This window comes from uncultured Apibacter sp. (assembly GCF_946479295.1).
GTDB lineage: Bacteria > Bacteroidota > Bacteroidia > Flavobacteriales > Weeksellaceae > Apibacter.
On sequence record NZ_CAMLFD010000001.1, the window covers coordinates 230686 to 288356 of the forward strand.

The 57671-nt window shown below is 30.7% G+C and carries 55 protein-coding genes and 1 tRNA gene (2 of these 56 only partly in view); 30 read left to right on the forward strand and 26 right to left on the reverse strand.

Annotated elements, in window-relative coordinates; translation table 11 throughout:
• On the forward strand, window positions 1-178 hold the end of the coding sequence (locus Q0T35_RS01135) for a cation:dicarboxylase symporter family transporter (protein ID WP_295840539.1). It extends 1220 nt beyond the left edge of the window; 178 of the gene's 1398 nt are visible here — the last part of the coding sequence; its start codon lies off the left edge, out of view; the stop codon is at window positions 176-178.
• A gap of 408 nt (window positions 179-586) precedes the next feature.
• Here the strand turns inward: Q0T35_RS01135 and Q0T35_RS01140 are convergent, their stop codons facing one another.
• The 8 genes from Q0T35_RS01140 to Q0T35_RS01175 form a co-directional block, all read right to left on the reverse strand.
• Window positions 587-2461 carry a thioesterase family protein gene (locus Q0T35_RS01140; RefSeq protein ID WP_293916688.1) on the reverse strand — a complete coding sequence of 625 codons (1875 nt, stop codon included), beginning with the start codon at window positions 2459-2461 and terminating at the stop codon, window positions 587-589.
• A 128-nt stretch (window positions 2462-2589) separates the two neighbouring features.
• A complete protein-coding gene (locus tag Q0T35_RS01145; RefSeq protein WP_293916686.1) occupies window positions 2590-3690 on the reverse strand; it encodes an ABC transporter permease in 1101 nt (366 codons plus the stop codon).
• Window positions 3687-4793, reverse strand: coding sequence for an ABC transporter permease (locus tag Q0T35_RS01150; RefSeq protein WP_293916684.1), 1107 nt, complete (start codon window positions 4791-4793; stop codon window positions 3687-3689). The genes Q0T35_RS01145 and Q0T35_RS01150 overlap by 4 nt, the downstream gene beginning before the upstream one ends.
• A gap of 36 nt (window positions 4794-4829) precedes the next feature.
• Entirely contained in the window at window positions 4830-5561 is a 732-nt protein-coding gene (locus Q0T35_RS01155; RefSeq protein ID WP_293916682.1) for an ABC transporter ATP-binding protein, read from the reverse strand.
• On the reverse strand, window positions 5530-6441 hold the full coding sequence (locus Q0T35_RS01160) for an ABC transporter ATP-binding protein (RefSeq protein ID WP_293916680.1): 912 nt from the start codon (window positions 6439-6441) through the stop codon (window positions 5530-5532). The genes Q0T35_RS01155 and Q0T35_RS01160 overlap by 32 nt, the downstream gene beginning before the upstream one ends.
• A gap of 62 nt (window positions 6442-6503) precedes the next feature.
• Window positions 6504-7403, reverse strand: coding sequence for an HlyD family efflux transporter periplasmic adaptor subunit (locus Q0T35_RS01165; protein WP_295840542.1), 900 nt, complete (start codon window positions 7401-7403; stop codon window positions 6504-6506).
• 4 nt (window positions 7404-7407) lie between these two features.
• A complete protein-coding gene (locus Q0T35_RS01170; RefSeq protein WP_295840545.1) occupies window positions 7408-8673 on the reverse strand; it encodes a TolC family protein in 1266 nt (421 codons plus the stop codon).
• A gap of 10 nt (window positions 8674-8683) precedes the next feature.
• Window positions 8684-9295 (reverse strand): TetR/AcrR family transcriptional regulator, encoded by a 612-nt coding sequence (locus tag Q0T35_RS01175; protein WP_295840547.1) that lies wholly within the window; start codon window positions 9293-9295, stop codon window positions 8684-8686.
• A 420-nt stretch (window positions 9296-9715) separates the two neighbouring features.
• On the opposite strand from Q0T35_RS01175, the gene pdhA reads away from it, so the two are divergent.
• From pdhA to Q0T35_RS01210, 7 genes are all read left to right on the forward strand, one after another.
• Window positions 9716-10720 carry a pyruvate dehydrogenase (acetyl-transferring) E1 component subunit alpha gene (gene pdhA, locus Q0T35_RS01180; protein WP_295840550.1) on the forward strand — a complete coding sequence of 335 codons (1005 nt, stop codon included), beginning with the start codon at window positions 9716-9718 and terminating at the stop codon, window positions 10718-10720.
• A gap of 22 nt (window positions 10721-10742) precedes the next feature.
• Window positions 10743-12374, forward strand: coding sequence for a 2-oxo acid dehydrogenase subunit E2 (locus Q0T35_RS01185; protein WP_293916671.1), 1632 nt, complete (start codon window positions 10743-10745; stop codon window positions 12372-12374).
• Window positions 12375-12468: 94 nt separating this feature from the next.
• Window positions 12469-12900 (forward strand): nucleoside-diphosphate kinase, encoded by a 432-nt coding sequence (locus Q0T35_RS01190; protein ID WP_293916669.1) that lies wholly within the window; start codon window positions 12469-12471, stop codon window positions 12898-12900.
• Window positions 12901-13011: 111 nt separating this feature from the next.
• On the forward strand, window positions 13012-13488 hold the full coding sequence (gene cdd, locus Q0T35_RS01195; protein ID WP_295840552.1) for a cytidine deaminase: 477 nt from the start codon (window positions 13012-13014) through the stop codon (window positions 13486-13488).
• Window positions 13489-13581: 93 nt separating this feature from the next.
• A complete protein-coding gene (gene metF, locus Q0T35_RS01200; protein ID WP_295840554.1) occupies window positions 13582-14535 on the forward strand; it encodes a methylenetetrahydrofolate reductase [NAD(P)H] in 954 nt (317 codons plus the stop codon).
• The gene (gene folB / locus Q0T35_RS01205) at window positions 14536-14895 is read left to right on the forward strand and encodes a dihydroneopterin aldolase (protein ID WP_293916664.1); all 360 of its coding nucleotides are present in this window, start codon (window positions 14536-14538) and stop codon (window positions 14893-14895) included.
• Between the two features lie 49 nt (window positions 14896-14944).
• Window positions 14945-15015, forward strand: a tRNA-Cys gene (locus Q0T35_RS01210).
• Between the two features lie 34 nt (window positions 15016-15049).
• Here Q0T35_RS01210 and Q0T35_RS01215 read toward each other — a convergent pair.
• From Q0T35_RS01215 to Q0T35_RS01230, 4 genes are all read right to left on the reverse strand, one after another.
• Window positions 15050-15181 (reverse strand): hypothetical protein, encoded by a 132-nt coding sequence (locus Q0T35_RS01215; protein WP_295840556.1) that lies wholly within the window; start codon window positions 15179-15181, stop codon window positions 15050-15052.
• A gap of 619 nt (window positions 15182-15800) precedes the next feature.
• Entirely contained in the window at window positions 15801-16979 is a 1179-nt protein-coding gene (locus tag Q0T35_RS01220; RefSeq protein ID WP_293916662.1) for an acetyl-CoA C-acyltransferase, read from the reverse strand.
• 177 nt (window positions 16980-17156) lie between these two features.
• Window positions 17157-18230 (reverse strand): 2Fe-2S iron-sulfur cluster-binding protein, encoded by a 1074-nt coding sequence (locus Q0T35_RS01225; protein WP_295840558.1) that lies wholly within the window; start codon window positions 18228-18230, stop codon window positions 17157-17159.
• Between the two features lie 73 nt (window positions 18231-18303).
• Window positions 18304-18714 (reverse strand): hypothetical protein, encoded by a 411-nt coding sequence (locus tag Q0T35_RS01230; RefSeq protein WP_295809939.1) that lies wholly within the window; start codon window positions 18712-18714, stop codon window positions 18304-18306.
• 187 nt (window positions 18715-18901) lie between these two features.
• On the opposite strand from Q0T35_RS01230, the gene Q0T35_RS01235 reads away from it, so the two are divergent.
• Entirely contained in the window at window positions 18902-20119 is a 1218-nt protein-coding gene (locus Q0T35_RS01235) for an MFS transporter (protein ID WP_293916654.1), read from the forward strand.
• A 37-nt stretch (window positions 20120-20156) separates the two neighbouring features.
• Here the strand turns inward: Q0T35_RS01235 and Q0T35_RS01240 are convergent, their stop codons facing one another.
• Window positions 20157-20600: a type I restriction enzyme HsdR N-terminal domain-containing protein gene (locus tag Q0T35_RS01240; protein WP_293916652.1), complete on the reverse strand. Its 444-nt coding sequence runs from the start codon at window positions 20598-20600 to the stop codon at window positions 20157-20159.
• A 10-nt stretch (window positions 20601-20610) separates the two neighbouring features.
• Here Q0T35_RS01240 and holA point away from each other — a divergent pair, with 10 nt between their 5' ends.
• The 10 genes from holA to hisIE all read left to right on the forward strand — a co-directional run bounded on the left by holA (window position 20611) and on the right by hisIE (window position 29649).
• On the forward strand, window positions 20611-21621 hold the full coding sequence (gene holA / locus Q0T35_RS01245; RefSeq protein WP_293916650.1) for a DNA polymerase III subunit delta: 1011 nt from the start codon (window positions 20611-20613) through the stop codon (window positions 21619-21621).
• Between the two features lie 246 nt (window positions 21622-21867).
• Window positions 21868-21984, forward strand: coding sequence for a hypothetical protein (locus tag Q0T35_RS11090; RefSeq protein WP_366937721.1), 117 nt, complete (start codon window positions 21868-21870; stop codon window positions 21982-21984).
• Between the two features lie 326 nt (window positions 21985-22310).
• A complete protein-coding gene (gene hisG / locus Q0T35_RS01250) occupies window positions 22311-23168 on the forward strand; it encodes an ATP phosphoribosyltransferase (protein ID WP_293916647.1) in 858 nt (285 codons plus the stop codon).
• 68 nt (window positions 23169-23236) lie between these two features.
• Window positions 23237-24517 carry a histidinol dehydrogenase gene (gene hisD, locus Q0T35_RS01255; RefSeq protein WP_295840561.1) on the forward strand — a complete coding sequence of 427 codons (1281 nt, stop codon included), beginning with the start codon at window positions 23237-23239 and terminating at the stop codon, window positions 24515-24517.
• 71 nt (window positions 24518-24588) lie between these two features.
• The gene (gene hisC, locus Q0T35_RS01260) at window positions 24589-25626 is read left to right on the forward strand and encodes a histidinol-phosphate transaminase (protein WP_295809932.1); all 1038 of its coding nucleotides are present in this window, start codon (window positions 24589-24591) and stop codon (window positions 25624-25626) included.
• On the forward strand, window positions 25623-26717 hold the full coding sequence (hisB, locus tag Q0T35_RS01265; RefSeq protein ID WP_293917131.1) for a bifunctional histidinol-phosphatase/imidazoleglycerol-phosphate dehydratase HisB: 1095 nt from the start codon (window positions 25623-25625) through the stop codon (window positions 26715-26717). The genes hisC and hisB overlap by 4 nt, the downstream gene beginning before the upstream one ends.
• A 118-nt stretch (window positions 26718-26835) precedes the next feature.
• On the forward strand, window positions 26836-27414 hold the full coding sequence (gene hisH, locus Q0T35_RS01270) for an imidazole glycerol phosphate synthase subunit HisH (protein WP_293917134.1): 579 nt from the start codon (window positions 26836-26838) through the stop codon (window positions 27412-27414).
• Between the two features lie 83 nt (window positions 27415-27497).
• Complete coding sequence (gene hisA / locus Q0T35_RS01275) at window positions 27498-28220, forward strand: 1-(5-phosphoribosyl)-5-[(5-phosphoribosylamino)methylideneamino]imidazole-4-carboxamide isomerase (RefSeq protein ID WP_293917137.1); 723 nt, start codon at window positions 27498-27500, stop codon at window positions 28218-28220.
• Between the two features lie 92 nt (window positions 28221-28312).
• On the forward strand, window positions 28313-29065 hold the full coding sequence (gene hisF, locus Q0T35_RS01280) for an imidazole glycerol phosphate synthase subunit HisF (protein WP_293917139.1): 753 nt from the start codon (window positions 28313-28315) through the stop codon (window positions 29063-29065).
• Entirely contained in the window at window positions 29062-29649 is a 588-nt protein-coding gene (hisIE, locus tag Q0T35_RS01285) for a bifunctional phosphoribosyl-AMP cyclohydrolase/phosphoribosyl-ATP diphosphatase HisIE (RefSeq protein ID WP_293917141.1), read from the forward strand. The genes hisF and hisIE overlap by 4 nt, the downstream gene beginning before the upstream one ends.
• Before the next feature lie 70 nt (window positions 29650-29719).
• Here the strand turns inward: hisIE and ligA are convergent, their stop codons facing one another.
• Window positions 29720-31738, reverse strand: a complete 2019-nt coding sequence (gene ligA, locus Q0T35_RS01290) for an NAD-dependent DNA ligase LigA (protein ID WP_295840563.1) — start codon at window positions 31736-31738, stop codon at window positions 29720-29722.
• Between the two features lie 304 nt (window positions 31739-32042).
• Here ligA and Q0T35_RS01295 point away from each other — a divergent pair, with 304 nt between their 5' ends.
• Window positions 32043-32852, forward strand: a complete 810-nt coding sequence (locus tag Q0T35_RS01295; RefSeq protein WP_293917144.1) for an SDR family oxidoreductase — start codon at window positions 32043-32045, stop codon at window positions 32850-32852.
• Window positions 32853-32918: 66 nt separating this feature from the next.
• Here the strand turns inward: Q0T35_RS01295 and Q0T35_RS01300 are convergent, their stop codons facing one another.
• On the reverse strand, window positions 32919-33497 hold the full coding sequence (locus tag Q0T35_RS01300) for a hypothetical protein (RefSeq protein WP_293917146.1): 579 nt from the start codon (window positions 33495-33497) through the stop codon (window positions 32919-32921).
• Between the two features lie 109 nt (window positions 33498-33606).
• Between Q0T35_RS01300 and Q0T35_RS01305 the strand changes: the two genes are divergently transcribed.
• The 4 genes from Q0T35_RS01305 (at window position 33607) to Q0T35_RS01320 (ending at window position 39226) form a co-directional block, all read left to right on the forward strand.
• Window positions 33607-35514: an ABC-F family ATP-binding cassette domain-containing protein gene (locus Q0T35_RS01305; protein WP_295840566.1), complete on the forward strand. Its 1908-nt coding sequence runs from the start codon at window positions 33607-33609 to the stop codon at window positions 35512-35514.
• A 182-nt stretch (window positions 35515-35696) separates the two neighbouring features.
• A complete protein-coding gene (locus tag Q0T35_RS01310) occupies window positions 35697-36572 on the forward strand; it encodes a sulfite exporter TauE/SafE family protein (RefSeq protein ID WP_293917150.1) in 876 nt (291 codons plus the stop codon).
• Between the two features lie 9 nt (window positions 36573-36581).
• Entirely contained in the window at window positions 36582-36980 is a 399-nt protein-coding gene (locus Q0T35_RS01315) for a DUF1634 domain-containing protein (protein ID WP_293917153.1), read from the forward strand.
• A 47-nt stretch (window positions 36981-37027) separates the two neighbouring features.
• A complete protein-coding gene (locus Q0T35_RS01320) occupies window positions 37028-39226 on the forward strand; it encodes an FUSC family membrane protein (RefSeq protein WP_295840568.1) in 2199 nt (732 codons plus the stop codon).
• Here the strand turns inward: Q0T35_RS01320 and Q0T35_RS01325 are convergent.
• From Q0T35_RS01325 to pepE, 4 genes are read right to left on the reverse strand one after another with little or no spacing between them, the layout of a single operon-like run.
• Window positions 39216-39674 carry a YqaA family protein gene (locus tag Q0T35_RS01325; RefSeq protein ID WP_295840570.1) on the reverse strand — a complete coding sequence of 153 codons (459 nt, stop codon included), beginning with the start codon at window positions 39672-39674 and terminating at the stop codon, window positions 39216-39218. The two genes, Q0T35_RS01320 and Q0T35_RS01325, sit on opposite strands and share 11 nt — an antisense overlap.
• Before the next feature lie 10 nt (window positions 39675-39684).
• A complete protein-coding gene (locus Q0T35_RS01330; protein WP_293917159.1) occupies window positions 39685-40434 on the reverse strand; it encodes a 1-acyl-sn-glycerol-3-phosphate acyltransferase in 750 nt (249 codons plus the stop codon).
• 2 nt (window positions 40435-40436) lie between these two features.
• Window positions 40437-41402, reverse strand: coding sequence for a type I phosphomannose isomerase catalytic subunit (locus Q0T35_RS01335; protein ID WP_293917161.1), 966 nt, complete (start codon window positions 41400-41402; stop codon window positions 40437-40439).
• A gap of 59 nt (window positions 41403-41461) precedes the next feature.
• The gene (gene pepE / locus Q0T35_RS01340) at window positions 41462-42169 is read right to left on the reverse strand and encodes a dipeptidase PepE (RefSeq protein WP_293917163.1); all 708 of its coding nucleotides are present in this window, start codon (window positions 42167-42169) and stop codon (window positions 41462-41464) included.
• 292 nt (window positions 42170-42461) lie between these two features.
• Here pepE and Q0T35_RS01345 point away from each other — a divergent pair, with 292 nt between their 5' ends.
• The 3 genes from Q0T35_RS01345 to aspS all read left to right on the forward strand — a co-directional run bounded on the left by Q0T35_RS01345 (window position 42462) and on the right by aspS (window position 46171).
• The gene (locus tag Q0T35_RS01345) at window positions 42462-43091 is read left to right on the forward strand and encodes a hypothetical protein (protein ID WP_293917164.1); all 630 of its coding nucleotides are present in this window, start codon (window positions 42462-42464) and stop codon (window positions 43089-43091) included.
• 261 nt (window positions 43092-43352) lie between these two features.
• Window positions 43353-44246, forward strand: a complete 894-nt coding sequence (locus Q0T35_RS01350; RefSeq protein WP_293917167.1) for a CorA family divalent cation transporter — start codon at window positions 43353-43355, stop codon at window positions 44244-44246.
• Between the two features lie 173 nt (window positions 44247-44419).
• Complete coding sequence (aspS, locus tag Q0T35_RS01355; protein WP_295840576.1) at window positions 44420-46171, forward strand: aspartate--tRNA ligase; 1752 nt, start codon at window positions 44420-44422, stop codon at window positions 46169-46171.
• Between the two features lie 290 nt (window positions 46172-46461).
• Here aspS and Q0T35_RS01360 read toward each other — a convergent pair whose 3' ends face one another.
• On the reverse strand, window positions 46462-48906 hold the full coding sequence (locus Q0T35_RS01360) for a hypothetical protein (protein WP_295840577.1): 2445 nt from the start codon (window positions 48904-48906) through the stop codon (window positions 46462-46464).
• Window positions 48907-49064: 158 nt separating this feature from the next.
• Here Q0T35_RS01360 and Q0T35_RS01365 point away from each other — a divergent pair, with 158 nt between their 5' ends.
• The gene (locus tag Q0T35_RS01365) at window positions 49065-49820 is read left to right on the forward strand and encodes a Kdo domain containing protein (RefSeq protein ID WP_295840579.1); all 756 of its coding nucleotides are present in this window, start codon (window positions 49065-49067) and stop codon (window positions 49818-49820) included.
• A 53-nt stretch (window positions 49821-49873) separates the two neighbouring features.
• On the opposite strand, the gene Q0T35_RS01370 is transcribed toward Q0T35_RS01365, so the two are convergent.
• From Q0T35_RS01370 to Q0T35_RS01380, 3 genes are all read right to left on the reverse strand, one after another.
• The gene (locus Q0T35_RS01370; protein ID WP_295840582.1) at window positions 49874-51517 is read right to left on the reverse strand and encodes a glycosyltransferase family 39 protein; all 1644 of its coding nucleotides are present in this window, start codon (window positions 51515-51517) and stop codon (window positions 49874-49876) included.
• 100 nt (window positions 51518-51617) lie between these two features.
• Entirely contained in the window at window positions 51618-52283 is a 666-nt protein-coding gene (locus Q0T35_RS01375; RefSeq protein ID WP_293917179.1) for a lipid-A-disaccharide synthase N-terminal domain-containing protein, read from the reverse strand.
• Window positions 52280-52996, reverse strand: coding sequence for a glycosyltransferase (locus Q0T35_RS01380; protein WP_295809881.1), 717 nt, complete (start codon window positions 52994-52996; stop codon window positions 52280-52282). The genes Q0T35_RS01375 and Q0T35_RS01380 overlap by 4 nt, the downstream gene beginning before the upstream one ends.
• Window positions 52997-53151: 155 nt before the next feature.
• Between Q0T35_RS01380 and mdh the strand changes: the two genes are divergently transcribed.
• Window positions 53152-54090: a malate dehydrogenase gene (gene mdh / locus Q0T35_RS01385; RefSeq protein ID WP_293917185.1), complete on the forward strand. Its 939-nt coding sequence runs from the start codon at window positions 53152-53154 to the stop codon at window positions 54088-54090.
• 276 nt (window positions 54091-54366) lie between these two features.
• Entirely contained in the window at window positions 54367-55647 is a 1281-nt protein-coding gene (gene murF / locus Q0T35_RS01390) for a UDP-N-acetylmuramoyl-tripeptide--D-alanyl-D-alanine ligase (RefSeq protein WP_295840586.1), read from the forward strand.
• A gap of 141 nt (window positions 55648-55788) precedes the next feature.
• On the opposite strand, the gene Q0T35_RS01395 is transcribed toward murF, so the two are convergent.
• From Q0T35_RS01395 to bamA, 3 genes are all read right to left on the reverse strand, one after another.
• Entirely contained in the window at window positions 55789-56313 is a 525-nt protein-coding gene (locus Q0T35_RS01395) for an OmpH family outer membrane protein (protein ID WP_293917188.1), read from the reverse strand.
• Between the two features lie 16 nt (window positions 56314-56329).
• A complete protein-coding gene (locus Q0T35_RS01400) occupies window positions 56330-57319 on the reverse strand; it encodes an OmpH family outer membrane protein (protein ID WP_295840588.1) in 990 nt (329 codons plus the stop codon).
• 102 nt (window positions 57320-57421) lie between these two features.
• Window positions 57422-57671: the final stretch of an outer membrane protein assembly factor BamA gene (gene bamA, locus Q0T35_RS01405; RefSeq protein WP_295840590.1), read on the reverse strand. 2315 nt of this gene lie beyond the right edge of the window; only the last 250 of its 2565 coding nucleotides appear in the window; the start codon falls outside the window, past its right edge — the gene reads right to left on this strand; the stop codon is at window positions 57422-57424.

Here is a 57671-nt window from a genome sequence, read left to right on the forward strand (position 1 = left end):
AGAATGGCCTATATTAATGATATTGGGAATAGATACTTTAATGGATATGGCTCGTGCGACAGTAAATGTTATTGGAAATTGTTTAGCTTCTGTAGTTATTGCTAAATGGGAAGGCGAATTTGATCCTAATACGGTAGAACAAAATCTTTTAGAAGAAAACAAAATACAAAACATCTAAATATTAGATTATTGATTAGTTTACAGATTCATATTAATACAATTAGACATATAAAATAAAGAAAATCAGTTTTTTTATATGAATAAAAACTGATTTTTCTTCTCATTGGACTTATTTTTTTATGAGGCTACTTAAAGTAATTAATGCTTCTTTAAAATTTAAAACAATTTTATATTACCTTAAATTTATGCTTGTTTTAAAAAAATTAATTATAAAGCGTAGATCAAAATAATCCCTTTAAAATTTTATTATTAGTTCTGAGATTTTCTCATTTTGAAAATTTAATTAAAAACAATACATGAGCTGTTTTTAATCAAATTTAATTAATATTAGCTTAAATAGATATCTAAAATATTAATTTTTTTGCATAGCTAATAATTACCATACAATTATATAAAGTTTTACTTATTACATATAAGGCATAAAAGCATTTATAACTATAGGCGGTATATCCAATAATTTATAATCTTTAGGAGAAACAAATATCAATTGTTGTTTTCCCTTTCCTAATAAATTTCCTGCAGAATCATAAACCTGATGTTCTAACGTTGCAATCTTACGATTATATTCTGAAACACGTATCTTAACACTAATCCTCTCAAATTCACGAGTTTCGGTAATATATTTATGCTCAAAAGACCGAGTCAATATCAAAAAGGTGGTATCTTTTAAATTAAAATCAGGCAATACATAATTAAAAAATAATTCTCTGGTCTTTCCTACCCATAAAGCATACACACCAAAATATACATTTCCCACGGAATTTGTATCAGAATAGGTTGCCATAAATGTATGCACAAACCATTTATCTTCAAAATGACTTCCTGTGCTTACCTCCAGCGTTTTTCCATTGATTGCCGTTTGTGTAGCTTTAGATAAATTTTTTAATACAGGTATTTCAGATGCTGCATCAATAACCTCTTCAACTTTTTCTTTTACAACTCTTAATAAATCAGTATTTAAAACTAACCAAAAAACATAAACAATTGGTAATATCGATCCTAAAATCATCAGCGATGCCATTTGCATAAAATATCCTCCTGCAAAAACTACTAAGGAAAGCGCTCCAATTGAAAAGAGCTTAACTTGTGGAAGCGAATGTTGTGAATTAGGAACAAAACATCTAGCTATACCCAAGGATGCATAGGCTACAAAAAAAGTCGCATAAAATACCATAAAATATTCCAGCTCGACATTAGCTAACACAGAAAATATGGTTATCAATCCTACCAAGATATAAGTAGGAATAGGTGAACCAGGAATTCCATTGGGAATCATTGACAAGACCGGACTAGTACTATTTTTAGAAATTTCTTTTAGAAACCATTGGGTTGATACATAGCCACTATCTAATGTTGTTAAAACTGCTAACATAATAAATAAATAATACGATAAGGGAACCCATTCAGGAAGTATGGATTGGAAATATATCATATAATCAACAATTAATTCATGACCATATCTTATTCCCCCTAACCCAACAGATGCCATATCCGAATGAAACCATTCACTATTAAAAACTAAACTTGCCAACAAACCGTGAAAAATAAGAAATAGAAAAAAAATAACGGAACCGAAAAAGTATCCGCTGCAAATATTACATCCTTCTTTTCTCATTTGTATCGCTCGGTGCCATTGTTGTAAATCAAGCCAAGGCCCTACAAAAAAACCTACCAGAATTGCAACCATGTATCCTAAAAAAATCGGTTTTCTAGTTTCTTCTTTGATCCATGCACTGTAGCTATAGACCTCTTTAGGCTGTAAATAAACCAGTAAAGAAACAATAATAACCAGTATGATTGAGCCAACAAATAAATGCCAATATTTTATAGATTTAATTGAAAATTCCTCGCCTATTAAACATGCAGCAGATATAACGAGGGAAACTACCAGCAACAGCGAAAAGATTTGTAATATATTCCCTTCATTTTCCCATCCCGGCCAATAAGAAACTAATAAGGGTATAAATAAATATTTTACTGTAGCAAATACTGTTAAAGTGAGAGCCAATAATTGATACAGATATAAACTGAGACGGAAAGGTTTAGACCATTTTTTAAAAAATCGCTCTAAAGATTCTTGTCCTTTATCTCGACAGGCGATCTTTTGAGTTCCGTAACCAAATAAAAATAGTCCAATTGAATTAAGAAAAGCAAAACTAAATAACCCAGTTAACCCGAATAAATAGGTTACTTGTACGGAAAAAAATAATCCTAATCCCCACAACCACGAAAGAGCAACTGAATTACCCCAAAAAAAAGTATTTAGAATTCTAGATTTCATTTATTTTCAATTTAAAGCCCAAGTTATAAATTTCATCTTTATAAAATATAAACTTTTCAAAAATAATGCATAAAAATTTTATTCTATTCTCATTATTCTTAAGAATACACTAGAAGATGTACATACAATTAATTTGTTTTTTTATAACTTAATATCGCAACTGAATTTAATACAATAGCAAAAATTATTATTACAAATAATTGATGTGATATATCAGCTAAGGTACTTCCTTTCATATAAACTAATCTTATTACTTCTATAAAATAACGTACAGGATTAAACATGGTAACAATTTGTGCCCATCTGGGCATGCTGCTGATAGGGGTATATATTCCCCCTAATAGAAAAAATATAATTATAATAAAAAATAATACAAACATCGCTTGTTGTTGCGTAGATGAATAATTAGATATGATCAATCCTAATCCTGTAAACGCAATGAGATAAAAAAAGCAAAAAATGTATATAATGTATATATGTCCAGAAGGAACTAGTCCATAAATAAGCCAGGCTATAGTCATCCCTAGAGTAAGTATGAACATTCCCATTCCCCAAAAAGGTATCAACTTTCCTATTATAAAAATGTACTTTGGAATAGGTGTAACATTGATTTGTTCAATTGTTCCAGCTTCTTTTTCTTTAACAATATTCAACGAAGAAAGAGCTCCGCCTATGATACTAAGCAACATAACCAAAATCCCCGGAACCATAAAATTACGATAATTCATTTCAATATTATACATATAATAAGGTTTAATAATGATCTTCCCCGAACTTTGAAACTGATTTTTCAAATCAAGATTATATGCTGCTAAAATTTGTCCTAAGTAAGAAGAACCCAGCCCCGCTTTCTGTCCATTTATGGCGTTTACAGATAGCATTACTTCGGCAGCTTTTTCCCTTATAAAAGTATTTTCAAAATCATGAGGAATTTCCAAAATCAAATCTGCCTGATTTCTCTCCACAATTTTCAAAGCCTCGGAATAGGAAGTGGAATAATCTGCTAATTTAAAATATCCGGAGGAGATCACTTTTTGTATCAATTTTCGAGAAGCAGTACTATGATCATTATCTATTACGCTTAATAATATATTTTTCTGCTCAAAGGTAGCCGCCCAAGGCAATATAAGTAATTGAAAAACAGGCATAAATAACACCATTCTTAATATAGTTTTATTCCTGAATATTTGAAGAAATTCTTTTTCCAATAAAAATTTTAACGCTCTCATAACCTGTTTTTAAACATTTTAACACTTATTACCAACAAAAAAAGGGTCATCCCAATAAGAATCAGACATTCCTTCCAGATAGCAAAAAATCCAAGTCCTTTTATCATTACATCCTTAACGGCAGTTATAAACCAAGTTGCAGGTAAAATGGTTGAGATAACTCTAAGCGGTAAAGGCATATTTTCTACCGGAAAAATAAGTCCTGAAAGTAATAAGGTAGGCAGCATCAATCCCATTGCTGAAATTAACATGGCCGCTTGTTGAGTTTCCGTAATAGAAGAGATCAATAGTCCCAGAGATAAAGTTGAAAGAATAAAAATTGTACATAAAAAAATTAGTAATACTAAATTTCCGGCAATTGGTACTTCTAAAATTGTTACAGATATGATTAATATAGAAAATACATCTATTAAAGATACTATAAAATAAGGAACCACTTTAGCTAACACAATACTGATAGGCTTTACCGGAGAGACAAGCAATATTTCCATCGTGCCTTGTTCTTTTTCTTTAACTATGGAAATAGAGGTCATCATACAACAAATAAGCATAAGTACCAGTCCCATAATTCCAGGCACAAAATTATATGCACTTTCCAACTGAGGATTATATAGCATTTTTACTTGGCTTTTAATTATATATGATCCTGAACCTAATTTATTCATTTGTTGATTTTGATAGTCCCCTATGATTTGTTGCAAATAACTAACAACGGTAGATGCTTCATTTGGATCAGATGCATCTACTATAAGTTGTACCTCACTAACTCCCTGATGATATAAATCTTTATCAAATCCTTGAGGAATTACTACGGCCAGTTTGGCTTTTCCTAAACGGAAGAATTGTTCTACCTCTTCTAATTTATTAAGGTAGCCGGTAAGATCAAAATATTTACTAGCATTTAATCGTTCAATTAATTGCCTTGATTCAATTGTTTTAGAATCATCTAAAACGATAAAAGAAGTATTTTTAATTTCAGTCGTTATCGCAAAGCCAAAAATCATAAGTAGAGCTATAGGCATTATTAAAAGCATAAGCATAGTTCGGAAATCACGTGTAATATGAAAGATTTCTTTTTTTATAAAGCTAAAAAATTGATTCATGCCTTTTACTATTATATTCCTTTTTATTACAATTATTTATTCCCTTTTTGCTCCCCTTGCTAGTAATTGAAAAACTTCATCCATCGTATCAACTTGATATTTTTGACGAAGACCTGAGGGGGTATCCAAAGCCACTATTTTACTGTTAACCATAATTGAAACCCGATTGCAATATTCTGCCTCGTCCATATAATGAGTAGTTACAAAAATAGTTATGCCATTTGTAGAAGCCTGATATATCATTTCCCAAAATGTCCTTCGGGCTATAGGGTCTACCCCACCGGTAGGCTCATCTAAAAAAACGATTTCTGGTGAATGAAAAGTGGATACTGCGAATGAAACTTTTTGTTTAATTCCTAAAGGCAACGATTTAACTAAGGTATCTCGTTCTGCTTCTAATGTAAGTTCACGTAAAGACACTTCGGTTTTTAGCTTTATATCTTTCGAACTCATACCGTAAATTCCACCAAACACACGCATATTTTCTTTTATAGTAAGATCTTCATATAATGAAAACTTCTGACTCATATATCCTATATTCTTCTTTATTTTATCAGCATCTTTATAAATATCATATCCTGCCACTTTTCCCTCCCCCGAAGTAGGACTCAACAAACCGCACAACATCTTAATGGCTGTTGTTTTTCCTGCTCCGTTAGCCCCTAAAAACCCAAAAATTTCACCTTTAGAAACTTCAAAACTGATATGATTAACCGCTGTAAAATCTCCAAATTTTTTAGTTAATTCTTTCGTTACTATTGACTTCATTCTTTTTCATTAAATAAATAAAACAATCTTCAATTCCCGGCTGTATTTCTTTAATTTCAGCACCGGCTATTTCTGTCATTTCTTTTTTGAACGTTACATGTAAATATTCACCGAATATATAACAGCTGTTAATTTCTTTTTGATTACGCAAATGCAAAAGAAGCTTATAATTATTCTCTGATCTCACAGCGTATAGCTTAAAAGGATATTCATTAGTAATTTGTATAGGAGTATTTACAGAAAGTATCTTACCTCCCTGAATTAATGCAATTTTATCACATAAACTGGCCTCATCCATATATGGTGTAGAAACCATAATCGTGATATTTTGTTCTTTAAGTCGAGTCAGCATATCCCAAAATTCTTTACGTGAAACCGGATCTACTCCTGTAGTTGGCTCATCTAAAAATAAAACTGAAGGCTTATGGATTAACGCACAACATAAAGCAAGTTTTTGCTTCATTCCTCCGGAAAGTTTACCTGCTCTTCTTTTCTTAAATGGTTCTATTTGAATATAAATATCTTTAATTAAATCATAGTTCTCATCTACAGTAGTATTAAAAACCTGAGCAAAAAAATTGAGATTTTCTTCAATAGTTAGATCTTGATACAGAGAAAATTTACCCGGCATATAGCCAACAATTTCGCGTATTCTTGAAAAATCTTTTTTAACATCAAATCCCTCCACTGTTGCTTCTCCCCTATCTGCTACTAATAAGGTAGTCAATATTCTGAATAGCGTCGTTTTTCCTGCTCCATCCGGCCCAATCAAACCAAATAGCTCTCCTTTATTTATTTGGATGGAAATATCTTGTAAAGCTTTTACCGGAACTTTTCCCGTATAAGTCTTTGAAATATTTTGTATTGAAATAGTATTCATTATCTTTTGCTAAAAAAGATTTTGTAATTATTCTTCCCTAAATTTTGAAGCTGATATTAATTTTATCTAAAATCCACATCTCCATACATACCAATCTTAATCAGTCCATCTGTATTGGTAACAGCAATTTTTACTGCGTACACCAAATTTTGACGTTCATCTTTTGTCTGAATAGTTTTCGGAGTAAATTCTGCTTTATCGGATATCCATGTTATAGTTCCCGGATATGACTTTTGTTTATCTTCATTAATATTTATAAAAACAGTTACCTTTTCACCAATCTTTACTTTTTCTAATTGTTCAGAAACTATATAGGCACGTAAAAACAAATTTTTTGTATCTGCGATTTTATAAAGTGCTTTTCCTTGAGTCACTACTTCCTTCTCTTCCACATATTTATTCAATACAGTTCCCTGAATCGGATTTATGATTTTGCATTTTCTTAATTGATCTTCTATTTGCGATACTTGAACATTATTTGTATTACTTTCTTCATCCAGTCCGTTTACTGAAGTTGAAAGCGTATTGACTTGAGCATTTAAAGATTTTTTAAGAACTTCAATCTGAGAATTAGCATCATCAAGTTCTTTTTGGGTTGCCGCATTATCTGCCAACAATCTTTGGATTCTCCTTCTTTCAAATTCGGCTTTAGCAATTTGCTCTTTAATAGAGGATACTTGAACAGAGATATCAGGCTTTTTTACCTGAATTGCTTTATTTGTAGCAAGAAGCTGTTTCTTCTTCAAATACAGCTGAATACTGTCAATATAGCCCACATATTGTCCTTTAGTTAATATATCTCCTTCTATAATTTGAAATGATTCCAATTTCCCATTGGCTTCTGATGAAACAATTACTTCGGTAGATTCGAATGTCCCAGATGCATCATGCTCAAATTTATTTCGATTACAGGAAAACATAATCATAAATGTTCCTATGGCTAATATTATAGACTGTTTCATATTTCTAATTTCCTTGTGTATATTTATAATTATAGATACTTTGTAAAAATTGCATTTCATGTAAAGATTGTGTTACACGTGCTTTATTTTCAGCATTGATATCTTGTATCAGATCGTTCATTTGATAAATACCATTTTTATATTTACTTTCTCCTGCTATTTTTACGCGATTCCTCAGCTGAATAATTTCTTTATCTTTAACCATAAGCATTTTATATTTAACTATTTCATTTTGAATTTGCGTTAATTGCACATTTGTATTAAATAAAAAGGTTTCTTTTTGCGTTTCTAACGAATTCATTTCATTCTTTATCAATCTATATTCATTTTTTTTAGTATATAAATTACCGAAATTCCAACTTAATCGCACTCCTCCTACCGCATAAGTCCTAAAATCCGAATTCAGCATATTCAACCCCGGTCTTCCAAAACCTCCTTGGGCGAAAAGTGAAAATTTAGGCATATTTTTAGCTTTAATAGAGCTTTCTTGAGATTCATATAACAAATTCTGCTTCTCATACATTTTAAGCTCCGGACGATTAATTTCTTCGCTAAAATCTATATTGTTATCAGGAAGAATAAGCTTTGCCTTTTCACTTATTTCTTCATGAATAAATAAAGAAAGCATATTTATATAAGCTATTCGTAGAGTTGTTAATTCAATCCTTTTTTGATCGGTATTTAATAATTCGACTCTAATTAAATCCTGATCGGAAACCATGGCTACTCCATTTTTCAACATTGCACTCACTAGTTCGTAATTGGTTTGTAAATCAGAAGTTAATACATCAAGCTGTTTTAATTGCTCATCAATAGTAAGAATTCCAAAATACAATTGGTTAATTTTATCTCTTATTGAATATAAGTTTACTTCAAGTTTTTGTTTTTCGAAATCTGAGTTTGCTTGCGTAATTTTACTCTGCGATCTTGTAGCTCCGCCATCCCATATTAATTGTGATACGTCTAGTGTTATCTTATACTGATCCTTATTCATTTCAGGAATATGTATTCCCGGAATTTTTACTGGAATTTTAGTTACTTCGGACTGATATGTAGCCTGCCCTCCCAATGAAACCTGAGGCAAATAATTCTTAGCCAAGTTATCTAAATTATAATCTTTAGCCAACGATATTAAATCATATTGTCGTATTAATGGATAATTATCCTTTGCTTTTCTCTGACATTCCTCAAGACTTATTTCCTGAATTTGAGAAAACAATAGACATGGAAATAAGCATATTTGCAATAAGATGTGTATTTTTGTTTTCATAAACTCATTATTATTCTAGCTTTAACATTGATTTTAACCATATTGGTACTAATATTTTCCGCTCTTCTATGAAATGTTCATATTTTTTTTCATCCATTTTATTAAAATATTTCAAACTTGGACGTCCTATTATTGGAAAAATGGATAGGGAAATCAAATTCATAAAAAAATGTAGAGCAGTAAAGTTTAATTTTTCTTTAGCTATTTGTTCATTTATTTGTTTAAACATATAACTATCTTTTATAAATCCCGTTGGAATTTTAATTTTATCGTATAGAAATTGTGGATTTACCTGTAACTCACTAAACAAAAAAATGGGTAATTCAGGATTTTTAGATAGCCCTTCTATATATCTACACACAGCCGCATCAATCTTCTCAGATAAATTTGTATCATTATTATTAATAATATTATCTATATAAGAAAACATTTCTTGGATACATTCTTTCATTACTATTTCAAATAAATTTTCTTTACTTCTATAATAATAATTTAATAGAGCTAGATTTATATTGGCTTCTTTTGCTATATCTCGAGTTCGCGTCATACCAAAACCTTTTTTTATAAAAACACGCTTTGCTGCTTCCTTAATTTTTTGCTCTGTAGATATATCTTTTACCATATATTAATTTTTCATTTCCAAAATTATCAATTAACTTATTGCAATTGTATTGCATTTTTTATACCACCAACAAATTTTAAAATAAATATATTTAATTTTTTGATTTAATCAAATGTTTAATTTATTTTTCATTTCTCTAGATGTATTTATAGAAATTATTTTTTTATGTTCTTAATATGCCTATTTCAAATTTTGAAATGATAAAACAACATTAAAAAAAATAAGAATATTAAAAAAAATAAATAATTATTACAATAAATTATTATATTCAATTATCAAATCGATATATTATTGAAAAAAAACATCGATTTAGATAAAATTTCACTATAAATAACAGAGATATAAGAATATAAACTTATAAAATCTAAATTTTGTTAGTTCATACTATTTAATGTAAATTTGCATGTCAAATTGTAAAGGATGAAAGAATTTAGTAAAGAAGTATACCTCAAGTGGTTTGAGGATATGACTATGTGGAGAAGATTTGAAGACAAAGCTCGTTCTCTATATTTAAAAGATAAAATCAGAGGTTTTTTGCATTTATATAATGGTCAGGAAGCTATTGCAGCAGGTTTTACACATGCAATGGATATCGCAAAAGACAAGATCATTACCTCTTATCGTTGTCATGCTCACGCATTAGCTATGGGATTAGATCCTAAAGTAGCTATGTCAGAATTATGCGGTAAAGCCACTGGTTCCTCTCAGGGTTTGGGTGGATCTATGCACCTATTTAGTCGTGAACACAATGTGTATGGTGGTCACGGAATAGTAGGTGGTCATATTCCATTAGGTGCCGGTATAGCTTTTGCCGACAAGTACTTTGAACGTGATGGAGTAACTATTTGCTACATGGGTGACGGTGCAGTAAGACAAGGCACCCTACATGAAACTTTCAATATGGCTATGAACTGGAAATTACCAGTTGTATTTGTTTGTGAAAACAACCAATACGCAATGGGTACTTCAGTTGAAAGAACCACCAACAATTTAGATATTTATCAATTAGGTTTAGGATATGAAATGCCTTGCGCTCCGGTAGATGGAATGAACCCTGAAACCGTTGCTGAAGCAGCATTTGAAGCTATAGAAAGGGCTAGAAGAGGTGACGGTCCTACTTTCCTTGAAGCAAGAACTTATCGTTTTAGAGGACACTCCATGTCTGATGCAGAACCTTATAGAACAAAAGAAGAAGTTGAAGAGCACAAAAAAGAAGATCCTATTCTTCTTGTTAAACATAAAATCTTGTCTAATAATTGGGCTAGCATGGAAGAATTAGACCAAATAGATAAAAGAATTAAGGATGAAATGAACGAAGTAGGTAAGTTTGCAGAAGATGCTCCTTATGCAAATGATGACGTATTATATAAATATATCTATTCAGAACCAAATTATCCTTTTTTAGATAAATTAGAAAACCAATAAAAACACGAATCAAAACCAAATTATGGCTGAAGTTATAAAAATGCCCCGTCTAAGTGATACTATGACTGAGGGTAAAGTATCAAAATGGAATCTTAATGTAGGAGATCCTGTAAAAGAAGGAGATATCTTAGCAGAAATAGAAACAGATAAAGCGGTTCAGGATTTTGATTATGACGGTGATGATGGTATTCTCCTATACCAAGGAGTAAAAGAAGGTGATGCAGCACCGGTAGAATCGTTATTAGCTATCGTTGGGAAAGCTGGAGAGGACATTAGCTCATTAATCGGAGGAGCTGCAAATACTAATACTTCAAATTCCGAATCTACTATAGCTAGTGAAACTACCAATACTAATCCAACCCCTTCATCTTCCGCTTCAGTAGAAATTCCTAAAGACGTGGAAATCATTAAAGTTCCAAGACTTAGTGATACTATGACAGAAGGTAAAGTTTCTAAATGGAACGTAAACGTTGGAGATAGTATAAAAGAAGGAGACATCATTGCAGAAATAGAAACAGACAAAGCAGTTCAGGATTTTGAATATGATGGAAACGGAGGTGTTTTACTATATCAAGGAGTAAAAGAAGGTGACTCTGCCCCTATTGAATCTTTATTAGCTATTGTGGGTCCTGCAGGGACCGACGTTAGCGGTATTATTGCTGGAGGTGGTTCAGCCTCTGCTTCAGCTCCGAAACCGACATCTGCTGAATCTGCTGTGGTTGCCAATAATGAGAAAAAAGCATCTTCTGAAACTAATACGATTTCATCTAATGGTAAAATATTCGCTTCTCCTCTAGCAAAAAAAATAGCAAATGAAAAAGGAATAAGTTTGGAGCAGGTAAAAGGAAGTGGAGATAATGGAAGAATTATTCGAAAAGACGTTGAAAATTTTGTTCCATCTGCTAATACTAATGTAAGTCCTGCTACATCTTCTTCATCCAAACCGTCAACGGTAGTTCCGCAAATAACACCAGGTGTGGATAGTGAAACCCCCAATTCATCCATGAGAAATGCTATTGCTAAAAGCCTTAGTCATAGCCTATTTACAGCCCCTCATTACAACCTTGTATTTGAGATCAACATGGATAATGCAATAGAAGCAAGAAAAGCTATTAACAGTCTTCCTGATACCAAAGTCTCTTTTAACGACATTGTGATTAAAGCTGTTGCTATATCTTTAAGAAAACATCCACAAATTAATAGTACATGGTCTGATACAAAAATCATCCATCGTGGAAATATTAATATAGGTGTTGCTGTTGCTGTTGAAGACGGATTAGTTGTTCCGGTAATTAAAAATACAGATTACTTATCTCTAACTCAAATATCATCTGCAGTTAAAGATTTAGCCGGAAGAGCTAGAGATAAAAAATTAAAAGCTAATGAAATGGATGGATCTACTTTCACAATTTCCAATCTTGGAATGTTCGGAGTAGAATCTTTCAATTCGATTATAAATCAACCGAACTCTTGTATTTTATCCGTTGGAGCTATTATTCAAAAACCAGTAGTTAAAAACGGTCAAATTGTAGTAGGTAATGTAATGCAAATATCATTAGCATGTGACCATCGAGTAGTAGATGGTGCTACGGGAGCGCAATTTTTACAAACACTTAAATTGTATCTTGAAAATCCAGTATCCTTATTGGCATAATGATATTAAAATATAAAAAAACACTCAGTTCTTTTATGAATTGAGTGTTTTTTTTTACCTTTATTGACCTATACCTAACTTATTTACAAGCACTATGTCAATATCTAATTATACTTTTACGATGATAAAGCCCGATGCTATTTCAAAAGGCTTAACGAGCACAATTTTAAAAGATATCACTGATGCCGGATTTATTATAACGGCACTTAAACTTACTTCTCTTACTAAAACGGAAGCTGAAAAATTTTATTCAATACATCAAGATAAGCCTTTTTTTGATGATTTAGTAAGTTTTATGACTTCCGGACCTATTGTTGCTGCCATTTTAAAAAAGGAAAATGCTGTTGAAGATTTTAGAAGGTTACTAGGTGCTACCAATCCTGAAAAAGCTGAAGAAGGTACACTTCGAAAAAAATATGCAGAAAGCATGCAACGAAATGCTATTCATGGTTCTGATAGCGATGAAAATGCAATTATCGAAGCTCACTTTCATTTTGCAGAGAAAGAAATTTATTCTTTCTTATAAAAATACTATCACTTATATTTTTGAATTTATATAAATTATATCATATTTTCTAATTCTTTAGAACCTTGTTATAAATTATTAGTAACTTAGGTGCACACAATAAATACTGAGATGATAAAAGAAATGAAGGTAAAATATGAAGAATATTCTACTTGGAATGAATTATCTAAAGATGATCTTCTTTTAGTTAACAAGGCTAAAGAGGCAAGAAATTTTGCCTATGCCAACTATTCTAAATTTAAAGTCGGAGCTGCAATACTACTGGATAACGGAATAATATTAACCGGAAATAACCAAGAAAATGCAGCATATCCAAGTGGCTTGTGTGCGGAAAGAACAGCAATTTTTTATACTATTGCCAATTATCCTTCTTCTAAAATAGTAAGAATGGCTGTAGTAGCAGGAAAAGATGATACAAATTCGATTCCCATATCACCCTGTGGAGCCTGTAGACAAGTATTGTTAGAATATGAAAACAGACAAAAAAAACCTATTGAATTTCTTTTTACTGGTATGAAGGGTAAAGTAATAAAATTTTTCCAATGCGCAGATTTTCTTCCTTTTTTTTTCGATGAAAACTCATTGTAAATTATATAATTTTTAACACTTATAAAATATTTAGTAAAAAAATAAAATTTATTTTATTCCTTCAATTCTCGATTTTGTCCCAAATTAATTAACATGAAAGTTACAGAACATATTAAGAATGCCAATGGAAAAACGTTATTTTCCTTTGAAATTCTCCCCCCGAAAAAAGGTGAAGATCTACAAAATATATTTTCTAACATTGATCCCTTAATGGAATTTAAACCTCCTTTCATTGATGTCACTTATCATAGAGAGGAATATGAATATAGGGAGTTACCCAATGGATCAATCCAAAAAATTATTACAAGAAAACGTCCTGGAACAGTTGGAATTTGTGCAGCTATCCAACAAAAATATAAAGTCGATGCAGTACCGCATCTAATATGCGGAGGATTCAATAAAGAAGAAACAGAAAATATCCTAATAGATTTCAATTTTTTAGGAATTGATAATATTTTAGTATTACGAGGAGACCCAATAAAAAGTGAAGGTTTTTTTAAGCCCCATCCGCAAGGGCATTCCTATGCAAATGAATTGGTTAGTCAGGTTGAACATATGAATTCAGGCAAATATCTACATGAAGAATATGCCCATGGAGCTACAAACTTTTGCATCGGTATTGCAGGATATCCGGAAAAACATTTTGAAAGTCCGAATTTAGATACAGATTTAGGATATCTGAAACAAAAAATTAATGCTGGAGGAAATTATATAGTCACCCAGTTATTTTTCGATAACAAAAAATATTTTGATTTTGTAAAGAAATGTAGAGAACTAGGAATTACAGTACCCATAATTCCAGGAATAAAACCCATATCCATTAAAAAACATCTTACTATACTTCCTAACGTTTTTCATATTGATATGCCTCAAGAATTGGTTAAAGCTGTAGAAAACTGTAAAGATAATAAAGCTGTATATGAAGTAGGTGTTGAATGGACAATAAATCAATGTAAAGAATTAATGAAACAAGGGGTACCCGTTCTACATTTTTATTCAATGGGTAGATCGGAAAATATTAGAAGAATTGCAACAGAACTTTTTTAAATGCAAAAAATAAAATTAAAAAATATAAAAATATACGCCTTTCACGGCTGTTTAGAAGAAGAAGCGAAAATCGGTTCTTTTTATATAGTGAATGTAAAAATATGGCTAAATTTGGAAAAACCCGGAAGATCGGATAATCTTCAAGATACCGTTAATTATGGCATTATTACGCAAATAGTAAAGGATCAGATGGCTATACGTTCCCATTTATTGGAACATGTTGCTTATCGTATTATTAAAGAAATAAAAACGCAATGTAAAAAGATTACAGCCGTTAAAGTATCTGTAGCAAAGGTTAATCCACCGGTTAATGCAAATATAGATCAGGTAAAAGTAACTTTTAAAAAGAAATTTTATTAGATTTTAAATTTTATTCAAAAAAAATTGTAGATTTGCAGTCCAATAAAACGGCTTCGTGGCCGAGTGGCTAGGCAGAGGTCTGCAAAACCTTGTACAGCGGTTCGAATCCGCTCGAAGCCTCAATAAAAACCATCTCTTCGAGATGGTTTTTATATTATATATATATTAGTTTTTTGCTCAGGTAGCAATTAATCTCTCTGGAGTCTGACACGCTTTCTTCTTCATTACAAAGAAATTTCTTTTTTTCAGAAAAATCCTTCCTTTCGTTTAATATATCTTCTTTCATGTGTTCTAATTCTTTCAACTTTACAGATAGAAGTCTTCCTCAAACGCATTTATATTATTCTAAGCCGGTTATCCAGTATTTTCAGCTACTTCAATAGAATTTAGATATACTTATATTCTCCTTAAATAACCAGCATATCTGTTTATTTTTAACATATTGTAAGGCTTGGATCATTCTTTTGCATTGCAAAGTACTCATTGCTCCATTATAAAAATTAAATGTAAATTTTCCTATTTTTCTTTTTTGAAAGTAATGTATGGTACTATACTCATCCATTCTTTGATCGATCTTTAATTTTTTTCTAATTAATTAAATGTAAAAATTATAAACCCAGATGATAATATTATATAGTTTGGAATTTAAAAATCATTGATTATATGCTTCTGTATTTGAATAATATTTTTAACTATTAAATCATATACATGACATGCTCAAATAAATAATAATTAAAGATAATCAATATCAAATATATATTAGGATGTCACATTTCTTTACTAGAACAATTAGTAACTTGTCTCTTACAAAGTATAAAAAATTTGATAATCTTCCTTTATTCGGAATAAAAAATAAAAAAGTTAGATTTTCGAGAAATCTAACTTTTTTATTTATCTTGTAAAAATTATATATTTTCTATAATCATAGCACTTGCTCCTCCCCCTCCATTACAAATTGCAGCAGCTCCATACTTGCCATTATTTTGCTTTAATACATTAATTAGGGTAACTAAAATACGTGCGCCACTATTTCCTAAAGGATGACCTAAAGAAACTGCTCCTCCATTTACATTTACTTTTGACAAATCAATATTTAAAATTTTTGAATTAGCTAATCCAACTACAGAGAATGCTTCATTAAATTCAAAATAATCTATATCATGTAAGGTTATATTAGCTTTTTTAAGTGCTAACGGTAATGCTAATGAAGGAGCCACCGTAAATTTTTCAGGTTCACAAGCTGCATCTGCATATCCTATAATTCTAGCAAGAGGTTTCAACTCTAATTCTTTAGCTTTTTCTGCTGTCATTATTACTAAAGCTGAAGCTCCATCATTTAAAGTAGATGCATTAGCTGCTGTAACAGTTCCTTCTTTTTGAAAAACCGGAACTAGCTGCTTCAGCTTATCAAAATTTACATTTTTATATTCTTCATCTTCTGTGATAAGTACAGGATCTTTTTTTCTTTGATATACTGTAACTGGTACTACTTCTTCCTTAAATTTACCTGATTTCCAAGCTAATTCAGCACGAGTATATGATTGAATTGCAAATGAATCTTGTTCTTCTCTAGATATGGAGTATTCTTCTGCACAGGAATCTGCACAGATTCCCATATGGTTACGATCATATACATTGGTAAGGCCATCCTTGATCAATCCATCCACAAGTTTCTGATCTCCGAATTTATTTCCCTTCCTGCCATTAGTGATATAATAAGGAACCTGAGACATAGATTCCATTCCACCGGCTATGACTATTTCATTATCTCCTGCTAGAATGGATTGTGCACCTGAAATTACAGCCTTCATTCCTGAAGCGCAAACTTTATTTATGGTTGTACAAGGAACCTTGTTAGGTATTCCGGCACCTAAAGAGGCTTGTTTTGCAGGAGCTTGACCAACATTAGCCTGTAAAACATTGCCCATAAATACTTCATCAATCAGGGATTTATCTAATTTAATTTTATGTAATGCTCCTTCAATAGCCGCTGCTCCTAACTGCACTGCTGAAAGGCTTGATAGACTGCCTAAAAAACTTCCGATGGGTGTTCTCGCGGCAGACACAATAACAATTTCTTTCATTTTTTAATGGTAAAGTATTTTAATTTCCGTTTTTCCGTTGACTTTTGGTAAATATACTTCTTTTAATTAAAAAAATAATTAGTATAATGCTTTATACTATCATTAAAACTAAAAATCAGTTATTAATTATAAGAATGAACTCCAATTTTACAAATAACTAGCGCTAAAAATGAATAATTATTTCATTGTATTTTGATCCAGATTAATGATTAATTTTTCAGATTTAGGATGAGCCATACAGGTTAGAATCTTACCATTCTTTAGATCATTCTCAGTTAAAACTAAATTTTCATCTACATAAACATCTCCTTCTTTCAAAGTACATATACAAGCTCCACAAATTCCTCCTTTACATGAATAAGGCGCATCCACTCCGCTGTCTAATAAGGCTCTTAATAGAGAGGATCCATTATTTATCCAATTCATGGTTTGCTTTGTATTTTTAAATGTATATGTAACCTTTACTTCTTTAACTGTAGATCGCTTAACTTTATCATCATAAAAAACTTTTTCCACGGGCTCATATAATTCGTAATGTATATTTTTTTTTGGTATTCCGTGTTTATATACAGCATTGGCAAGGGTAACTATCATATCTTTAGGTCCACAGATAAGAGCTTCATCTACCTCATCCCAATCTAGTATCTGATTAATAATCAATTTAACTTTATGCTCATCTAATCTTCCGTTAAACAACTTATCTTGCACTTCCTGTTGAGAATAAAAAAAATGAGGGAAGAAATTTTGTGGATACTCTTGATTTAAGTTAATTAGTTCATCTTTGAAAATAGTTTGTTCTTCATTAGTATTGCCATAAAAAAGATATAATTGAACAGCTGGTTCATGGTATAAAGTATCTTTACAAATGCTCATAATAGGAGCAATGCCACTACCTGACGCAAAAGCTACTATAGTCCTTTTTTCATTGGGTCGGGAAGGAATCCCAAATGCTCCCATAGGGGCAGAAACTAATAATTGATCACCTTCTTTAATATTTTCTTGTATATATTTTGAAACAAAGGCATGGGGAGTCTTTTTTACAGCAAATGAGAGATAGCCCTCATAAGGCGCAGTACAGATGGAGTATTCTCTTTCAACGCTTTGTCCTTCGATATCAAACTTAAAACGAATAAATTGTCCGGGCTTCCATCTAAATATTGATTGTAATTCGTCGGGAATCGATAAATCTATTCTCATACTTCTTGAAGTAAGCAGTTCTAATTTTTGTACGCATAAAGAATAAAAGTGCATAATCTTCTTACTTTTTGATACGCAAAAATACCGGATTTAAATTAAAAAAATTAAATTTTTAAAGTCTAATCCATTAAGGCATTTGTTCCGTATGATCTTGAGAAGAAATAATACTATCAACAATGTATTTAGTATAGCCCCTCCAAGGCAAAGCTCCAAAATATTCCTTATAATGAAGGATGACATCTTTTCCGGTTAGCTTCATTAATCTATGGGCTAAATATTCGTTATCAACCGAGAATTCAAATTCATTGGATTGCATACCGCCGGCAGCTCTTGATTTAAATCCTGTCTGAATTAATTTACCCTCATAGGTTTTGAAAATAATTCCTTTGTGCATGATATAATTTAATTGTCCCGATTTAACACTGCTATCTCCATAGGGAACATAGTAATACACATAAAAAATTCCAACGCCTAGAATACTAATCAAGAGTAAAATTATAATAATTGTTTTTTTCCACGAACCTGATTTATTTTCCATATTAACTAAATTTATTTTATTGATTTATCATTTTATTATCATTAGCAAAATAAGGTAGTGAAGCGACAAAGTTGAAACAGGGACAAATAGCTTAAATGATAGCTTATCAACTTTTTATAATCCAAATCTATTCCAATTAGAACAATTAATAATATATTTGCGGTTATTTCTTGATTTTAACGTAAATATGAAAAATTCATCTCATCAGACGGGAACAGTATTTACCATATTATCTTTATTAGCCGTATCCCATATGTTTAATGATACTCTACAATCGGTAATTCCTGCAATATATCCTCTTTTAAAGAATTCATTAGCCTTAACATTTACACAAGTCGGATTGATAACGCTGGTCTATCAAATGTCTTCTTCTTTATTCCAACCTGTAATTGGAATAATAACGGACAAGCACCCTCAACCTTACTCTTTACCTATAGGCATGACCTTTAGTATGATAGGAGTAATATCTTTGGCGGTTGCTACTAGCTTCACTCATGTATTATTGGCCGTTTTTTTTACAGGCTTAGGTTCTTCTATATTTCATCCTGAAGCATCGCGCCTAGCCTATCTAGCATCTGGAGGCAAACATGGATTAGCCCAATCTATTTTTCAAGTTGGAGGAAATTTTGGCAGCTCTATAGGTCCTTTAATTGCTTTATGGATTATAACCCCTTACGGACAAAAAAATGTTGGTTGGTTAGCAATCATAGCTATAGCAGGCATTGGAATTATGCTTATTATTTGTAAATGGTATAAGAAAAATTTATACCTCTTAAAGGCTAAAAAGGAACAAGCTAAAAACGATAAAGATGATAAATCTATTGAAAACAAATCCCTTCCAAGATCAAAAGTGATTTTTGCTATAGGAATTTTACTAGTTCTCATTTTCTCAAAATACGTTTACATGGCAAGTCTCAACAGCTATTACACCTTTTATCTTATTAATAAATTTGGGATAAGTATTGATGAGGCTCAATTATATTTATTCGCCTTCTTATTTGCGATTGCAGCAGGCACTGTTATCGGAGGACCGGTAGGTGATCGCATCGGAAGAAAATACGTAATTTGGTTTTCCATCTTGGGCACTGCGCCTTTTGCCCTCATCATGCCCTATGCCAATCTTACTTGGACCTGTATTTTAAGTATAATTATAGGGTTAATTTTATCATCTGCTTTTTCAGCAATACTTATTTATGCTCAAGAATTAGTGCCCGGAAAAGTGGGACTCATTGGAGGGCTCTTTTTTGGTCTAGCTTTTGGAATTGCAGGTATAGCGTCAGCGATTTTAGGAAAAATAGCTGATAGAACAGGAATTCAATACGTATATTATCTCTGTTCTTTTCTTCCCTTATTAGGTTTGGCTGCGAGCTTTTTGCCTAACACTAAAAAAATAAGTAAAAACTAATATGTCTATTTAATTATAAAAATAAATTATTTATCTATCACCAAATAAAGTCATTTACAACCTTATATTCATTATTTATACGGTCGTACTCAAAATATATATGTTTCAGCCCATTAGTTAATAAAATATATTTTGACTTAATTTGAGAGTTGTAACGAGCCGCTTGCTCAAATGTACTTTGTGTAAGAGCAATTTCGGGTGCTTTACATTCAACTAATACAAAAGGTTCAGATTTTTTATATAGCAATATATCCAATCGTTTGGTTTGCTGATTCAGCACAATTTTTTTTTCAATAATAAACGCTGATTTAGCAATTTTTTTTTCAGATTGTATAAAAAAAATAATATGTTGTCTTACCCATTCTTCCGGGGTCAGAATTAACCATTTTTTTCTAACTTCGTCAAAAATATACCAAACAGATTTATCCTCTTTTATTTGAAAGTTATATTTTTTAGGAAAATTTAAAACCGGAAGTTCCATAATTCTATTTATGAAGGAGTACAATAATTTAGTCAAAGATATTAAAAATAAACAGTTTTTACCCGTGTATTTTTTACAGGGTGATGAGCCTTTTTATATAGATAAAATAAACGATTTGCTTGAAGCAAATGTATTAAAAGAAGAGGAGAAAGCTTTTAACCAAAACATTGTTTACGGTACGGAATCGGACTTAGATCAACTTATCTCATTAGCCAAACAATTCCCTATGGGAGCCGATAAACAGCTTTTAGTAATTAAAGAGGCAAAAGGATTGCCTTTTGAAAAATCTGAAGCATTTGAAAATTATATCAAAAACCCTCAACAATCAACTGTATTAGTTATAAATTATAAGTATAAATCATTAGATAAAAGAAGAAGTCTCACTAAATTACTTACCAAGCAGGGATATATTTTTTCGAGTGAAAAACTCTACGATAACCAGGTTCCGGCATGGATCGGTACAGTATGCCAATCTTACGGATTGGAAATTGATGAAAAATCCAGAATGTTATTGGCTGAATTTTTAGGAACAGAACTTTCCCGTATTGATAATGAAATTCAAAAACTTAAATTAATTCTGGGTAATTCTAAAAAAATTACTCCTGAAATAATCGAACGTAATATTGGGATAAGTAAAGAATACAACAATTTTGAGTTAAGAAAAGCTATTGTTGAGAAAAATAGTAAACAGGCTTATAAAATTATAGATTACTTTGAGAAAAACCCTAAAGCTAATCCTATCGTATTGACATTTGGAACTTTAATCGGCTTATTTACTAATATTCTCATTGTTCATACCTTGCCAGTAAAAACGCCTCAAAATATAGCAAAAGAACTTCGAATTAATCCTTTTTTTGCCAATGAATATCTAACCGCTATAAAAAATTATTCCTTAAAAAAGACTACTGCATGTATTTCTTATTTGCGAGACGCCGATATGAAATCAAAAGGAGTACAGGTTTCTTCCCATGCAACCTCTAAAGATATTTTAATGGAAATGTTATATAAAATACTTCATTAATTAATTTTAACTAACTATTTACTATTATTAAAAACCCACATAAATAATATATACATAATTCAAATTATATTTGTTTGATTTATTAATACCATGTCAGAATTAAAAGTTATTGCAACGATTCAGGCAAAGCTTGATTATCTTGATGAAATAAAAAATATTTTATATTCCGTAGCAGACAAATCCCGTAAAGGATAAGAAAACATCTCCTACAATCTGCATCAAAATATTTAACTTTATTTACTTGAAATATGGAAATCGCGGGAAGCTACTACTTCTCATAGTAATACAAAGCATTTTAAGGACTTTTTAAAATCAATGGAAGGAAAATACGATAGTTTATATATAAATTATAAATTTAGTTAATAAGATTTATTAAATATTCTATGTTTTTCAAAATAAAAATAACAGAGTGCCATATAAAAGTTAAACGAATAAAAAATTGCCAAAATTCTATATTCTTACAATTTATTTTTATTTCTGTTCCATATTTTTTATAAATTTGTTCCAATAAAAAAGACAAAATATGATTCAACTACATTTTCATCATCATTATTTACACACTTACAATCAGGTGAGGTAAGTAATTTTGTTATGCAAAATGAAAAAAATAAATAATAGCCGCCTGATTTTTCGGGCGGTTTTTTTTTAGACCTATTTCAAATACAAATGAAAATTATAAACTATGACTAATGGGTAAACTGAAAATAGCTATACAAAAAAACGGACGTTTAAGTGAAAAATCACTCGATTTATTAGGCGAATGTGGAATAAAAATTCCGAATGGAAATCAAAAATTAAAAACAGTTTCTACAAATTTTCCTATTGAAATTTTATTTCTCAGGGATGATGATATACCACAATATGTGGAACAAAATGTAGCGGATATAGGAATTTTAGGAGAAAACGAAGTTTGGGAAAAAGACCGCAACATTGAAATTATAAAGAAAGTAGGTTTTGGAAATTGTCGTATGAGCTTAGCAATTCCTAAAGAAGAATCATATACCGGTATTTCTTATTTCAATAATAAAAAAATAGCAACCAGCTATCCTAAAATTTTAAAGAAATTTTGTGATAAGAATAATTTATCGGTAGAGATAGAAGAAATAGGCGGAAGTGTAGAAATTGCGCCCGGAATAGGCTTAGCCAATTGCATATTCGATATTGTTAGTACCGGAAGTACACTTCTAATGAATGGATTAAAAGAAGTAGAAATAGTAACCAAAAGTGAAGCAGTACTTATAAAATCAAGAAATTTATCTGAAGAAAAACAACAAATTCTTCAAAAATTACTGTTTAGGATACAATCGGTTTTACATTCTAGAGAAAACAAGTACATTTTGTTAAATGCCCCGAATGAAAAAGTAAAAGATATTATTTCTCTTTTACCTGGAATAAAAAGCCCTACTATCTTACCCTTGGCTAAAGAAGGATGGAGTAGCATTCATTCAGTAATTAAGGAAGATAAATTTTGGGATATCATTGAGCAATTAAAAGAACATGGTGCTCAAGGAATTTTAGTTATTCCTATTGAAAAAATGATTCTATAAGATTTATACTCATTGGAATATAAAAGTATTATCAAAATATATCTTTTAATCTTTACCAAATTTACAATATGAAAATTATAAAATATCCTCATACAAATGATTGGTTACGTTTGACTCAAAGACCGGAAAACGAGAAAAGTTCCCTTCGGGAAACAATTGAAAAAGTTTTTACGGACATAAAAAATGAAGGAGATGCGGCATTGAAAAAATATACGCTTCAGTTTGACAAGGTAGTCCTTACAACTCTCAAAGTTTCTGAAGAAGAACTATTGGAAGCGGATGAATTAGTTTCTACCGAATTAAAAGAAGCAATCATACAAGCAAAAAATAACATTGAAAAATTCCATCTCTCTCAAAAAGAGGAGAAAGAAATAATCGAAACACAACCCGGCGTAGAATGTTGGAGAGAATCTCGGGCTATAGAAAAAGTTGGATTGTATATTCCCGGAGGCTCTGCTCCCCTTTTTTCAACCGCACTCATGCTAGGAATTCCTGCTAAAATTGCCGGTTGTAAAGAAATAATCTTATGTACACCTCCTAACCAAGAGGGAAAAATACATCCTGCTATTCTTTTTGCTGCAAAAGAAATTGGAATTACTGAGATTTATAAAGTTGGAGGAGTTCAAGCTATAGCTGCGTTAACACTAGGAACTGAATCCATTACATCCGTATATAAGATTTTTGGTCCCGGTAACCAATATGTCACTGCAGCAAAACAATATGCTCAAGAATTCAAAGTCTGCATAGATCTTCCGGCTGGTCCTAGTGAAGTGCTTGTAATTGCAGATTCTTCTGCTAACCCTGAATATATTGCCGCAGATTTACTCTCTCAGGCAGAGCACGGTACTGATAGCCAGGTTTTATTTCTTACTACAGATGAACAAATATTACACGATACTTTAGATGCTATAAAGATTCAATTGGAAGATCTTCCGCGGAAAGAAATTGCGAAAAAAGCACTGGATAATAGCGTAGGCATATTATTTAATTCTTTGGATGAATGCTTCCAATTCAGTAATCTTTATGCACCGGAGCACTTAATTTTAACCATTATTAATGCAAAACAATATACAAAACATGTTGAAAATGCAGGATCTGTTTTTTTAGGTAAATATAGTTGTGAAAGCGCCGGAGATTATGCCAGTGGCACAAACCACACATTGCCTACCCATGGGTATGCTCGTAATTATAGCGGAGTTTCTCTGGACAGTTTCTTAAAAAAAATTACTTTTCAAGAACTTAGTAAAGATGGCCTTCAACGCATTGGAAAAACTATAGAGCTAATGGCTGAAGCTGAAGAATTACAAGCTCATAAAAACGCTGTAAGCATACGGTTAAAGCATAGCTAAATAAACTAAGACAATGTGCATTATTAAAATTTATTAAAAAATTTACGCTTATAACTCAATCAATTATACCCATGAAAAATATAAATCAGCTAGCCCGTTCAAATGTACTTAACATGCATCCTTATTCATCTGCAAGAGATGAATCGGGAGGAATTCAAGGAATTTTTTTAGATGCTAATGAAAATCCTTTTGGTAATAACAATCGATATCCCGATCCTTATCAAAGGGAATTAAAACAAAAATTAAGTGAACTTAAAAATGTTGATGCTGAAAAAATTTTTGTTGGTAACGGAAGTGATGAAATTATTGACCATATTTATCGAGTATTTTGCAATCCCGGCAAAGATAAAGTGATGTTTTTCAGCCCTACATTCGGAATGTATCAGGTTGCAGCTGAACTAAACGATGTAGAGGTCATAGACATCCCCCTCACATCCGATTTTCAAATTAACACAGAAGAAATTAAAAAATATATTACAGATGAAAACCTAAAGGTAATTGTAATTTGCACGCCTAATAATCCAACTGGAAATGTAATGAATCCAAAAGATATAGATTATATATTGGATAATTTTAACGGAATCGTAGCTGTAGATGAGGCCTATATAGAATTTACCGATCAAAGGTCATATATAGATAAAATCAATCGCTATCCACACTTGGTAATTTTCCAAACCTTAAGCAAAGCTTGGGGAATAGCAGGCGTACGAATTGGTATGGCTTATGCCAATCCGGAAATCATTCAGTTGTTAAATAAAGTTAAACATCCCTATAACATAAGCGCTTTAAATCAAAAGGCTGCTATAGAAGCACTGAACCAAGACAGTGAATTTGAAAAAAGAAAATCTATTATTCTCGAAGAAAAAAAGAAGCTACGCTCCGCATTGGAAAAACTTTCTATAGTTACAAAAATATATCCTTCCGATACTAATTTCCTTCTAGTCGAATTTTCTCATGTCGATCAAGTTTTTACCCAACTTATACAAAAGGGAATTATTGTACGAGACCAGTCTTCTAAAATTAAAGACAGTCTACGCATAACGGTGGGAACGCCTGAAGAAAATCTTACATTAATCAATTCATTACAAACATTAAATGATACCCTATGAAAAAAGTATTATTTATAGATCGCGACGGCACTTTGGTTATAGAGCCTCCTGTAGATTATCAACTAGATAGCTTAGAAAAACTTGAGTTTTATCCTTTAGTATTTCAAAACCTTTCCAGAATATTTCGCGAAATGGATTATGAATTGGTTATGGTTACCAATCAGGATGGATTAGGTACCGAATCCTTTCCGGAGGAAACTTTCTGGCCTGCACAAAATAAAATCATAAAAGCTTTTGAGAATGAAGGAATAAAGTTTTCAGAAATTCTAATAGATAAAAGTTTTGAACACGAAAATCTTCCAACTCGAAAACCGGGAACAGGAATGCTTACTCATTATCTAAAAGGAAATTATGACCTTGCTCATTCTTATGTAATCGGAGATCGACTAACCGACGTACAACTTGCTAAGAATATAGGCTGTCGTTCTATATATATGGGTATGGAAAAAAATAACGAGGCAGATTTACAAACACAAAGTTGGGAAGAAATTTATCGATATTTAAAGAAACAACCTCGTAAGGTTAAGGTAGTCCGTAATACCAAAGAAACTAAAATTTCTGTGGAAATAAATTTGGATGGTTCGGGTAAAAGTACCATCTCTACAGGATTAGGCTTTTTTGACCATATGCTGGAACAAATAGCTAAACATGGGAATATGGATCTATATATTGAAGTTGATGGCGATTTGAATGTTGATGAACATCATACGATTGAAGACACCGGTATTGTATTAGGTGAAGCAATGTTACAAGCCTTGGGAAGCAAAAAAGGAATTGAAAGATATGGGTTTCTTTTACCAATGGATGACTGCCTGGCGCAAGTTGGAATTGATTTTGGAGGACGTCCGTGGATTGTATGGGAAGCTGAGTTCGCAAGAGACAAAATTGGAGAAATGCCTACTGAAATGTTTTATCATTTTTTTAAGTCTTTTAGCGACAATTCTAAATGTAATTTGAATATAAAAGCTGAAGGCACTAATGAACATCATAAAATAGAAGCTATTTTTAAAGCTTTTGCTAAAGCTATTAAAATGGCTGTTAAGCAAACCGATGCCAATTTTGCTATACCAAGTACTAAAGGAAGTCTATAATACGAATTATCATTTTTGTCTTTATCTTCTAAACATTTGATCCCAATATTTTAAAATCAAAAAATTAAAAATTTTTTAAAAATTTATAGTTTCATATAATTCTAATGGTTCGTAAAAAATGATAGCAATTATAAAATATAATGCCGGAAACATAAAATCTGTACAGAATGCTCTTTCCCGCTTGGGGGTTGAGTCTATGGTTACAGACAATAAGAGCGATATTCTAAATGCCGATAAAGTAATTTTTCCCGGCGTTGGTGAAGCCGGAAGCGCTATGACATATTTACAAGATAGAGGTATGGATATATTAATAAAATCCATTACACGCCCGTTTCTAGGTATCTGTTTAGGGCAACAATTGATGTGCTCTCATTCGGAAGAAGGAGATACGAATTGCCTTAATATCTTCAATGTTAACGTACGAAAATTTCCTTCTACAGATATAGTTCCGCATATGGGATGGAATACCTTATATGATTTAAAGGGTGATATTTTTACCAAAAGTGAGAATAACGAAGATGTCTATTTTGTACATAGTTATTATGCTGAATTATGTGAAAATACCTCTGCCACCTGTACTTATATTTTACCTTTTAGTGCAGCTTTACAGAAAGATAATTTCTTTGCCACTCAGTTCCATCCTGAAAAATCGGCTGATGTAGGAGATAAAATATTAAAGAGTTTTATGGAACTGTAATTATTATTCACTATGATACCTATCAATTCACGATTACCTATGTCTTTTTTTATTACTTATAAATAATTTTAATCCTAAAAAAAATGAGAATTATACCCGCTATAGATATTATTAATGGAAAATGCGTACGGTTAACCCAAGGTAATTATTCTACTGAAAAAGTATATCGGGAAGACCCATTAGATGCTGCAAAAGAATATGAGGACATCGGTATTCAGTTTTTACACGTTGTAGATTTAGATGGAGCAAAATCCAATCGAATTATTAATTATAAGACCCTGTATAAAATAGCTTCACAAACTTCTTTAAAGATTGATTTTGGAGGTGGATTGAAAAGTGATGAAGATTTAAAGATTGCTTTTGAAAACGGTGCATCGCAAATTACTGGAGGAAGTATTGCTGTAAAAAATCAAGAATTATTTCTTTCTTGGCTTTCTACTTTTGGAAGTGACAAAATCATTTTAGGTGCAGATTGCAACCATCGAATGATAGCAACACAAGGTTGGACAGAGTCTTCTTCTTTTGAAGTCGTGGATTTCATTAAAGAGTATGAAAATAAAGGAATTCGTTATGTAATTTGTACGGATATTTCTAAGGATGGAACTCTAAAAGGACCTTCCACAGATTTATATAATGAAATCCTTCAATCCTCCTCAATAAATCTTATTGCCAGTGGCGGAGTATCTTCCCTAGATGATTTACATATGCTGAAAGAAATCGGCTGTGAAGGAGCAATTATAGGTAAGGCTATTTATGAAGGTAAAATCAAATTAAATGAACTTAAACAATTTCTACAAATACAATAATTATGGAAAAATAAGAATAATCTCATTTTTGATTATTTTTATGTTTTCATCAAATTTTAATGCCGGAAATTGCTTATATAAAAAATAATAAAGTGTTAAAAAAACGTATTATCCCCTGTCTGGATATAAAAAATGGAAGAACTGTAAAGGGCATAAACTTTGTGAGCCTTACTGATGCCGGAGATCCGGTAGAGCTGGCTAAGGCTTATGTACAACAAGGAGCAGATGAATTGGTGTTTCTTGATATTACGGCAACGATTGAAAATCGTTCTACCTTATTACACTTGGTCGAGAAAATCGCTAATGAAATCAACATTCCGTTTACGGTTGGAGGAGGAATAAATTCTGTAGAAGATGTTTATTCACTAACTCAAGCCGGTGCAGATAAGGTTAGTGTCAATTCTTCAGCAGTAAAAAGACCGGAATTAATTTCTGAAATTGCTTCTCGATTTGGTAGCCAATGTGTGGTAGTTGCCATTGACACCAAAAAAGAAAAAACAGGATGGAAAGTTTATACACATGGGGGAAGAACTCCCACTATTATTTCTACGCTTGACTGGGCAAAGAGAGCTGAAGAACTGGGCGCCGGAGAGATTTTACTTACTTCCATGAATAATGATGGTACTAAAAGCGGATTTTCTCTTGATATTACTCAAACAATCGCAGAAGAGGTAAATATTCCGGTAATTGCCTCGGGGGGAGCTGGCGCTAAAGAACATTTTGCTGATGTTTTTTTAAATACGAAAGCATCTGCAGCTCTTGCAGCTAGTATTTTTCATTTTGATGAAATTCCTATCCAAGAATTAAAAAAATATTTAAAAACTAAAAATATACCTATTCGATGAAAATAAATTTTGAAAAAAGCAACGGGTTAATTCCTGTCATTATTCAGGATGATCTTACTTTACAAGTACTCATGCTTGGCTATATGAATGAAGAAGCCTTTGAAAAAACTAAACAAGAAGGGAAAGTTACTTTTTTTAGCCGAAGTAAAAAACGTTTATGGACTAAAGGAGAAACTTCTCAGAATTATTTATGGGTAAAGAAGATCGAACTTGATTGTGATTGTGATACCCTTTTAATAAAGGCTTCTCCTGCAGGCCCTACCTGCCATACAGGCAGTTATTCCTGTTTTGAGGAACAAAGTACTAAAGGATTTGTGTATAAATTACAAGACATTATTAACAAACGTATTGAGGAAAAAGTTAATGGATCGTATACGTATCAGCTTTATGAGAAAGGAATTAATAAAGTTGCTCAAAAAGTTGGAGAAGAGGCGGTTGAAGTAGTTCTTGAAGCTAAGGATAATGATGATATTTTGTTTAAAAATGAGGCAGCAGATCTGTTATATCATTATCTTATTTTATTAAAAGCAAAAGGTTTTCGATTAGAAGATATTGAAGAAGTATTGTTCGATAGAAATCATTAATAATTCATGAACTGCAATGGTTTATTGCAGTTCATGCTATATTTTATAAAAAGTTATAATTTTAGTGGTCTTATTCGGTGGGGTTTATGCCCTCATTTTCAAATAATTCTAAGAATTGATATTCATTTATAATTTTTACCGTCCCTAATTGTTCTGCTTTTTTTAATTTAGATCCTGCTTTTTCGCCTACCACCAAATAATTTAAATTTTTACTAACGGAAGAAATATTTCTACCTCCATTTTTTTCTACCAATTCTTCTGCATGATCTCTAGTAAAAGCAGTTAATTTTCCTGTAAATAAAAATGTCTTTCCTTCTAATATATGAGAAACTTCCTCCTGTGAATCTTCAGTTTCGAAATGTAATCCTGAATCTTTGAGCTTTTTAATAAGGATTAAATGCTCCGGATTTGCAAAATATTCTTGTATGCTTAGAGCAATTTTATTTCCTACATCTGCTGTATTTTCCAATTCTTCTAATGTAGCTTTTTGTAAACCGTCAATAGACTTAAATCTTTTAGCTAATTTTTTAGCCATAGTTTCACCTACATGACGAATTCCCAGTGCATATAAAACTTTTTCAAAAGGAATTTTTTTCGAGTCTTCAATTCCGTCAATGATATTTTGTGCGGACTTGTCGGCCATCCTATCCAGCCCAATTAGTTGTTCTTTTTTCAAGGTATAAAAATCTGACATGTCTTTAACCAATCCATTTTCATAAAGCATGGATACAGTCTCCGCTCCTACGCTGTCAATATTCATGGCCCTTCTGGAAACAAAGTGTTCCATCCTACCCATTACTTGAGGAGGACAAGCTTTTTCATTAGGACAAAAATGTGCTGCTTCTCCTATTTCTCGAACTAAAGGAGTTCCACATGCTGGACAATTTTTAATAAATTCCAATTTTATGGTACCTGGTTCCCTTTTATCATAATTTACATCTACTATTTTAGGAATAATTTCTCCTCCTTTTTCTACAAAGACCTTATCATTAATTCGCAAATCCATATTTGCAATAAAATCTTCATTATGTAAAGAAGCTCTTTTCACTGTAGTTCCAGCTACCAATACCGGTTTTAATTTAGCTACAGGAGTAATCGCCCCTGTCCTTCCTACTTGATAATCAACACTTAATAACTGAGTTTCCACTTTTTCAGCTTTAAATTTATAAGCAATAGCCCAACGTGGAGATTTAGCCGTATATCCTAGTTCTTCTTGTTCAGATATTGAATTAACTTTAATAACAACTCCGTCTATTTCAAAAGGTAAATTATATCTTTCAGTATTCCAATACTCAATAAATTTGGTTACTTCGTCTAAGTTAGAACATAATTTGGCGTAATTTCCTACTTTAAACCCCATCTCCTTTGCATTTTGCAAAGAATCCCATTGCGTACTGTATTTTCTATCATCAGTCAATACATAGTATAAGTAGCAATCCAATCCTCTTTTAGCCACAGCTTCACTATCTTGTAATTTTAAGCTTCCACTGGCTGTATTTCGTGGATTCGCATAGGGTTCAAGCCCTTCTTTTTTCCTATCTTCATTTAACTTCTCTAACGACTTTTTAGGCATAATTATCTCTCCTCTTATGTAAAAACGTTGCGGATATTTTCCTTTTAAATGAAGAGGAACTGATCGTATAGTCCGAACATTATGGGTAACATCATCTCCTTGAAAACCATCTCCTCTGGTTACCGCTTGTACTAATTGCCCATTTTCATATAATATACTAATTGAGAGTCCATCGTATTTAAGTTCACAGACGTATTCTACTGTTTCATTTATAGATTTCGAAATTCTAACCGCCCAGTCTTTAATATCGTCAAAAGAATAACTGTTATCCAAAGAATACATCCGTCTTTCATGTCTTACAGTCGGAAAAATTTTGGTTATTTGTCCTCCCACTCTATGTGTAGGGGAATTGGGATTGTCATATTCCGGATTTTCTTTTTCTAATTTTTTCAGTTCTTCCATCATTACATCAAACTGATAATCGGATACTTCCGACTGATCTAACACATAATATTTATAATTTAAATCAGTCAATTCCTTCCTTAAGAAATCAATTCTGTCTTTAGTTTTATTCATTTTTTAGAATATTTATTCAAATTTATAAACAATGAATGAAATCTTAAAGAATACCTGGATACTATTTAGTACACTAAATATATTTATATCCTATTCTATCAAATCAATACATTCCTGGATAATTTATAATAAAACGCACAAACCATGCTCAATTTTAATCTATTTGTAATAACCTATTATAATTGAATAGAATTTAAATAGTATCAACCTATTGTTTTTAGCTCAAAATAAGATAACAAACTTTTCGTCTCTATGTTAAATTATTTACATAAATTTGTTCTGTTAACATTTTTAAATAAATACTATGTCTCACGGATTATTAAAGGGAAAAAAGGGAATTATTTTCGGAGCGTTAGATTCCAACTCCATTGCTTGGAAAGTTGCAGAACAAGCCCACGCAGAAGGAGCAGAATTTATCCTGACTAATTCACCAGTTGCTCTTAGAAAAGGAGAGCTTAATGCTTTGGCTGAAAAAACCAACTCAGATACAGTCCCTGCAGATGCTACTTCTATGGAAGATTTGAACAAACTTTTCGATCATGCTCTAGAAAAATTCGGAAAGCTTGATTTTATTTTACATTCAATAGGAATGTCCGTTAATGTCAGAAAAAATAAAGAATATACAGATATAAACTACGAATGGTTAACTAAAGGATGGGATATATCTGCCGTTTCTTTCCATAAAGTGATGAAAACAGCTTGGGATAAGGACGCAATGAACGAATGGGGTAGTATTGTTGCTCTTTCTTATATTGCGGCACAAAGAACTTTTCCTGGATACAATGATATGGCAGATAATAAAGCTTTTTTGGAAAGTATCGCTAGAAGTTTCGGATATGAATGGGGTATACGAAAGAAAGTTAGGGTAAATACTATTTCGCAATCACCAACTCCTACTACTGCCGGAAACGGTGTTAAAGGCTTTGGAGGATTTATTGAATTTGCTGATGAAATATCTCCGTTAGGTAATGCTACCGCAGAAGATTGTGCCAATTATTGTATTACTTTATTTTCCGATCTAACGAAAAAGGTTACTCTACAAAATCTTTTCCATGACGGAGGATTCTCTAACGTAGGAGTTAGTGAAAGGGTTATGAAACGATATGAAAAATAATGAATGTATTTTATTCAAAAAAAGAGGCTTATAATAAGCCTCTTTTTTTATATTAATTATTTCTGTTTATTTCTTTATCGGTTGTAAGGTTGTAATCTTACTTTCATCTATATGATAATATTTAATTACCTCATTATAATTTTTATAATTTACCATTGATTGGTTTGATCGAGCCCAAATACCAGGTATTACTACAATTCTAAATGTTTGATCATGTATCGCTTCAGGACTATAGAAATCAATGTCATAATCAGCATCCGCATATATGGTAAAGCCATCAGTTGAAAACGTATGGTAATAAGTTAGCGTACCTTTTTCTACTTGAGAATTTCCCGGAATTATGTATTCAATAGAATATTGGCTTGGCATCAACTCCCATTCTGGATTTCCAATATTGTCAAAACCTACTTGTCTATATACTAAAACATTACTTGACGACTGCAATTTATTCACAAAAGAACGATCAATAGCATAAGTAAATTTACTAATAATTCGATCAAATTTAACTACTGTAAAAGAATGTACCATTGCATCTGAACTATTTTCCACTATGGGAACATAGTTGTTATTGTCATCATCACTACATGAAGTTAATGTAAAATTAAAACTTATTAAAGTTACTATTAAAAAAATTATATTTTTCATAAGATTATATTTAAAAAAACAAATTTATTCTAAATTTTTCTAATTAGACAATTGTAAATCTAATAAGATTAAAAGTAGTACCTTTGTCTATTCAAAATTTAAGAGAAAAATGATATTAGTTCAAAACTTAGGTTTACATTTTGCTGGAACTTATTTATTTGAAAATGTAAATTTTAGAATTAACAAGAATGATCGAATTGGATTAGCAGGAAAAAATGGAGCAGGAAAATCAACCTTATTAAAAATTTTATCTAGAGTGCAACCTTCTACAGAAGGTACTGTTGAGAAAGAAGGAGAAGTACGTATCGGGTTTTTGAAGCAGGATTTAGATTTTGAAATGGGAAGAACCGTATGGGAAGAAGCCAAGCAAGCATTTACGGAACTCAATGCAATTAATGATAAAATAGATAAAATCAACCATGAGCTTGCTTCGAGAACAGACTATGAGTCTGATGAATATCACAAACTCATTACTAACTTAACAGAATTTACCGAACGTTACTCAACATTAGGAGGTTATACTATAGACGGGGAGATTGAAAAAATATTAAAAGGGTTAGGTTTTAAAGAATCAGATTTTAATAGACTTACTGATGATTTTTCGGGAGGATGGAGAATGAGAATTGAATTGGCAAAATTGTTACTGGAAGAAAACGACGTTTTACTTTTGGATGAGCCGACTAATCACTTAGATATAGAATCAATTATTTGGTTGGAAAACTTTTTAATTAACTACAATGGAGCTGTTGTTTTGGTGTCACACGATAAGCAATTTTTAACTAATGTAACGAACCGAACGATTGAAATTTCCAATAAATCCATTCAGGATTACAAAGCAAATTATACCAAATATCTCATTTTAAGACAGGAAAGAAAAGAAAAAATAATTCAGTCTCAAAAAAATCAAGAACAAGAAATTAAACGTACAGAGCAACTTATTGACAAATTCAGAGCAAAAGCAAATAAGGCTTCTTTTGCCCAGTCTTTAATAAAAAAGTTAAATAAAATTGAACGTATCGAAGTTGAGGATGATGATGTGACTCGCTTTCATATACGATTTGAACCAAGCGTAACTCCCGGAAAGATTATTTTTAAAGCGGAAAATTTAGGAAAATCTTTTGACACACATACCGTTTTTGAAAACGCAACTTTTTATATCGAAAGAGGAGAAAAAATTGCTTTCATTGGACAAAACGGGCAAGGAAAAACCACACTAGCTAAAATTATGGACGGTCTTCTTTCCTATGAAGGAAAATTAGAAATAGGGCATAATGTACAAATTGGATACTTCGCTCAAAACCAGGCTGAAGTACTAAATCCTTATAAAACTATTTTGGAAGAAGCAGAAGATTCTGCTACTGAAGAATCTCGTCCGAAAGTACGGGATTTATTAGGGTCCTTTCTTTTCCAAGGAGATGAAGTTCATAAAAAAGTATCGGTCCTTTCCGGTGGCGAACGAAACCGTCTAGCTCTCTGCAAATTACTTCTTCGTCCTTTTAATACCTTAATCATGGACGAGCCTACCAACCATTTGGATATACAATCCAAAACTATTCTTAAGCAGGCCTTAAAAAATTTCTCGGGGACCCTTATCTTGGTATCTCACGACCGAGAATTTCTGGAAGGACTTGCAGATAAGGTGTTTGAATTTAGAAATGGAGAAGTAAAAGAATTTTTAGGGAATATTACTGAATATTTAGAATATCGAAAAAAAGAAAATATGAGAGAGGTGGATCTTGAAAAATCAAGTATTACTAAAACTCAAAAAGCAATTCAAACAACAACTGCAAGCAAGGAAGTTCAATCCAAAACTAAGGAACAGAAATCCCTTGAAAATAAGTTGTCTAAACTTGAAAACGACATAGAAAAAACTGAAGAAAAGATTTCTTCTTTTGAAGATATTTTCACCAAAGAAAACCCTAAAGATGAGCAACTTAAAGAATATTCCGAACTAAAATCTAAACTTAAAAAGCTCAACCATGACTGGGAAGCTATTTTTACTCAGTTAAATGCTTAAAAGGTTTATCTAAGCACCGAATAAAAGATAAGGAAGCCTATGCTCATAGTGAGTATAGGCATCATTCTTTCTATGGATTGAGTTATAATTTTTATCGTGTATATAAATTCAATTTGTTTTCATGTCCCTTATTGGAAAGGAATACTTAAATTTGTTGTATAATTTCTTAATTTCAAATCATTTTGACAATAATAACTTTTACAATTATCCTTTTTTTTGGAGCAATTGCGGCGGGGACATTGGGATCACTTACAGGACTTGGTGGCGGAGTGGTAATTATTCCTCTGCTTACTCTCGGTTTTGGTGTCGATATAAAATATGCGGTGGGTACCGCACTCGTAACTTCAATTGCCACTTCTTCCGGAGCGGCAGCAGCCTATATAAAGGAAGGAATGACCAATGTTCGTATTGGAATGTTTCTTGAAATTGCCACCACTACTGGAGCTGTATTAGGTGCATTGGTAGCCGTATTTTTGCCTACTTCGGCCATTTATATTATTTTAGGTTTTACTCTCATTTTCTCTTCGATCATGACATTGAGAAAGAAAAATGCAGCTATTGATTATACTGCTCCGGGAAGTAAGCTGGCGACCAAGCTAAAATTAAACGGAACCTATCCTACCCCTAATGGAATTCAAAATTATAATGTTAGAAATATTGGTGCCGGATTTTCACTAATGACAGTGGCAGGTGTGCTTTCAGGTATATTGGGCATTGGATCGGGAGCTCTTAAAGTATTGGCAATGGATACTGCCATGAAAATACCATTTAAGGTGTCTACCACTACCTCTAATTTTATGGTTGGCGTAACAGCCGCTGCCAGCGCGGTTATTTATTTCCAAAGAGGTCAGATTGATCCCTTTCTTGCCATGCCTGTGGTAGTAGGAGTTTTGCTAGGTGCATTTTTAGGCTCTAAAATATTGATGGTTATTAATGTGCAGCTGTTGCGAAAAATTTTTAGTCTAGTTATAGCTATACTTGCTATTCAAATGATATATAGAGGGTTAGAACCCTCATTAATTAGATGGTTTCCTCATATAAATTTTCCTAAACTTTAAGTTGATATAATGGTTAATTTTTTTTCAAAAAAATTCTGGGAGGAACGTGATGTAGAGCTCTATATAGGGAAACTGTTACGTTACGGAGTAATTCTTTCTTCTCTTATTACTATTACTGGTGGTGTAATTTATATATCCCAACATCCGGATCAAGAATTGAACTTCAAAACTTTTGTAGGTGCTCCTAATTATTTAAGGGAATTATCCACACTTCTTCCTGCTGTTTTAAAATTAGACGGTTTAGCTATCATTCAATTAGGTGTAGCCGTGTTAATAGCCACCCCCGTTTTGCGGGTCGCCTTCTCTATAATAGCTTTTGCCATCGAAAAGGATCGTATGTATATAGTTATAACCTGTATAGTTTTAGCTATTATCTTATCCAACATGATTTTCGGACTTGAAGGATAAAATTTAATCTTAATAAATAATTTGCATGCCTCTGCTTATACACTTATATGCAGCAAAAAATTAAACACATAGTATCGGAAAGTACTTTTTTTATTCTCGGCTTTTATTTCAGCCGTGGATTGCGTATAGCTGTAGCTATAGTTATTCCGTTGATTGCCGGTTGGCTTTTTAATAGACCGGGTATTGGTATAGTTGCTTCTTCAGGAGCTTTGGTTGCCGGTTTGGGAGATAATCCCGGATCGATACGTGTTAAATTTAACACACAATCCATTGCTGCTTTATTTTATTTTTTAGTAGTCCTCGTCAGCCAATTATTGATTTCCCACAAAGTTATTTTCGGTATATGGATTACTTTATGCGGCTTTTTCTTTTCCATGTTTTTTATATACGGTTCTCGGGCTGTAAGTGTAAGCATATCTTCCTTGTTATGTGTGGTATATGCTTGTAGTTTTGAGGGCAATCACATTGTAATGAACACATTGGGAATGATGTTGGGTGTACTTTTATATGGGCTTATTTCTTTAGTTTTATGGAGAATTCAACCGTATAGGGTTATTGAACAAAAAATAAGTGAAAATATTAGATATTTATACGAGTATACTGTACTTATTCATGAATATTTCCTTATAAAGTTAAAAAATCCTACAAATGTTCAGAAACAAACCGAAGTATTAAATAAATTATTTGAAAAACAGGAAAAAATACATATTAATCATGAAGATATTCGAGAAAACCTTTTTAAATTAAGAATAAATGCAAAAAGCTTTTCTGCAAAAGGAAGAAAGATGACTTTGATATTCAGCGCCTTAATTGATTTATATGAACAGCTGATATCATTAAATCTTCAAGACAATAAATTAATTGACTCTCTTATTAAAAGTAACTTAAAAAAGGATTTTGAATATCATTTATCTAATATGGAACATATTCTTTATGAATTAAGTTGGTCTATAAATTTACATAAAAATGTTTCAGTTTCTATAGATATTTCTCAATTAGACTACTTTAAAAATCGTATAATTGATCTTGAAAATAATAAAAATGAAGATGCTAATATTGATATTAATGCATTGAAGCATGTTCGCTTTATATTTAAATCTTTTTATAAACAGACGGGATTCATAAAATCCCTTATAAATGGTGAATTCAGAACCGAGAAAAAGCAATATGAAGACTTAGATTTAGAAAAGTTTACCAGACAATACAATTATAATTTTTCAACTTTTAAGGCTAATTTAAATCTAAAATCAAATATCTTTAAACATGCTTTAAGAGTAAGTTTAGCGATTTCCGTTTCATATATTATTTGTACTTTACTGAAAATTGAATATTATGCATGGGTATTTTTAACCATAATTTTGATTTTAAAACCCGTATATGGAAATACTAAAAATTCATGTATCCAAAGACTACAAGGAACCATAATTGGAGGACTCATTACTCTCAGTTTACTACTTATTACTCACAACATTTATGTTATTTGTGTAGTTACATTTATATGTATAGTAGGTGCGTATAGCTTTATTCCTATCAATTATAGAACTGGAGTTGCTTTTGTTACTATATTTGTTATACTTCTGATTTTTTTAGAGCATAGCGGAAGCGACAGCTGGACCAATATTTATCATCGTTTGGGAGGAACAACCATTGCAGTAGTAATTAGCTTTATAGTAAGCTTCTCCTTTCTTCCCACCTGGGAGTATAAAAATCTTCCTGTTTTAATTGATAAATTACTTAAATCTAATTTAGATTATTTTAATAAAATAACCTATAATTTATTGAATAATGATAAACTTTCTGATACAGAAATAAAGCTATCCAGGAGAGATGTTTTGCTTGAAACATCCAACTTATCCAGTGCTTTTCAAAGAATTATTTCTGAGCCCAAAATCTCAAAAAATTACAAATCCGATATTTATAATATTCAAACATTTATTAATCTTCTTTCTACAAGAATTTCTTCACTTAGATCCTATATCAATCAGAATAGTTTAGCTACGGAAATTGATTCTCAATTAATTTTTTCAGTTGAAAATAACTTAAATAACTGTTTATTGAACATTGAGGGTACTTTAGTTAATTGTGACATTGAATGTATAGAGAAAGAAGAAGAATTAAATCTTTTGGCGGAAAATCAATCATTAATTACTTATCAGCTTCGGGAAATTAGCCTTTTATCTCAACAAATTTATTCCTATATAAATAAGCTAAACAATTTCGAGGAATGGAAAAGCTCTAAAACTTAAAAAAACTAGTAAAACTTTTAAAGGTATACATAATAATAACATAACGAAATAATTTACCTGCTAACATGGAGATAGAGACCTTATAAATATTTGCTTTCGTATATCCCAAAGCAACCGGAATAACATCACCAATTACTGGTAAAAAAGAAAAAAAAGAAATATATGCTCCTTTTTTATTTAGTTTATGAGATACAGTGTCTATCTTATCCTTTCTGATTTTTAAATATTTTTCGATCCATTCTATTTTGCCTAACCTTCCCAAATAATAACTGGTCATTCCTCCTAACCAATTTCCGATGGCGGCAATTACAATACTTATCCAAGGAGTTCCTCCCATAAGAAGAATACCGGTAAGGACAGCCTCTGAACTAAACGGTAAAATTGTAGCTGCAAGATAAGAAGCTACAAATAATCCTATATATCCATACTCTATTAACGCATCTAACATATAGAATTATTTATCTAATATTTGCATGGTTTATCTTATCATCTTTAATTCTTTCATAAATTAGATGATAAGCTTCTTCTTTGAGGTCCTGTTTGGTTACCCCTTCCGGAAATAGAATTTTAATTCGTTCTACTTTAACTTTACCCGGATATCCTAAATTAAAGACAAAAGGAAACATATTCTTAAGGTTATGAAATACGTACACAACTATCGGACTGTTGCAATAAACGGAAGATATGAAGGCTCCATCTTTAAATTTTTCTAAAATTATTTTACGCTTTGGAACCCCTCCTTCCGGAAAAATAACAACATTTCTATTATTTTGGGTCAATTCTTTTTTTACAGCTGAGAATACGGCTTGCTTACTTTGATTATTTGATCTGTCTACTAGGATAGATACCTTTTTATAAATTCTACCAAATACAGGATATTTTTCCAGCTCTTTTTTACCAACAAACACTATGGGATGTTTCGGATGAAGCACATACATTAACACCACGTCAATTAAAGAAGTATGATTGGCTATAAAAATATAATTTTCATTTGGGTCTAAATTCACTTTCGAATATAAAGAATATGTAAATCCTGATCCGTAAAAAATCACACATCCCCACATACGCATAAAGAAATAAGTAAGCTTATTATTATTCTGATAAGACATCAGATAAATTATAACTCCAACAGTAAGTGTACATAGGGCTGTTAAAATATAAAACCATACTTTCCAAAGAATTGTTGCTACTGTCTTGAGATATTTCATATTTAATCTATATGAACCTCTAAAAGTTTCGTTTTAACATGAGGCTTTATTTCTATATTTGATAAGGCTGCCGGAAGCAATACTGTTTGTCCTTTAGTAATAATAACAGGTATATTTTGATTCAAAATTGAACATTCTCCTTCAATACAAATGAGTATTCGAAAGGAATTCCCCGAAGAAAAAAGGATTTTATTTTCTGTAATTTCCATTTTAGAAACCGTAAAAAACGGTGAAGTAACAATTGTTGCTTCTTCCGAATTTTTATCATATTGCAAAAAAGGCTCATCAACAAAAGAAAAATCCATTACATCCTCTGCTTGTTTGATATGTAAATCTCTTTTTTTTCCGTTTTTATCGATCCTATCGTAATCGTATATCCTATAAGTTACATCCGAATTTTGCTGTATTTCAATTACCGACACTCCTTTATCTAAAGCATGAACAGTTCCGGAAGGAATAAAAATTACATTTTCTTTTTCCGGATGTACTTTTCTTAGAATTGAATGTAACGTGTTGTTTTCAATGCTTTCTTCAAAAATACTTTTATTTATCCCTTTTTCAAACCCTAGTATAATTTTAGAATCAGGCTCAGAGTCCAATACATACCACATTTCTGTTTTTCCAAATGAATGATGATGAACTTCGGCATACTCATCGTTAGGATGCACTTGAACGGATAAGGGCTGAGCAGCATCTAGAAACTTAATAAGAAGGGGAAACCTATTCCCATATTTCCGATATATTTTTTTCCCTACAAGCTGTTCTTTGTACTCTTTAATTAAATCATCTAAATCTTTTCCTTTCAAAATTCCATTAGAAACTATACTTACTGATCCCGGAACTGTAGATATTTCCCAACTTTCTCCTATATTTTCTTCTGTTATATTTTTTCCGAGATTTTTTAATTTATTCCCACCCCATATTCTATAATGGAAAGAAGGCTGAAATAGCAATGGATATAATGACATATATAGATTTATTTATGCAAAAATATGATTTTTTAAATTTTTATTTATTAGCACTTTAGTTATGTAAGCAAAAAATTGAAATCTTCTGAAGAATCCAATTCTCTTATGGGCTGATTATGTATAAATATTCTTGCAGTTTTTTCACCAATAAGTCTTAGTTTTTTATTTTCATAATGTAGTATTGTACCTTCTCTGAGCCCTACTACATATACATTAGGATTTAAATGTATAAATTCCATGATACGTTGCTCTCGTGTTTCTCCACCAAAATCAGAAGGGTGGACATCCAAATAATGTGGATTTATCTGAAAAGGTATTAGATTTAGGGTTTGAAAATTTTCTGGCTCAATAATAGGCATGTCGTTAGTTGTTCGTAATGTTGGGCATACAATGTTAGATCCTGCACTCCATCCTATATATGGAGTTCCCATACTTACTTTTTCACGTATAAGAGATAATACTTTTTTTTGCTGTAATTTTCTTACCAACTGCCATGTATTTCCTCCACCTACCACTATTACATCAGCATTTTTTACGGCTTCTTCAACATCTGAAAAATGATGTATACTTTGCACTTTTACATGTATTGATTTCCAGGCTTCATTTACTTTATTTTCATATTCATCATAGGAAAACGTTACGGCTGCATAAGGAATAAATAGAATATTTGATTTTTCATCCTCTAAAAATGACTGGACTTGATATTTGGAAAACTCAAGATATCTCTCCCCCACATTAGTGGAATTGCTTAGTAATAAAAGCTTCATAATTCTTTTATTTATATATTAATCATTAATAAAAAGAGTAATTCATTCTAATAATAACTTGGGAGAAATTACCATTGAAAAGCTATTATCGGTAATTTTATAAATAGAATAAATTAATTAACTTTTCTTCCCCCAAATATAGATAAAAATTAATTATACTTCATTATAATTGCTTTAAACCTAAGCAATAAGAAAATTTCCTTACAATATAATCATTTCATTTTCATTACTTTTAAGTAAAAATCATTTTATAAATTTAAATTTATATATATTTTTGAATAAATTTATGTAAATGCATACTATTAACTCTTTGGCTGAACGATTGCTAGGCAGAAGCTTAACTAAAAATGACGGAGTAAAACCTTCTGAACTTGACAAGATTGAAATTAAGTTAGGAACTACTTTACCTAATATTTTACGTGATTTGTATCTGTTGGTCGGAAAAAATAATATGCTGATGGAATCTTTTAATCGATTTGCTTTACCCAGCCAACTACAGAAAGATGGAAACAAAATAGTATTTCTGGAGGAAAATCAAAATATATGCTATTGGGGGTTTGAAATTGATCAAGAAAATGTTAATCCGAAAGTTTATCAATTATTAAATGAAAATGAATGGTTTGAGGAACAAATTCCTCTTATTGAATTTATAATTGTTATGCTCTATTATCAATGTGCACAGGGAGGATATGAATTTTTTGGAATTTCCAATATTTCTGATGAAGATCTTGAGATTTTTATTCATACTGAATGGGAAGATGCCGTTAGATACAACGGATTACAAATTTATTGGAAGCAAGATTGCTTATTATGGTATGTATATGATCATAACAATGTCAGAGTCAATAATCTGTATTTTTCTGCAAGAACGGAAGAAGCTTTTACCATTCATAGCCAAAAATACGAACTTGAAAGTTTATAACCGTTATCTTTAATAATAGCTGTTTAATGTAAGAATTTTATCAATATTATTTATCTATTGATCTGATTTTGTTTCCTCTAATAATACAACTAAAAAATTATTTTTTTCAACAAACACAAACAAGATAATATAATTTCAAAATTACTAAAAAATTAGCAATTTAAATCCATACATATAATTAACAATGTAATAATTTAATTTATTTTTTGAAATTTTATTAATTTTAAACCTAAGAGTAATATTATTTTAAAAAAGTAATTAATGGCAGTAAAAATAATAAACCAACAAAATTTTAAGTGGATAGACTTATTTAACCCTTCTAAAGAGGAGATGCAAGAAATTGCAGAAAAATGCAATCTTAATTTCTATAACCTTGCGGATAGTTTAGAACCTAATCACCTACCAAAATTTGAAACTGAAAACGGAGTTAATTTCCTCATATTAAGAGTTGTACATAAAGGAGAAAAAAAAGATACAAATATTGAAAGTCTATCTAACAAAATTGCCATTTTTTTTAATGAATCTTTAATCATTACTATACATCGTATAGAAATGCCTTTTATTGATGAGATTGTCACCAAATGTTTAAATAAAGAGGAAACTATATCGACCAATATGGTCATTATTAAAATTTTAAAATGTGTTTTACAAACCTATAATGACTCCATTTTACATATTATAAACAGATTAGAATCCTATGAAAATAAACTTTTTTTAAAAAGTCCTAATTCAAGAGTATTGCAGAACATCTATTCTTTAAAAAGAAAAACAAATCTATGCACCAAATTATTGATCCTTTCAGATGAAGTTATTAACTCAGTTAAGCCTACTAAACAAGAAAAAGCGGCTCATCAAGACGTGAAAGACTTGTATTTAAAACTTACCACTCTTTATGAGCAGGTGATGGATGATCTGAATAATTTGCTTAATCTTTATATTTCTCTTTCTTCTCAAAAAACCAATGAGATTATGAAGACTTTGACCATATTCTCCATATTTTTTATGCCGTTAACTTTTATAGCCGGTATCTATGGTATGAATTTTCATTTTATGCCTGAGCTCGATTATAAATGGGGTTATCCGATCATAATATTTATTATGTTTATTATTACGTTAATTATTTATTATTGGTTGAAAAGAAAAAAATGGCTTTGAATAAAATATTCTAATTAAATAAATTCATATTACTGATTGAAAAGTTGTTTTCAAAAGATATCTAAATAAGACATGTAAAAAGTTCAACCTTAAAATTAATTATTTTTGATATTGTTAGATTTCATCTTTTATTCAAGATATAATAATTATTTTTGTAATTAAAATTGTCAACAATGTATAGAACCCACACCTGCGGAGAACTTAATGAATCAAATATCGGGCAAAAGGTAATTCTTGCCGGATGGATACAAACAATTCGAGATAAAGGTTTTGTAACTTGGATTGATCTACGCGATCGATACGGAATTACTCAACTTGTTTTTGATGAACAACGTACTGATAAGGACTTAATTGAGAAAGCAAGAAAATTGGGTCGTGAATATGTAATTCAAGTATCAGGAACAGTCATTGAAAGATCGAGCAAAAATCCTAATATATCTACAGGTTCTATTGAAATTTTAGTCGAAAAATTATCCATACTTAACGAATCTTTGGTTCCCCCCTTCACTATTGAAGATGATACCGACGGAGGGGAAGAGATACGTATGAAATACAGATACCTGGATATAAGGCGTAATCCGGTAAAAGATAAATTAATTTTCAGGAGTAAAGTTGCACAATTGGTGAGAAATTACCTTTCCGGTAAAGGATTTATTGAAGTTGAAACTCCTGTTTTAATAAAATCAACTCCTGAAGGAGCGCGTGATTTCGTTGTACCTTCACGTATAAATCCGGGACAATTTTATGCTTTACCTCAATCTCCTCAAACATTCAAGCAACTACTCATGGTTGGTGGCCTAGATAAATACTTTCAATTGGTTAAATGTTTTCGCGATGAAGATCTACGTGCAGACCGTCAACCTGAATTTACACAGATAGATTGTGAAATGTCTTTTGTAGAACAGGAAGATGTTCTTAACACTTTTGAAGGGTTAACTAAACATTTATTAAAAGAGCTTAAAGGCATTTCTTTTGATAAATTTCCGCGAATGACTTATGCTGAAGCTATGAGAAGATATGGTAATGACAAACCGGATGTTCGATTTGGAATGGAATTTATTGAATTGAATGAAGAATTACAAAACAATGGCTTTAAAGTATTTGATGAAGCAGAATTAGTTGTAGGTATAAATGTTGAAAAATGTGCCTCGTATACTAGAAAACAATTGGATGAGCTTACCGATTGGGTGAAACGGCCTCAAATAGGAGCTTCAGGATTAGTATATATACGTTATAACGAGGATGGAAGCATTAAATCTTCTGTAGATAAATTTTATTCGGAAGACCAGCTTAAAATCGTTATTAATAAAGCAAATGCGCAACCTGGTGATTTGCTACTGCTATTATCCGGTTCAACAAAAAAGGTGCGGCCTCAACTCAGTGCTTTACGTATGGAATTGGCGGAACGTTTGGGATTAAGAAATCCTGATGAATATGCACCTTTATGGGTAGTGGATTTTCCTCTTCTTGAATGGGATGAAGATGAAAACAGATATCTCGCCATGCACCATCCTTTTACTTCCCCTAAGCCTGAGGATATATCCATTTTAGACACTAAGCCTGGTGAAGTAAGAGCTAATGCTTATGATCTCGTATTGAATGGTAATGAAATTGGAGGTGGGTCTGTTCGAATCTATAATAAGGAACTTCAGGGAAAAATGCTCTCTTTATTAGGATTTACAGAGGAAGATGCTGAAGCTCAATTTGGATTCTTAATGAATGCTTTTAAATTTGGAGCTCCTCCTCATGCGGGAATTGCCTTTGGTTTTGATCGTCTGGTAGCCATTTTGGGAGGACAAGAAGTAATCCGCGATTATATTGCATTCCCAAAAAATAATTCAGGTAGAGATGTTATGATCGATGCACCTTCTTATATTTATAAAGAACAATTGAAAGAACTTAATATTGAGATAATTAACGATTAATTTTAATTGATTAATCTTTTATTAAAATAAAAAGCAAAATTTTTGATAACAAAAATTTTGCTTTATAAACTAAATAAAATAAAACCAATTTTGTGAGAACACACAGTGAAAATTACTCATTTACTTTATAATAAAGTTAAATTTTCATTTATCTTCTTCAAAGTTAGTTTTTTTATTTAGAATGATTATAAATAAATATATGATTTAAATCATATTAAAAAATTATACATTATTATTGCCTTCTAAAAATTCTTTTTGTGCGTAATAATTACTGTTATACTTAAATCAAATTAATTATCTTGAGGAATTTCGTATGTAGCAGGTTTTATTTTATTGTTATATTCAATAGGTCCATTATTTTGTAATTGAGATTCATTTACTTTTAAAGATTTTTTTTGAGCATTTTTATCTTTGTCTTTAAAAAATTTCAGTAACTCATCAGCTTTTTTACCTTCGTCTTTGTCTTTATAATCAATGGAAATACTTTCTAATGATTGCATAAATTCTTCTTTATTGCCAAGCTTTGCATCACAAAAAGCCGATAATAAAGCAAATTTTGCTACGATCTCATCTTTCGGATATTTCAAATTAGCTTCAGATGCTAAATCTTTTACTTCACAATATTCTCCTTTCTCATATTTTTTATAAGCTTCTTCATAGAATAAAATGGATTCAGACGAATTAGTTTTTAATGTATTGACTTGAGGGTGTGTTATGCTATATGCATATTTTGAGTCCGGATATTTTTTCAATATTAAATCAGAATATTTATTAGCTAAACTTTTATTTTCCTCTTGATTATATTTATAAAGATTATACATAGCTGCGAGAGTAATCTCATCGTTAAAGGGAACCATAAGCAACAAATGTTCTAACGTTGATGTAGCTGATTTTACATCATGTAACTTATCATGATATAAGATGCCTAAAGATAATTCTACGGAATCTCTCTGATTTTTTAAGACATCCAACTCTGCTTTGGTTTTAGGTAAATTTTCTGTATAATATTCAATTTCAAATCGTCGTGAATTTTTTGAATCTGATTGACCAGTTAACTCAGATTTTACATCATCTAAATTTGATATTTTTTTGCTCATTCTCCAATTATCAACTAACATTCTATCTCCCCATTGCTTTTTGAATTCAGATTGCCCTGCTTGCTTCAAACTATTATTATAAAAATACCATTTTCCTTTTGAATTAGGAGTTATTAATGTAAATAATCCAGAGTCATTATCTAATGTTTCAGTTGCAAACTCTGTGTTATTTTCTCTTCTCTTATTTTTTTCCAGTTGTAGTCTTTCTTTTTCTTCTTTTTCTTTTAGCTGTTTAATAAAGTTTTGATAATAATTATTTCTTTCTTCGGGGGCCATACTAGCTACATGTAAAATACTATCATTCTTTTTTACTAAATAGTACTTTTGTGTTATTTCCTCTAACACTTTATTTTTAATACTTAACCTCTTTTTCATCGTAGGGTCTACGAATCTTGAAATAGCACTATCATAATATGCGCTTGCATATACATAATCAGGCTTTGAAAAATATACATCACCTACTTCCTGATAAGCTAATGCTCGTATTTGTGGATCGCTTTCTTTTTCTTTTAAAGACTTAAAGAAATATGTCATAGCTTCTTTTTCTCTCTCTTCTCTAAGAGATGTAAGTCCCATCGCATAATAAATTTCATTTTTTCTAGATTGATATAATCCTTTTTTCGTTAAGTATTTTAAAAATTTTATTCTGTCTAAATAAGCTACGCTGTCTTTTTTCTTATACAACCTAGATAAAGCAATTTGCGACTTTATCTCCATCTCAGGAGAAGATTTTTTCTTATAGGCATTATTATAATAGTTAATTGCAAGATCATCTTCTTTTATTTTTTCTGATAGTTGCCCTTGGATGAAATTAAAACGAGCTTGTTCAGCTTTATTTTTGTTATATTTTTTAGCCAAATCAAGTGCTTTTATAGCCTCTTTATATCTTTTTTCATCAATTAGAAACTGAGGATAAATTTTTGAAATAAACCTTGCATCCTTTTTTTTCAATTTTTGATTAATAAGATTTTCGTATATTTCATTGGCCTGAAATACATTTCCAGCCTGAGCTTGCGCTAGAGCCATGTATCCTTGTGCCTCGGTTTTACGCCTATTTTTAACTAATGTAGAATTCATGTAATTCAAATAATTAAGAGATTCAAACGGATCTTTTTTATAATAATAGGCTTTTGCTAATAATAAATAGGCTTCACTCATCATAGAATTATATTCTTTGCCTTTAATGAGCATTGAGTGTTTTTCAATGGCTTTTTTTCCTTTTTCTATTGCTTTGTCATAGCCCTGTGCCTTAGAATCATTACCGGCTCCTAAAGCTTTATCAACCATGCCAGATAATGAATTTATAGCTCCTTGAGCGTCTAATTTTTTTAAATTATCTTTAATTTCTTCTGAAATCTTAAATGATTTTTTTTCTGATTCTTGTAAAGCTAAATCAATGGTATTTTCTTTTTGTTCTTCAAAAGGATCTCCCGGTATAACTGGCAAAATTGTAGAAAAATTATCTCTATATTTCGAATCTCTTGATTTCATTTCTTCATTTAATGCCTCTTTTCCATTAAATAACGTATTATTCCAAGTAGTAATACGATGATATGTACGATGGGTTATTCCGTTTTTTTTGGTGGAGCAGCCTCCTAATAGACTTAAAATCAGAATTGAATATATAATTTTGTTCATTTATTCCTTATAATTGACAAAGCTAATAAAAAAACGAAATTTTATTAAATTTGTTGTTTTAAATACGTACTATTTCTTTAATATTACTTTATATCATAAATTCTTTAATATAAGCTAATCCTTATTGTTACTATAATTAGCTAAAATTTTTATACTAAATGCGTAAATATATATTGAACAAAAAATATTTAAACTGTAAAGACGAATTACTTGCTATAATTCTGAATTTTGGAAATTTTAATGAAATTCTTGGAAATCCGGAAAGAAATGTCATAAAAAAAATACCATTACAATCAGATTTTATAACAGTAAAAAGTTTTAAAAAGCCTCATTTTATAAATAAATTCGTATATAAATATTTTAGAAAATCTAAGGCCAGAAGGTCTTTTGAACATGGCCAAAAGCTGCTTGAGCTCGATATATTAAATCCTGAGCCTTTGGCATATATTGAAAACTCTGATTTTATTGGTATTACTTCCAGTTATTATATTTCAAAATATGTTCCTTATGATTTTACATTACGTGAACTATATGAACAGCCAGATTCTCATGAATGTGTAAAAGCTTTTGCCAGATTTTCTTATTATGTGCACACCAAAGGAGTTTATATTAAAGATAATACACCCGGAAATACTTTAATAATTAGAAAAGATGGCGGATATGAAATGTATTTAGTAGATTTAAACAGAATGGAGTTCCATGAAGAACTTTCTTTTGATATTAAAATGAAAAGTTTATCAAATAATATAAAAGAACAGCCTTATCTTGATTTATTAATGAAAGAATACGCTAAAATTTCTGGCTATCCTTTGAATGAAATAAAATCTAAAATTAATTTTTATCAAAGTGAGTTTAATCGCAAAATAGAATCAAAAGCTAAATTTAAAAGATTTTTGAAAAAAATTTTTAAATAATTAGGTGTATATTTTTTTTATCCAATGATTCTATCCACTGCCCCTAAAAAGTTTTAATAGCTTTTTTTATAAATTATTAAAAAATCTCGGACTAATCTATCTTTATATGATTTATTTTGTGGGGATACTGTATTTAGATCAATATAAGAAACTTTTTTGACATTATAAATTCCCCCTAATTTGTTTATTAAATAATTTGTGTCTTTTTGAAAGCAAAGTACACCAATATAGTTTTCATTTTTTAAAACTAATTGTTTTTCAATTCCTTTATCATCTATGGGAGGAATTTTATCTCCATAATCCCAAACTATCTCCGGTGACATATACTTATAATCATATAAACTCATCTTATTTGTAGTAAATCTATGCAATTCTTTTACCGATTTATAATTAGGATTATATAAGAAACTTTTTGCTAAAGGAAAAACAAATACAATTACCATGCATTGTAAAAGTATCAAAGAATAAAATGCATTGTATAAAAATTTCTTTTTAAGTAAAATTATTATACTGATTCCTACTATAAATAAAGCCATTGAGGAATAAATAGCCCAATTAATTTGTTGATAAATTGTATCTCCGAATCCTAGAAAAATAATAAACGGGTAGGCCATACCAATTAATCCAACTAATCCAAAATTCACTTTTAAAAAAATGTTATCCAATTTATTTTTTACACCATTAAGGATATATTCTATATAAAACCCTGTATTCAAAGCAAGTGGAATCAGTGTAGGTAGGATATATCTTACTTTTTTTTCAGGAATTATGCTTAATAAAAATAAAGATAACACCGTCCATAATAATGTAAAATTATATGCTTTAAGATTAGAAACCTTATTTTTCATGTAAGGATAAATTAGCGCCAACAGGGCAGAAATAGTCCAAATGCCAGATTGTGTAAAAAAACTCCAATAGTAAAAAAAAGATTTAGAATTATAATCATTGATCCATCGTGAAGTTTCTTTTTTTGCCATTGAATTCAAATGCTCAGAATCCATCCAATGTATATAAACTGACCAAGAGATCCCTCCTAAAAGGCCTATTACTAAATAAATTATTAGGAGCTTATAAGACTTTTTATTTTTAAAATTAAATTTATAAGTAAAACCATATGAAATTAAGAAAGGCAATAACAATGCGTATAATGAAATAGGCCCTTTGCTAAGTATGGAAAAAGCGAGAAATATTCCTCCGAGTATAGCATTTTTTAATGTAGCATTTCTAAATCGTATTATGTTCCAAAGATAAAAGATGGAAACAATCATAAAGCTATGACAATAAATATCCCATTGATTGTCTCTACCAGCAAAATAAATATAAAAAGAGGTGAGTAAAATTAATCCGTTATGAAAGCTTGCTTGACTGGATATGCTTAATTTTAAAGAAAATTTGTATATATAAATTACCAAAAGGATAGTTACAAGTACGACGGATATACGTAAAATAGAAACTACATGAAATCCGAATAAATATCCGAAAAATGCAGTCATCCAGGTTGGAAGTGGCGGTTTTTCATATCTTGGTTCTCCATTTAAAGTAGTTAATATCCAATGTCCGTCTTGAACCATTTCTCTTGCCGTAATAAAGTTTCTAGCCTCCATTATATTTACAGGCATAGAACCAAGATTTATTCCTAAAATAATGATTGATGCGCATAAGAGTAAAACTATATGTTTGGTGTTGATATTTTTCATGAATATTTTATTTTAGAAAAAATAAAATTTTTACTTAGACAACGAATATTTGTAAATGTAAAATGAAAAAGCAAATAAATTTATTTTTTAAAATATTAAATTACTTTTTGCTTTTCTTAAGAATAATTATATTTCTAGTATAAACAATAATTCCAATAATATGACCTGCAAATAATACGGGATCTTTCCTAATAATTGAATATATAAAAATCATTAAAGCTCCTGTAAGACTTAATAACCAAAAGCCCATGGGTAATTCTGATTTTTTTATTTTTTCAGAATAAATCCATTGGTATATAAAACGCATGGTAAAAAGTACTTGAGCCAAACTTCCCCAAATTAGCAGCCATAAAGGTATATTATTCCTACTAAAAAGTTTATTTAAATCAAAAGCGCTATTCCATAGACTTAATGTAATTGCTAGTATAGGAAACAAATACAAAATATATCTGAAAACTACATGATATTTCATCCAAGCATCATGTAATTGTATATTTCTAATATATATATAATAAGTTATCAGCTGACCTAACATTATTGAAAAATCATGTCTCAAATATCCATATATGAATAAAAAGAAGGAGGCGACAAGGCTAACCTGCCAGAAAATCAGATCGGAAGTAACTTTTTTATGTTTTTCAGCAGAGATCCATTGAATAATCATTCTGCTTGAAAAAAGTAATTGCGCCAAAAAGCCAAGACTTAAGGTAAAATATTTTATAAAATTCTTATTATAAAAGAAATTTTCAATCAAAATATTTTTCATACTTTTTTCTCTGCAACTTTATAATTAATGTATTTCTTTTTCATCCAAATAAAAGCAAAACAATCACTTAACGGGCCAAACAATCTATTCCATAAATGAAATTTTGATTTACCGGCTATTCTTTCAAAATGTTGTACAGGATGTTGTATAACTTTTCCATTCTGTAGCAATATCATCGCAGGTAGAAAACGGTGTAATCCTTTAAACATCGGTATTTTTTTTGCATAGTCAGTTTGAATAATTTTTAATGGACATCCAGTATCATCCATTCCGTCATGGGTGAATGCACGACGTATTCCATTAGCTATTTTAGAAGATAGATTTTTTACTATACTATCTTTCCTATTAGCCCTTACTCCTGTCACTAATTGATACTGATCTGCATAATCTAAAAGAATATTAAAATCCATTGGAGAAGTCTGTAAATCAGCATCTATATAACCAACCCATCGAGTATTTGTATAATCAAATCCTGCTTTAATGGCTGAACTCAACCCATAATTTCTATCAAAAGATATATAAGTGAATTCATCATTATCTTTACATATTTCTTGAATTACCGAGAGGCTTGAATCTTTTGAACCATCATTAATAAAAAGGACTTTTGATTTCTTCTTAGCAGCATTCAAAAATATTGACATTTCTTTTTTAACACGCTCAAGGTTATCTGCTTCATTAAAAACTGGTATAATTACCGTTAATTCATATTCCATGTATGTGGGATGTAAAATTATGATCAAATTTATTAAAAAATTAATAAATTTAAATTTATCGATTTATGTTTTAAAAAATGATAAACGACATTTTATTATAATTAAACTTGTTATAACTTTGAGAAAAATATTAACAATAAATTAAGTATAAAAATATGAAAGTAACTGTAGTAGGTGCGGGGGCTGTAGGAGCTACTTGTGCTGATAACATTGCAAGAAAAGAAATAGTTGACGAATTGGTAATCGTTGATATAAAAGAAGGTTTTGCTGAAGGTAAAGCATTAGATTTAACGCAAACCACTTCTCTTTTAGGGTTTGATACTACTATAACCGGAAGTACCAACGATTATTCTAAAACTGCCGGAACCCATGTTGCCGTAATTACTTCCGGTATTCCTAGAAAACCGGGAATGACTCGTGAAGATCTTATTGGTACAAATGCAAGCATCGTAAAAGATGTTGCTACTAATATTTTAAAATATTCTCCTGATGCCATACTAATAATTATTTCCAATCCTATGGATACTATGACCTATTTAGCGCTTAAATCTTTAGGCCTACCAAAGTCAAGAGTCATAGGAATGGGGGGAGCCTTGGATTCATCTCGTTTTAAAACCTATTTATCTTTAGCTAGCGGTGCATCCCAAAATGATATTCAAGCTACGGTCATTGGTGGACATGGAGACACAACCATGATTCCTCTCACTCGTTTTGCTTCATGCCAGGGAGTACCTTTCTCAAAAATTCTTACCCCTGATCAATTACAAAAAGTTGCTTCCGATACAATGGTGGGTGGAGCTACCTTAACTAAATTACTAGGCACTTCTGCATGGTATGCTCCTGGTGCTGCCGGCGCTGCTGTTGTTGAATCCATTATTCGCGACGAGAAAAAAGTAATACCTTGTTCCGTATATCTTGACGGAGAATACGGTGAATCGGATATTTGTATTGGTGTACCTGTTGTATTAGGTAAAAATGGCATCGAAAAAATTGTTGAGCTAGAACTTAACGATGATGAAAAAACTAAATTCAAAGCTTCTGCTGATGCAGTAAGAAATATGAATAATGTGTTACACGAAATGAAGGTTTTATAAGAATTTAAATTCACCTTATTTATAAAAAACAGCTTATAAATAAGCTGTTTTTTTTATACATTATGACTGCGATTTCATTATCTTATTAAATTAACTACAAAATAATAATTCAATCTATTTTTCCATCAATCAAATTCCTGTTATAAAAGTATTTTAAATAGGTCTTAAAATTTATTAATATATATGAATAACTAAGTATTACTATTTTATATTGGTTATTAATCTTAATACATGACAAATATTTATTTTTGTATAATAAAATAGGAAATATCATATATGACAATTACTGAATTATATTCCATTTATTTGCAATCATCAGGCATTGCAACTGATACAAGAAAAATTGAAAAAGGAAATTTATTTTTTGCTTTAAAAGGAAGCAATTTTAATGGCAATGCTTTTGCCGAACAAGCTATAAAAAATGGTGCGTTAGGAGCCGTAGTAGATGATATTGAACTTTCTAATCCGGAAAAGGGCCTATTTTATTTTGAAAATTCTTTATTTGCATTACAAAATCTAGCGAGATATCACAGAAATCAGTTACATATTCCTGTCATTGGTTTAACAGGAAGTAACGGTAAAACAACTACAAAAGAACTTATCGCTTCTGTTTTAGCTGAAAAATATAAGGTCTTATACACTCAAGGTAACTTAAATAATCACATTGGAGTACCACTGACTATTTTATCGATCAACTCTAAACATGAAGTTGCAATAATAGAAATGGGTGCTAATCATCTTAAAGAAATTGAACTTTTAAGTAGTATTTCTCAACCTAGTATCGGATATATTACGAATTTTGGAAGAGCTCATCTGGAAGGATTTGGTGGAAAGGATGGTGTAATTAAAGGTAAGTCTGAGCTTTATACTTATTTAAGAAAGTACAACCGATATGCTTTGGTTAACACTGATGAACCTTTACAAGTTACTTTGAGTGATGGAATCAAAAGAATAACTTTTGGTTCACAAGGAACTTATACATTTTCACATTTTGAAGACCAGCATCGTCTCAGCATACAATATCAAGATATAGCCGTCAACTCTCAACTTACCGGAGATTATAACTTTTCTAATTTATGTGCTGCTTTTAGTTTAGGACTTTATTTTGAAATAGATATTGAACAAATAAAAAAGGGAATTGAAAATTATACGCCGCAAAACCAACGGTCTCAAATTGTTGAAAAAAACAACGTTATATTAGTATTGGATACATATAATGCAAATCCAAGCAGTATGGAAGTTTCTTTAGAAAATTTTTCTCATTTCAAAGGTAGTAAATCCGTAATTATCGGAGATATGTATGAATTGGGAATAGAATCCGCTTTAGAACATCAAAGAATTTTAAATTTAGCAGAAAGTTTAAACTTTGACTTTATTTATTTAGTAGGTAATAATTTTTATTCTACAATTTCAACAAACTGCAATAAAATCCAAAAATTCCATACGACATCCGATATGGCAGATTTTCTCAAAAATTATACGATACCTACCAAAAATATTTTACTGAAAGGTTCTCGAGCTATGGCTCTGGAAAGGCTTATCGAATTTCTACCCTAATACTTATTTCTATAAAGTATGATTTATATATCATTTTTAATAATCAATACTTTTTGAATCCTTTCAATTTAAAACAAAAAAAGAGAGGCTAAATAATGCCTCTCCTTCATTTCATATTTGTATTTATCAATTTTCTTAGTCTTATTTTATCCCTAATTTTGCTTTCACATCATTTAGAATATTTGGTCCCTCTGCATATAAAAGGGAAGGTTGAGAAGTATCAAAAACATAAAGATATCCTTTTGCTTTAGCAACACTATCAATGGCATCTTGAGCTTTTTTCATAATTGGCTCATATAAATCAGCCTGTTTTTTATCTAAAGCTTTTGCAGCTTCTTCTCTTAATGCAACTAAACTTTGCTGATCTTTTTGAAAATCTTCTTCATATTTTTGAAGTTGATCTTTCATTTTTTCTAAATCAGCTTGAGATTTGCCTTGTAAATCTTTTTGAATTTTTTCATACTTAGCAGTAAAGCTTTCTTCTTGCTTTTTTATTTCTGCTTTTTTCTGATCAGCTAAGGTTTTCAACTGATCATCAGCTGTTTTTTTCTCAGGCATTAGACTTAATAATTCCATAGAATTCACATGAGCTACATTCTGAGCTTTAATAAATTGAAAAGCTCCAACACATGCAGTTAAGAGGAATACTAAAGTGATTTTCTTCATTTCTATTCTAATTTTATTATTTACTTGTATTTTTTTCAGTGTTTTGGTTATTATTTTGAGTTTTTTTCTTTGGGACATATTTACTTCCGTATCCAGTTTTTGTTTGAGTTTTACTTGTATTTTTAATTTCTTTTTTAGGATTAGCAGAAACATTAGATTTATCTACATTTTCCTCAGTTGCAGAAATATTTATTTTTGATTCTAATGTCTTTTTCTTAAGGCCTTCTTTAGAATTGTCTTTACTTTCATTTAAATCTAAAGATTGATGATTGTTATTATTCAATTCGTTTGTGTTATCAATATCTTCAGATTCTGATTTAGTTTTACTTTGCTTATTTTTGGGAACATATTTTCTTCCCCATCCTGATTTTTGTTGCTTTTTGTTCGACTCTTTTTTTTCTTTATTATTTTTTGTATCGTTTGATTTACTATCTAGATCTTCATTTGGCTTTAAAGATGCAGATGTTTTGGCATTTTTATCTTCTTTTTCTTTATTTTTTGTTGCAATTCCTAATTGTTTCAAAACTTTATCTGTAATATCATATTTAGAATCAGTATAAACCATAATTAAATCAGAAGACTTGTCTAATATTAAGTTATATTTATCTTTTGCTGCTATCGCATTTATTGCATTCCAGATTTGATCTTGTAAAGGTTTTACTAAATTAACTCTAAGATTGATTGACTCGCCTTTTGATCCGAATTTTTTTTCAATAAATTCATATAATGCTTTATCAGTGCTATCAATTTGAGACAATCTGGATTTTTGCTGATCATCCGTTAACAATATCTTTTCATTTTCAAATTCAATCCGTAACTTTTCCAAATTTGATTGTCTATTTACAATCTCTTCCTGCCATTTTTTTATTTCATTATCCAGTTTTTGTTCAGATTGTTGATATTGCGGTAATTGTTTTAAAATATACTGCGTATCTACATAAGCCATTTTTTGAGCAATGCCGTAACTAAATAGTAATAGCAGTGCATATGTCAATATTTTCTTCATTGTAACTATATATAGGGCTTTTCTAAAATCATACCAATTTTTTACAAACTTAATTTATCTATAAATATATTATTTTAATAATATATCTGACTATACTTATAATTAAAATTGTTGACCGAATATGAAATGAGTTTCCCAACCATTAGCACTATTTGAGTTAATTGTTGAATCAAATCCTTTAGCGAAATCAAATCCTAACATACCAAATTGAGGCATGAAAATTCTAATTCCAAATCCAGCTGACCTTTTTAACTCAAACGGATTAAATGACTTATTATTGCTCCAAGTGTTACCTCCCTCTGCAAAAGTTAATGCATAAATTTTTGTAGCACCTCCTAATAAAACCGGATAA

What these genes read in the sequence shown, in the direction of transcription:
- cdd (WP_295840552.1), top strand. Translation starts at nt 13,012, where the DNA reads ATGATAAAAGAAATGAAGGTAAAATATGAAGAATATTCTACTTGGAAT.
- metF (WP_295840554.1), top strand. Translation starts at nt 13,582, where the DNA reads ATGAAAGTTACAGAACATATTAAGAATGCCAATGGAAAAACGTTATTT.
- Q0T35_RS01300 (WP_293917146.1), bottom strand. Translation starts at nt 33,497, where the DNA reads ATGAAAAATATAATTTTTTTAATAGTAACTTTAATAAGTTTTAATTTT.
- ligA (WP_295840563.1), bottom strand. Translation starts at nt 31,738, where the DNA reads ATGAATAAAACTAAAGACAGAATTGATTTCTTAAGGAAGGAATTGACT.
- Q0T35_RS01240 (WP_293916652.1), bottom strand. Translation starts at nt 20,600, where the DNA reads ATGGAACTTCCGGTTTTAAATTTTCCTAAAAAATATAACTTTCAAATA.
- Q0T35_RS01360 (WP_295840577.1), bottom strand. Translation starts at nt 48,906, where the DNA reads ATGAACAAAATTATATATTCAATTCTGATTTTAAGTCTATTAGGAGGC.
- murF (WP_295840586.1), top strand. Translation starts at nt 54,367, where the DNA reads ATGACAATTACTGAATTATATTCCATTTATTTGCAATCATCAGGCATT.
- Q0T35_RS01370 (WP_295840582.1), bottom strand. Translation starts at nt 51,517, where the DNA reads ATGAAAAATATCAACACCAAACATATAGTTTTACTCTTATGCGCATCA.
- mdh (WP_293917185.1), top strand. Translation starts at nt 53,152, where the DNA reads ATGAAAGTAACTGTAGTAGGTGCGGGGGCTGTAGGAGCTACTTGTGCT.
- Q0T35_RS01305 (WP_295840566.1), top strand. Translation starts at nt 33,607, where the DNA reads ATGATATTAGTTCAAAACTTAGGTTTACATTTTGCTGGAACTTATTTA.
- Q0T35_RS01295 (WP_293917144.1), top strand. Translation starts at nt 32,043, where the DNA reads ATGTCTCACGGATTATTAAAGGGAAAAAAGGGAATTATTTTCGGAGCG.
- hisD (WP_295840561.1), top strand. Translation starts at nt 23,237, where the DNA reads ATGAAAATTATAAAATATCCTCATACAAATGATTGGTTACGTTTGACT.
- hisIE (WP_293917141.1), top strand. Translation starts at nt 29,062, where the DNA reads ATGAAAATAAATTTTGAAAAAAGCAACGGGTTAATTCCTGTCATTATT.
- Q0T35_RS01155 (WP_293916682.1), bottom strand. Translation starts at nt 5,561, where the DNA reads ATGAAGTCAATAGTAACGAAAGAATTAACTAAAAAATTTGGAGATTTT.
- pdhA (WP_295840550.1), top strand. Translation starts at nt 9,716, where the DNA reads ATGAAAGAATTTAGTAAAGAAGTATACCTCAAGTGGTTTGAGGATATG.
- Q0T35_RS01165 (WP_295840542.1), bottom strand. Translation starts at nt 7,403, where the DNA reads ATGAAACAGTCTATAATATTAGCCATAGGAACATTTATGATTATGTTT.
- Q0T35_RS01400 (WP_295840588.1), bottom strand. Translation starts at nt 57,319, where the DNA reads ATGAAGAAAATATTGACATATGCACTGCTATTACTATTTAGTTACGGC.
- hisH (WP_293917134.1), top strand. Translation starts at nt 26,836, where the DNA reads ATGATAGCAATTATAAAATATAATGCCGGAAACATAAAATCTGTACAG.
- Q0T35_RS01375 (WP_293917179.1), bottom strand. Translation starts at nt 52,283, where the DNA reads ATGAAAAATATTTTGATTGAAAATTTCTTTTATAATAAGAATTTTATA.
- Q0T35_RS01335 (WP_293917161.1), bottom strand. Translation starts at nt 41,402, where the DNA reads ATGTCATTATATCCATTGCTATTTCAGCCTTCTTTCCATTATAGAATA.
- Q0T35_RS01320 (WP_295840568.1), top strand. Translation starts at nt 37,028, where the DNA reads ATGCAGCAAAAAATTAAACACATAGTATCGGAAAGTACTTTTTTTATT.
- Q0T35_RS01315 (WP_293917153.1), top strand. Translation starts at nt 36,582, where the DNA reads ATGGTTAATTTTTTTTCAAAAAAATTCTGGGAGGAACGTGATGTAGAG.
- Q0T35_RS01345 (WP_293917164.1), top strand. Translation starts at nt 42,462, where the DNA reads ATGCATACTATTAACTCTTTGGCTGAACGATTGCTAGGCAGAAGCTTA.
- Q0T35_RS01395 (WP_293917188.1), bottom strand. Translation starts at nt 56,313, where the DNA reads ATGAAGAAAATCACTTTAGTATTCCTCTTAACTGCATGTGTTGGAGCT.
- Q0T35_RS01150 (WP_293916684.1), bottom strand. Translation starts at nt 4,793, where the DNA reads ATGAATCAATTTTTTAGCTTTATAAAAAAAGAAATCTTTCATATTACA.
- holA (WP_293916650.1), top strand. Translation starts at nt 20,611, where the DNA reads ATGAAGGAGTACAATAATTTAGTCAAAGATATTAAAAATAAACAGTTT.
- Q0T35_RS01380 (WP_295809881.1), bottom strand. Translation starts at nt 52,996, where the DNA reads ATGGAATATGAATTAACGGTAATTATACCAGTTTTTAATGAAGCAGAT.
- Q0T35_RS01185 (WP_293916671.1), top strand. Translation starts at nt 10,743, where the DNA reads ATGGCTGAAGTTATAAAAATGCCCCGTCTAAGTGATACTATGACTGAG.
- hisA (WP_293917137.1), top strand. Translation starts at nt 27,498, where the DNA reads ATGAGAATTATACCCGCTATAGATATTATTAATGGAAAATGCGTACGG.
- Q0T35_RS01160 (WP_293916680.1), bottom strand. Translation starts at nt 6,441, where the DNA reads ATGAATACTATTTCAATACAAAATATTTCAAAGACTTATACGGGAAAA.
- hisG (WP_293916647.1), top strand. Translation starts at nt 22,311, where the DNA reads ATGGGTAAACTGAAAATAGCTATACAAAAAAACGGACGTTTAAGTGAA.
- Q0T35_RS01145 (WP_293916686.1), bottom strand. Translation starts at nt 3,690, where the DNA reads ATGAGAGCGTTAAAATTTTTATTGGAAAAAGAATTTCTTCAAATATTC.
- Q0T35_RS01140 (WP_293916688.1), bottom strand. Translation starts at nt 2,461, where the DNA reads ATGAAATCTAGAATTCTAAATACTTTTTTTTGGGGTAATTCAGTTGCT.
- Q0T35_RS01235 (WP_293916654.1), top strand. Translation starts at nt 18,902, where the DNA reads ATGAAAAATTCATCTCATCAGACGGGAACAGTATTTACCATATTATCT.
- Q0T35_RS01230 (WP_295809939.1), bottom strand. Translation starts at nt 18,714, where the DNA reads ATGGAAAATAAATCAGGTTCGTGGAAAAAAACAATTATTATAATTTTA.
- hisB (WP_293917131.1), top strand. Translation starts at nt 25,623, where the DNA reads ATGAAAAAAGTATTATTTATAGATCGCGACGGCACTTTGGTTATAGAG.
- hisC (WP_295809932.1), top strand. Translation starts at nt 24,589, where the DNA reads ATGAAAAATATAAATCAGCTAGCCCGTTCAAATGTACTTAACATGCAT.
- Q0T35_RS01170 (WP_295840545.1), bottom strand. Translation starts at nt 8,673, where the DNA reads ATGAAAACAAAAATACACATCTTATTGCAAATATGCTTATTTCCATGT.
- Q0T35_RS01175 (WP_295840547.1), bottom strand. Translation starts at nt 9,295, where the DNA reads ATGGTAAAAGATATATCTACAGAGCAAAAAATTAAGGAAGCAGCAAAG.
- Q0T35_RS01220 (WP_293916662.1), bottom strand. Translation starts at nt 16,979, where the DNA reads ATGAAAGAAATTGTTATTGTGTCTGCCGCGAGAACACCCATCGGAAGT.
- Q0T35_RS01225 (WP_295840558.1), bottom strand. Translation starts at nt 18,230, where the DNA reads ATGCACTTTTATTCTTTATGCGTACAAAAATTAGAACTGCTTACTTCA.
- aspS (WP_295840576.1), top strand. Translation starts at nt 44,420, where the DNA reads ATGTATAGAACCCACACCTGCGGAGAACTTAATGAATCAAATATCGGG.
- Q0T35_RS01365 (WP_295840579.1), top strand. Translation starts at nt 49,065, where the DNA reads ATGCGTAAATATATATTGAACAAAAAATATTTAAACTGTAAAGACGAA.
- pepE (WP_293917163.1), bottom strand. Translation starts at nt 42,169, where the DNA reads ATGAAGCTTTTATTACTAAGCAATTCCACTAATGTGGGGGAGAGATAT.
- Q0T35_RS01350 (WP_293917167.1), top strand. Translation starts at nt 43,353, where the DNA reads ATGGCAGTAAAAATAATAAACCAACAAAATTTTAAGTGGATAGACTTA.
- Q0T35_RS01330 (WP_293917159.1), bottom strand. Translation starts at nt 40,434, where the DNA reads ATGAAATATCTCAAGACAGTAGCAACAATTCTTTGGAAAGTATGGTTT.
- folB (WP_293916664.1), top strand. Translation starts at nt 14,536, where the DNA reads ATGCAAAAAATAAAATTAAAAAATATAAAAATATACGCCTTTCACGGC.
- Q0T35_RS01215 (WP_295840556.1), bottom strand. Translation starts at nt 15,181, where the DNA reads ATGAAAGAAGATATATTAAACGAAAGGAAGGATTTTTCTGAAAAAAAG.
- Q0T35_RS01190 (WP_293916669.1), top strand. Translation starts at nt 12,469, where the DNA reads ATGTCAATATCTAATTATACTTTTACGATGATAAAGCCCGATGCTATT.
- Q0T35_RS01325 (WP_295840570.1), bottom strand. Translation starts at nt 39,674, where the DNA reads ATGTTAGATGCGTTAATAGAGTATGGATATATAGGATTATTTGTAGCT.